The sequence below is a fragment of the Bartonella sp. AA16NXGY genome (genome assembly GCF_042197325.1).
In the GTDB taxonomy this organism is placed as follows: Bacteria; Pseudomonadota; Alphaproteobacteria; order Rhizobiales; family Rhizobiaceae; genus Bartonella.
Genome location: NZ_JBHIRR010000006.1, coordinates 57,672 through 115,342 on the forward strand (window position 1 = coordinate 57,672; position 57,671 = coordinate 115,342).

49 protein-coding genes, 1 other RNA gene and 1 pseudogene (1 of these 51 only partly in view) are annotated in these 57,671 nt (G+C 38.0%); 18 read left to right on the forward strand and 33 right to left on the reverse strand.

Annotated features, from left to right (window positions below):
- From ACFINK_RS04990 to mutT, 3 genes are all read left to right on the forward strand, one after another.
- Positions 1-125, forward strand: the 3' end of a protein-coding gene (locus ACFINK_RS04990; RefSeq protein ID WP_375611828.1) for a peptidylprolyl isomerase. 829 nt of this gene lie to the left of the window's left edge; 125 of the gene's 954 nt are visible here — the last part of the coding sequence; the start codon falls outside the window, past its left edge; it ends in the stop codon at positions 123-125.
- Between the two features lie 129 nt (positions 126-254).
- Positions 255-1,487: a bifunctional glutamate N-acetyltransferase/amino-acid acetyltransferase ArgJ gene (gene argJ / locus ACFINK_RS04995; RefSeq protein WP_375638357.1), complete on the forward strand. Its 1,233-nt coding sequence runs from the start codon at positions 255-257 to the stop codon at positions 1,485-1,487.
- Between the two features lie 125 nt (positions 1,488-1,612).
- A complete protein-coding gene (gene mutT, locus ACFINK_RS05000) occupies positions 1,613-2,026 on the forward strand; it encodes an 8-oxo-dGTP diphosphatase MutT (RefSeq protein WP_375627652.1) in 414 nt (137 codons plus the stop codon).
- 898 nt (positions 2,027-2,924) lie between these two features.
- Here mutT and ACFINK_RS05005 read toward each other — a convergent pair.
- The 4 genes from ACFINK_RS05005 to ACFINK_RS05020 form a co-directional block, all read right to left on the reverse strand.
- Entirely contained in the window at positions 2,925-3,788 is an 864-nt protein-coding gene (locus ACFINK_RS05005) for a C40 family peptidase (protein WP_375611871.1), read from the reverse strand.
- A 159-nt stretch (positions 3,789-3,947) separates the two neighbouring features.
- Positions 3,948-5,315: a leucyl aminopeptidase family protein gene (locus ACFINK_RS05010; protein WP_375638358.1), complete on the reverse strand. Its 1,368-nt coding sequence runs from the start codon at positions 5,313-5,315 to the stop codon at positions 3,948-3,950.
- Positions 5,316-5,328: 13 nt separating this feature from the next.
- On the reverse strand, positions 5,329-6,327 hold the full coding sequence (coaA, locus tag ACFINK_RS05015; RefSeq protein ID WP_375627680.1) for a type I pantothenate kinase: 999 nt from the start codon (positions 6,325-6,327) through the stop codon (positions 5,329-5,331).
- A 123-nt stretch (positions 6,328-6,450) separates the two neighbouring features.
- Positions 6,451-7,440 (reverse strand): asparaginase, encoded by a 990-nt coding sequence (locus ACFINK_RS05020; RefSeq protein ID WP_375627650.1) that lies wholly within the window; start codon positions 7,438-7,440, stop codon positions 6,451-6,453.
- A gap of 220 nt (positions 7,441-7,660) precedes the next feature.
- Between ACFINK_RS05020 and hslV the strand changes: the two genes are divergently transcribed.
- Positions 7,661-8,242 (forward strand): ATP-dependent protease subunit HslV, encoded by a 582-nt coding sequence (gene hslV, locus ACFINK_RS05025; protein WP_012754621.1) that lies wholly within the window; start codon positions 7,661-7,663, stop codon positions 8,240-8,242.
- The gene (hslU, locus tag ACFINK_RS05030) at positions 8,243-9,553 is read left to right on the forward strand and encodes an ATP-dependent protease ATPase subunit HslU (RefSeq protein WP_375611822.1); all 1,311 of its coding nucleotides are present in this window, start codon (positions 8,243-8,245) and stop codon (positions 9,551-9,553) included.
- A gap of 19 nt (positions 9,554-9,572) precedes the next feature.
- On the opposite strand, the gene ACFINK_RS05035 is transcribed toward hslU, so the two are convergent.
- From ACFINK_RS05035 to rpsO, 3 genes are all read right to left on the reverse strand, one after another.
- Positions 9,573-10,568 carry a class I SAM-dependent methyltransferase gene (locus ACFINK_RS05035; RefSeq protein ID WP_375611821.1) on the reverse strand — a complete coding sequence of 332 codons (996 nt, stop codon included), beginning with the start codon at positions 10,566-10,568 and terminating at the stop codon, positions 9,573-9,575.
- Positions 10,569-10,640: 72 nt separating this feature from the next.
- Positions 10,641-12,833 (reverse strand): polyribonucleotide nucleotidyltransferase, encoded by a 2,193-nt coding sequence (gene pnp / locus ACFINK_RS05040; protein ID WP_375638359.1) that lies wholly within the window; start codon positions 12,831-12,833, stop codon positions 10,641-10,643.
- A 248-nt stretch (positions 12,834-13,081) separates the two neighbouring features.
- Positions 13,082-13,351, reverse strand: coding sequence for a 30S ribosomal protein S15 (gene rpsO / locus ACFINK_RS05045; RefSeq protein WP_375611819.1), 270 nt, complete (start codon positions 13,349-13,351; stop codon positions 13,082-13,084).
- A gap of 314 nt (positions 13,352-13,665) precedes the next feature.
- On the opposite strand from rpsO, the gene ACFINK_RS05050 reads away from it, so the two are divergent.
- A complete protein-coding gene (locus ACFINK_RS05050; protein WP_375638360.1) occupies positions 13,666-15,294 on the forward strand; it encodes an MFS transporter in 1,629 nt (542 codons plus the stop codon).
- A 460-nt stretch (positions 15,295-15,754) separates the two neighbouring features.
- Here the strand turns inward: ACFINK_RS05050 and truB are convergent, their stop codons facing one another.
- The 24 genes from truB to ACFINK_RS05170 form a co-directional block, all read right to left on the reverse strand.
- Positions 15,755-16,717 carry a tRNA pseudouridine(55) synthase TruB gene (gene truB / locus ACFINK_RS05055; RefSeq protein ID WP_375638361.1) on the reverse strand — a complete coding sequence of 321 codons (963 nt, stop codon included), beginning with the start codon at positions 16,715-16,717 and terminating at the stop codon, positions 15,755-15,757.
- Between the two features lie 4 nt (positions 16,718-16,721).
- Positions 16,722-17,129 carry a 30S ribosome-binding factor RbfA gene (gene rbfA, locus ACFINK_RS05060; RefSeq protein WP_375613309.1) on the reverse strand — a complete coding sequence of 136 codons (408 nt, stop codon included), beginning with the start codon at positions 17,127-17,129 and terminating at the stop codon, positions 16,722-16,724.
- A 121-nt stretch (positions 17,130-17,250) separates the two neighbouring features.
- The gene (gene infB / locus ACFINK_RS05065; protein WP_375638362.1) at positions 17,251-19,770 is read right to left on the reverse strand and encodes a translation initiation factor IF-2; all 2,520 of its coding nucleotides are present in this window, start codon (positions 19,768-19,770) and stop codon (positions 17,251-17,253) included.
- Entirely contained in the window at positions 19,767-20,402 is a 636-nt protein-coding gene (locus tag ACFINK_RS05070; protein ID WP_375638363.1) for an RNA-binding protein, read from the reverse strand. The genes infB and ACFINK_RS05070 overlap by 4 nt, the downstream gene beginning before the upstream one ends.
- On the reverse strand, positions 20,403-22,034 hold the full coding sequence (gene nusA, locus ACFINK_RS05075) for a transcription termination factor NusA (protein WP_375613310.1): 1,632 nt from the start codon (positions 22,032-22,034) through the stop codon (positions 20,403-20,405).
- A gap of 47 nt (positions 22,035-22,081) precedes the next feature.
- On the reverse strand, positions 22,082-22,732 hold the full coding sequence (gene rimP, locus ACFINK_RS05080; RefSeq protein ID WP_375613338.1) for a ribosome maturation factor RimP: 651 nt from the start codon (positions 22,730-22,732) through the stop codon (positions 22,082-22,084).
- A gap of 127 nt (positions 22,733-22,859) precedes the next feature.
- On the reverse strand, positions 22,860-23,561 hold the full coding sequence (locus ACFINK_RS05085; RefSeq protein ID WP_375613311.1) for a tRNA (guanine(46)-N(7))-methyltransferase TrmB: 702 nt from the start codon (positions 23,559-23,561) through the stop codon (positions 22,860-22,862).
- On the reverse strand, positions 23,558-24,826 hold the full coding sequence (gene metK, locus ACFINK_RS05090) for a methionine adenosyltransferase (RefSeq protein WP_375613312.1): 1,269 nt from the start codon (positions 24,824-24,826) through the stop codon (positions 23,558-23,560). The genes ACFINK_RS05085 and metK overlap by 4 nt, the downstream gene beginning before the upstream one ends.
- Before the next feature lie 130 nt (positions 24,827-24,956).
- A complete protein-coding gene (locus ACFINK_RS05095) occupies positions 24,957-25,370 on the reverse strand; it encodes a helix-turn-helix domain-containing protein (protein WP_375611810.1) in 414 nt (137 codons plus the stop codon).
- 148 nt (positions 25,371-25,518) lie between these two features.
- Positions 25,519-27,153, reverse strand: coding sequence for an apolipoprotein N-acyltransferase (gene lnt, locus ACFINK_RS05100; protein WP_375638364.1), 1,635 nt, complete (start codon positions 27,151-27,153; stop codon positions 25,519-25,521).
- Positions 27,116-28,141 (reverse strand): hemolysin family protein, encoded by a 1,026-nt coding sequence (locus ACFINK_RS05105; RefSeq protein ID WP_375611808.1) that lies wholly within the window; start codon positions 28,139-28,141, stop codon positions 27,116-27,118. The genes lnt and ACFINK_RS05105 overlap by 38 nt, the downstream gene beginning before the upstream one ends.
- A gap of 109 nt (positions 28,142-28,250) precedes the next feature.
- Positions 28,251-28,718 (reverse strand): rRNA maturation RNase YbeY, encoded by a 468-nt coding sequence (gene ybeY, locus ACFINK_RS05110; protein WP_375638365.1) that lies wholly within the window; start codon positions 28,716-28,718, stop codon positions 28,251-28,253.
- The gene (locus tag ACFINK_RS05115) at positions 28,715-29,839 is read right to left on the reverse strand and encodes a PhoH family protein (protein ID WP_375613339.1); all 1,125 of its coding nucleotides are present in this window, start codon (positions 29,837-29,839) and stop codon (positions 28,715-28,717) included. The genes ybeY and ACFINK_RS05115 overlap by 4 nt, the downstream gene beginning before the upstream one ends.
- A 159-nt stretch (positions 29,840-29,998) precedes the next feature.
- Positions 29,999-31,375 carry a tRNA (N6-isopentenyl adenosine(37)-C2)-methylthiotransferase MiaB gene (gene miaB / locus ACFINK_RS05120; RefSeq protein WP_375611806.1) on the reverse strand — a complete coding sequence of 459 codons (1,377 nt, stop codon included), beginning with the start codon at positions 31,373-31,375 and terminating at the stop codon, positions 29,999-30,001.
- 31 nt (positions 31,376-31,406) lie between these two features.
- The gene (rimI, locus tag ACFINK_RS05125; protein WP_375611805.1) at positions 31,407-31,898 is read right to left on the reverse strand and encodes a ribosomal protein S18-alanine N-acetyltransferase; all 492 of its coding nucleotides are present in this window, start codon (positions 31,896-31,898) and stop codon (positions 31,407-31,409) included.
- Positions 31,898-32,584: a tRNA (adenosine(37)-N6)-threonylcarbamoyltransferase complex dimerization subunit type 1 TsaB gene (gene tsaB / locus ACFINK_RS05130; RefSeq protein ID WP_375638366.1), complete on the reverse strand. Its 687-nt coding sequence runs from the start codon at positions 32,582-32,584 to the stop codon at positions 31,898-31,900. The genes rimI and tsaB overlap by 1 nt, the downstream gene beginning before the upstream one ends.
- Positions 32,585-33,298: 714 nt before the next feature.
- On the reverse strand, positions 33,299-34,327 hold the full coding sequence (locus ACFINK_RS05135) for a YeiH family protein (protein ID WP_273790578.1): 1,029 nt from the start codon (positions 34,325-34,327) through the stop codon (positions 33,299-33,301).
- A 49-nt stretch (positions 34,328-34,376) separates the two neighbouring features.
- Positions 34,377-34,982, reverse strand: a complete 606-nt coding sequence (recR, locus tag ACFINK_RS05140) for a recombination mediator RecR (protein ID WP_273790577.1) — start codon at positions 34,980-34,982, stop codon at positions 34,377-34,379.
- Between the two features lie 30 nt (positions 34,983-35,012).
- Complete coding sequence (locus tag ACFINK_RS05145) at positions 35,013-35,336, reverse strand: YbaB/EbfC family nucleoid-associated protein (protein WP_375638367.1); 324 nt, start codon at positions 35,334-35,336, stop codon at positions 35,013-35,015.
- 14 nt (positions 35,337-35,350) lie between these two features.
- Positions 35,351-37,291, reverse strand: a complete 1,941-nt coding sequence (locus tag ACFINK_RS05150; protein ID WP_273790575.1) for a DNA polymerase III subunit gamma/tau — start codon at positions 37,289-37,291, stop codon at positions 35,351-35,353.
- Positions 37,292-37,514: 223 nt separating this feature from the next.
- Positions 37,515-37,612: signal recognition particle sRNA small type (ffs, locus tag ACFINK_RS05155), an RNA gene on the reverse strand.
- Between the two features lie 1,551 nt (positions 37,613-39,163).
- On the reverse strand, positions 39,164-39,571 hold the full coding sequence (locus ACFINK_RS05160; protein ID WP_375613320.1) for a hypothetical protein: 408 nt from the start codon (positions 39,569-39,571) through the stop codon (positions 39,164-39,166).
- Positions 39,572-40,108: 537 nt separating this feature from the next.
- On the reverse strand, positions 40,109-40,972 hold the full coding sequence (locus tag ACFINK_RS05165; protein WP_273790573.1) for a prephenate dehydratase: 864 nt from the start codon (positions 40,970-40,972) through the stop codon (positions 40,109-40,111).
- Entirely contained in the window at positions 40,969-41,700 is a 732-nt protein-coding gene (locus ACFINK_RS05170) for a 3-deoxy-manno-octulosonate cytidylyltransferase (RefSeq protein ID WP_375632301.1), read from the reverse strand. The genes ACFINK_RS05165 and ACFINK_RS05170 overlap by 4 nt, the downstream gene beginning before the upstream one ends.
- A 104-nt stretch (positions 41,701-41,804) precedes the next feature.
- On the opposite strand from ACFINK_RS05170, the gene ACFINK_RS05175 reads away from it, so the two are divergent.
- A complete protein-coding gene (locus ACFINK_RS05175; RefSeq protein WP_375638368.1) occupies positions 41,805-42,368 on the forward strand; it encodes a c-type cytochrome in 564 nt (187 codons plus the stop codon).
- A 926-nt stretch (positions 42,369-43,294) separates the two neighbouring features.
- Here ACFINK_RS05175 and ACFINK_RS05180 read toward each other — a convergent pair.
- Positions 43,295-44,089 (reverse strand): molybdopterin-synthase adenylyltransferase MoeB, encoded by a 795-nt coding sequence (locus ACFINK_RS05180; RefSeq protein WP_375638369.1) that lies wholly within the window; start codon positions 44,087-44,089, stop codon positions 43,295-43,297.
- Between the two features lie 87 nt (positions 44,090-44,176).
- Here ACFINK_RS05180 and gshB point away from each other — a divergent pair, with 87 nt between their 5' ends.
- The 11 genes from gshB to ACFINK_RS05235 all read left to right on the forward strand — a co-directional run bounded on the left by gshB (position 44,177) and on the right by ACFINK_RS05235 (position 56,727).
- On the forward strand, positions 44,177-45,124 hold the full coding sequence (gene gshB / locus ACFINK_RS05185; RefSeq protein WP_375611796.1) for a glutathione synthase: 948 nt from the start codon (positions 44,177-44,179) through the stop codon (positions 45,122-45,124).
- Positions 45,125-45,257: 133 nt separating this feature from the next.
- The gene (locus ACFINK_RS05190) at positions 45,258-46,304 is read left to right on the forward strand and encodes a PstS family phosphate ABC transporter substrate-binding protein (RefSeq protein ID WP_375611795.1); all 1,047 of its coding nucleotides are present in this window, start codon (positions 45,258-45,260) and stop codon (positions 46,302-46,304) included.
- 75 nt (positions 46,305-46,379) lie between these two features.
- A complete protein-coding gene (gene pstC, locus ACFINK_RS05195; RefSeq protein WP_375611794.1) occupies positions 46,380-47,840 on the forward strand; it encodes a phosphate ABC transporter permease subunit PstC in 1,461 nt (486 codons plus the stop codon).
- On the forward strand, positions 47,837-49,126 hold the full coding sequence (pstA, locus tag ACFINK_RS05200; protein ID WP_375611793.1) for a phosphate ABC transporter permease PstA: 1,290 nt from the start codon (positions 47,837-47,839) through the stop codon (positions 49,124-49,126). Before pstC ends, pstA begins: the two co-directional genes overlap by 4 nt.
- Positions 49,127-49,177: 51 nt before the next feature.
- Positions 49,178-49,936, forward strand: a complete 759-nt coding sequence (pstB, locus tag ACFINK_RS05205) for a phosphate ABC transporter ATP-binding protein PstB (RefSeq protein WP_375611792.1) — start codon at positions 49,178-49,180, stop codon at positions 49,934-49,936.
- A 21-nt stretch (positions 49,937-49,957) separates the two neighbouring features.
- On the forward strand, positions 49,958-50,680 hold the full coding sequence (phoU, locus tag ACFINK_RS05210) for a phosphate signaling complex protein PhoU (RefSeq protein ID WP_375638370.1): 723 nt from the start codon (positions 49,958-49,960) through the stop codon (positions 50,678-50,680).
- 549 nt (positions 50,681-51,229) lie between these two features.
- The gene (locus ACFINK_RS05215) at positions 51,230-52,063 is read left to right on the forward strand and encodes a cell wall hydrolase (RefSeq protein ID WP_375613326.1); all 834 of its coding nucleotides are present in this window, start codon (positions 51,230-51,232) and stop codon (positions 52,061-52,063) included.
- A 177-nt stretch (positions 52,064-52,240) separates the two neighbouring features.
- Entirely contained in the window at positions 52,241-53,488 is a 1,248-nt protein-coding gene (locus ACFINK_RS05220) for an aminopeptidase (protein WP_375638371.1), read from the forward strand.
- Positions 53,489-53,759: 271 nt separating this feature from the next.
- Entirely contained in the window at positions 53,760-54,635 is an 876-nt protein-coding gene (gene mutM, locus ACFINK_RS05225; RefSeq protein WP_375613328.1) for a bifunctional DNA-formamidopyrimidine glycosylase/DNA-(apurinic or apyrimidinic site) lyase, read from the forward strand.
- Positions 54,636-54,719: 84 nt separating this feature from the next.
- On the forward strand, positions 54,720-56,114 hold the full coding sequence (locus ACFINK_RS05230; RefSeq protein WP_375611787.1) for a M20/M25/M40 family metallo-hydrolase: 1,395 nt from the start codon (positions 54,720-54,722) through the stop codon (positions 56,112-56,114).
- On the forward strand, positions 56,107-56,727 hold the full coding sequence (locus ACFINK_RS05235) for a ribonuclease D (protein WP_375632307.1): 621 nt from the start codon (positions 56,107-56,109) through the stop codon (positions 56,725-56,727). The genes ACFINK_RS05230 and ACFINK_RS05235 overlap by 8 nt, the downstream gene beginning before the upstream one ends.
- A gap of 248 nt (positions 56,728-56,975) precedes the next feature.
- On the opposite strand, the pseudogene ACFINK_RS05240 reads toward ACFINK_RS05235, so the two are convergent.
- Positions 56,976-57,424 (reverse strand): annotated as a pseudogene (locus ACFINK_RS05240) (integrase); the annotation flags it as partial.
- Positions 57,425-57,671: the final 247 nt, after the last annotated feature.

The window sequence follows — 57,671 nt, forward strand, 5'->3', positions numbered from 1 at the left end:
TTGATTTGCGTAGCAAGATAGATGTGAAATACCCTGATCCTAATGTTACAAAAATCATGGAATCGCTTCATCAAAATGGGACGCTACTTCCCGATGAGACATCTGATGAAGAAGATACGGAATAGCTAGTAAAAATAAGTAGATAGCCTCTTTAATAGATAATTTGCTAGGTTAGTTTTGTTCAAAAAGCCTAGCAGTTTTCTATGAGAGGTTATTGATCTGCAATCATTTCATTTTTTTATAGAAAGCATATTGTGGTTTTGAAAATCTCTCCTTTGTCGCCTCAAAAGATCCAAGAGCTTTCTCCATTATCTGGTGTACGGATAGCAACAGCTGAAGCTGGGATTAAATATAAAGATCGTACAGATCTTCTTTTCATCATATTCGATAAGCCAGTGAGTGTGGCCGGTGTTTTTACCCGTTCAAAATGTCCATCTTCCCCTGTAGAGCATTGTCGTGCATCGCTTCCTCATGGGGTTGCGAGGGGTGTTGTTGTGAATTCTGGAAATGCAAATGCTTTTACAGGAAGCAAAGGAAAGCACACAACCGATGCAATTATTTGTGCAGCAGCGAACGCTTTAAAGGTTAGAGAAGATGAAATTTTTATAGCTTCTACGGGTGTTATTGGTGAGCCAATGGATGCATCGGGTATTGTCAATCTTTTACCAAGTATGACAGAGACAGCAGAAGAGGGAAATTGGTTGGAAGCTGCAAAAGCCATAATGACAACGGACACATTTCCAAAACTTGCGACCCGCACTTTTGACTGTGGGGGAGAGCGTGTTACCATTAATGGAATTGCAAAAGGTGCTGGTATGATTGCACCCGATATGGCGACAATGCTGTCATTTGTGGTTAGTGATGCTACCATTTCTTCGGATGCACTCCAATCCATGTTATCAGAGGCAGTTGAGGGTTCTTTCAATTCAATTACTGTTGATAGCGATACCTCAACTTCAGATACGCTTATGTTGTTTGCGACAGGAAAAGAACATGTTCCATGTCTTACAAGTAAATCTGATCCGCGTTATGGGGTTTTTGTGAAACAATTGAGTGCACTTCTGCATGAACTTGCACTACAAGTTGTTTGTGATGGTGAAGGTGCTCGTCATTTAATTGAGGTTAATGTGGTGGGTGCTACAACAAATAATGCAGCTAAAACTATTGCTTTATCAATTGCAAATTCACCGCTCGTAAAAACGGCTATTGCCGGTGAAGATGCGAATTGGGGGCGGGTCGTTATGGCAGTTGGGAAGGCCGGTGTTGAAGTCGATCGTGATCTATTGACGATTTGGTTTGGTGAGCATCGTGTGGCCGTGAATGGCGTACGAGATCCTGAGTATTGTGAAGAGACAATAGGTACTTATATGCAAGGTAAGCACATCACGATTCGTGTTGATATCGGTTTGGGTAAGAGTACGGCGACGGTTTGGTCTTGCGATTTAACAAAAGAGTACGTTATGATCAATAGCGATTACAGAAGTTAATGGATGCACTTTATATTTAACAGTTTATTATTTTTCAGAGCAAATGGGGTATGTGAGCTCTTTTAGGAGCAGAGGGGATATGATAGAAAAGTCAGTTATCTTTATGTTCCCTATTGGGGAGTGATATGTGTATGAAAAGTTCCATTCTTCTTGTTGTTGCATGTGCACTGTTAGATCAGAATAATCGTGTTTTGCTTACACAGCGTCCTGAAGGAAAATCATTGGCTGGTTTATGGGAGTTCCCTGGTGGCAAGGTTGAGCAAGGTGAAACTCCGGAAGCATCATTGATTCGTGAATTAGAGGAAGAGCTTGGTATTTATGTTCAACCAAATAATTTACACCCTTTAACATTTGCAAGTCATAGCTATAAAACATTTCATCTCTTAATGCCATTGTATCTTTGTGACCATTATGAGGGCGTTGCGCAAGGACGAGAGGGCCAAAATTTAGAATGGGTTTTTATTAATGATCTTGATAAATACCCTATGCCTGATGCTGATAAACCATTGGTTCAGGTATTGAAAAATCATCTTCTTTAATGTGTTATAAGAAGAAAATATAATTCAATATATTGATTTAAAATAATAATTTATATTTTTTATGTTGAATGGGAAAGTCCAGGGTCATAAAAATTTTCTCATTTCAAATCTGTTTTATGTTAAATTAGTCAAAACCATTCTTTTGCACGTTCCAAGCGGGGCGGGTCATGTGGATAAAATTATTTAAGAAAGAAATAAAATACGTGTTGAAAGAATACTCTCCAATAGCCAAGGGTTATCGCAACATTGAGAATTGGCAAAGTGTATAATGATGCCTTTGCACGCTTCATAAGCATAAAAATGGTGGTAGATAATGGATTTATACTTTTCGCGATTATTATTGAGAGATTGTCTTGGATGCACCGAGAGATATTAGGAGTATTTCTTTCATAAGATATCGATAATAGGAAAAATTTCAAAAAATGTTGCTTTTGATTAAGAGGGGCATATCCCTTACGTAATATAGAACGCCATTGTGTTGCATATTTGCGGGGTTGTTTAAAAGAGGCATCTCGCAATATTCCAAAGCCCATTTCGTGCCGGCACTCGTGAATGGTATAATGGTAGAGCTTTATAAGATAAAATCTATTGAGCGCCACTATCTTTACGCTTGTGAAGGAGTAAGCTGGTTCCAATGTTAGTTATGATAGCTCTTGGCATTTGAGAGCATTCAGAAGGGATATTTTTCTTTTCGTAATCATTTTTACTTATACATCAATTTCGCTTGTGATGAACAAGCAAGCGATTTTGATTGATTCAACATAAAAACAGATTTGAAATAAGAGAATTTTACGATATTTAGAATGCTTGATGCAGAGTGAATGATGGATAATTATCCTTATAAATCAATCTATTGCATAATAAAAACATTCAATTAATTTTTTATAGGAGGCATGTATTAAGTTTCTTGAATTGGACGGCGTTTTGCGATAGGATATTGATTTTTTTTAGCGATACGCGTAATTGCTTTTTCCAATGGCTCAATCATAACGTCCATAGAAAAACCATTTGCGTGAATAATATTTGCGTGATCGACCATAATAGCAACATGATCTTTCCAAAAAATTAAATCACCTCGTTGAAGTTTATCAGTATCTGTAAGAAGACTGCCTATAGTTTCTTGCTGCATATCGGTATCACGTAAGACTATTTGATCGGTCATCATCATAGAGAGCTGAATGAGTCCCGAACAATCAATTCCAAAACCGCTGACACCACCCCAAAGATAAGGTGTACGGATAAAGGTTTCTGCAACTGTGACATAATCTTCATATACGCGTCCAATGGGGCTGAGATGGCTCGTAATGATTGCTGTTCCATTTTCAAGAATAGAATACATTGTGTCACGGACTTCAATTTCATCAACAACACTGACTTTGCTTCCCATAGATAATGGGGATACTATTGGTCCACGTAAGTCAGCGTGTAAATATTTAAATGTGCGTGGTACTGAAACCACATGTGTTTGTTTTATGGTTGATGTACAAAGAACTTTTGTATCAATATAACCGACATAACCATCTTTGAGTGATTGTCCCCACGACAATGTTTCCCCTTGTTCAAAAATGAGAAGTTCTTCTCCCAATAAGCATTCTGTTTGTCTTTCACTTTTTTTACTATTTTCTTTAAAAAGTCCAGCGACCGCTGTATTAACACGTCTTTTTTCACCTTGAACAAAGCGTTGAGCTGTAATTTCTGTTTCAAGACGTTGATCTGCTAGATCATCTCTGAATGCATGAAGTCTTGGGTCTTTAGAGATCATCTTTTTGCTTTCCATTTTGTTACTCCTTACCTTTAAACAAACTCATGAAAACTGTATTGGTAAGGTTTTTATCCTCAAACAAAACTAAGAACACAGTGTAAGACCAATTATTCTTTAAGCTGCAAAATTGTCCATTTTTGTGGATATTTGTGTCAAAATTCATTTTTTTAAAATATTATAAAGGGCACGAATAGTTTGTGCTGATCCACCAATAGGGTATCCTGGTTTTTCTTTTGGAACCCATCCATAAAGGTCAAAATGCGCAAAATGTTCAGCTTTTTCAACAAAAGAATTAAGAAATAAAGCAGCCGTTATAGAACCAGCAAAGCTATTTCCAGTTACATTGTTAAGATCGGCAATTGGTGATGATAACATCTCTTGGTAAGGTTTCCAAAGGGGCATTTGCCAAAGAGGATCAAAGACAGCGTGAGCAGATTCAGAAATTTGTTGTGCCCATATTGAATCATTACAATAAAATGCGGGAAGATCTGGTCCTAATGCTATACGCGCTGCCCCTGTTAAAGTAGCCATACAAAGCATGAATTGTGGACTTTCTTCATCACCATAGGCGAGTGCATCGGCAAGGACAAGGCGCCCTTCAGCATCTGTATTACCTACTTCAACACTTAAACCTTTACGACTTTTAAGAATATCACCTGGTCGGTAAGCATTCGCAGAAATTGCATTTTCTACAGCTGGAATCAAAACGCGTAAACGGAAAGGCAATTTTGCATCCATGATAAGTTTAGCCAATCCCAAAACGTTTGCTCCACCCCCCATGTCTTTTTTCATAAGCAACATGTTATTGGCTGATTTAATATCGAGGCCTCCAGTATCAAAAGTTACGCCTTTGCCCACCAACGTTATTTTAGGATGATGTTCTTGCCCCCAGAGTAACTCAATCAGTCGTGGTGCAGTGCTGCCTGCTCGTCCTACAGCATGAATCATCGGAAAGTTATGGGTTAAGAGATCGTCTCCACAAATACTTTTGATATGAGCACCATAGGTTTTTCCTAGTTTTCGAGCTTCTTTTTCGAGAGTATCAGGGTTCATATCATTGGCTGGAATATTAATGAGATCACGGACGAAAAAGACAGCTTCATAAATTCGTTGGAGTTCATTAAGATCAATAGCCTCATTGACATGGATAGATAATGATTTGAAAGAAGAATTTTGACGATAGCGATTAAATTGATAGCTACCGAATGCTAATCCAAGATAGGTATTTATTTCATCAGAGGTTGTACCTTCTAAATGCCATTGACCAGCAGGAAGTTTTTGAGCAAGAACTCCTGTGATAAAAGGATCGTTACCATTGCCAATTCCAAATAAAACTTTTTTTAAATGCCCCGTTTCGTGAGGAATAAAGAGTATTTGTCCCGCTTTACCAGTAAAGTCATTAACTTTTATCCATGCTGTTGTTGACGCATCAAGTGATAAGTTGGCAAGAGTTCTTTGGTTTACCAAGATGATAGGGCAACTGTTATCGATACGTGTTGAGGTAAAATGAATGTGGTGGTGCTGCATAGTTATGAGATCCTTATAGTCGTCTAAGTGCGACATATTCGACCAAATGATTTTTTCCCTTTCGTAGAATGAGATTGGACCGTGGTCGTGTTGGCAATATATTTTCCTGTAAATTTTTTAAATTAATCGTTTGCCAAAGATCCTCAGCGATTTTTGAAGCTTCTTTTTCATTGAGATGGGCATAACGATGAAAATAGGATTCAGGATTTTGAAAAGCTGTTTTACGCAAACGTTTAAAGCGCTCCAAATACCAGTGACGAATGACTTCTGTTTCAGCATCGACATAGATTGAAAAATCAAAAAAATCTGATACGAAAGGAATAGCTTTTCCATCTTTAGGAAGATCACTGACCTGTAATACATTAATACCTTCAACAATTAAAATATCAGGACGATCAATGGTAATAGTCTGATTTTCTAGAACATCATAGATCATATGTGAGTAAAGCGGAGCACGGACATTTCCGATACCTGCTTTTATAGCCGAAAGAAAGCACAGCAACTTTTTAATGTCATAGGAATCAGGAAATCCTTTGCGATTCATTCGATTTTTTTGCTGTAAGATTGCGTTAGGATAGAGAAAACCATCCGTTGTGATTAGATCAACTTTAAGGCTAGATGTCCATCTTTTCAACAGTTCTTGAAGAATGCGAGCCGTGGTTGATTTTCCTACAGCTACAGAACCAGCAATTCCAATAATAAAGGGCGTTTTTCTACTCTCTTCTTGATGGAGAAACTGCTGACGTTTGTGAAAAAGTTCCTGTACTGCTTCAACATGGCATGATAATAGACGCGATAAAGAAAGATAAATGCGTTGGACTTCTTTAAGATCAATAGGATCATCAATAGAGCGTAAACGCTTAATTTCATCAAAAGTCAAAGTAAGAGGTGTGTCTGCACGAAACTCTGACCATTCTTGTGCAGTAAAAACGCGATAGGGTGAATATCGGTCAGAAACGGATTTGATCAGATTATCTTTCTGATTAATTTTTTGTATAGTCGTATCAATCATTTGTATTGGTCGAGAATTTTTTGCAGCAGCAATTGATTTAAGAGTAGACAGATGAGCGGCTTCATTTTCAAGTAAATTTTGTTTTGCATGCTCTCTTCTTTTAAGATAGTAGATCATTTTTCATTAACTTATAGTCCAGTCATTCCAGTTTGCACGGATTTGTGCTAATGAGTGCCCTTGCGCCAAAAAAGTCCATAAAAGTAGACGCGCTTTTACGGCTGATAAATAACCAGACATGAGAGCACCAGAAGCAATCATATCGATTTCGGAGCCTTTATAGCCATAAGTTATACGAGTTGTTGAGCCATTACAACAACGACTAGCAATAATGATTGGTATTTTTTGTGCATATTGTTGTACAAGGTCTGCTTCTTGAAAACTACAGTGTCCTGCACCAAAACCAGCAATAACAACTCCAGCATAATACCCACTTTCAAGGCATAGTTTCATTAATTTTGCATCAGATGATAAAGAGGAATAGAGGAGTGCAATTTGATGATCATGGTTTTGGGGAAGATCAAACGTTTTTGGGAAAAATTTTCGATCATTGAAATAAATAAGTTTTCCCTCTAAAATAGTTCCTAAAACACCTGCAAGACCTGATTGAAATGTTTCGACTTTGACGGTATGGCTTTTATAGAGCCAATAAGGTGAATGAATTGCATCATTTATGACAACGAGAACGCCCCGGTTACGACTTTGTGTGGCTGCTGCGACACGAGTGGCTGCTAAAATGTTGGCGGGGCCATCGGCGCCTGCTTCATGAGGCATGCGCATAGCACCGGTTATGATGAGTGGTTCGGCTTCTTTCCAATAAAGAGAAAGAAAAAAAGCTGTTTCTTCCAGAGTATCAGTCCCTTGTGTTAAAACAATACCTTCTGCACCAGCGTTTATTTGTTGTTTTGCCCACTTAATTATTTCAAAAAGCATTTGAAACGATAAAGATCCACTTGGTATTTGCATCAATGTTTGTGCATGAATATCAGCAACGTTATTTAAATCAGGAACACTTTTTATGAGGTTATCTGAAGTTAAAGTCGGTTGCATGTGACCAAAACTATCAGCAGTCATTGCAATTGTTCCACCTAAGGTCCCTATGGCTATTTTTTTCATAATTTTCCTCTAAAAAGCACAAACTGTTTATATAAAGCTATTTAGCAGTAATTTACATTGACAACAATGATATCATTTTTCCATTTTCAACAAATTGAGTTATGCTGAATCATTGTGTTTTGCTGTATATGTTCTTAAATAGGACAATAGTAATTGAGTTTTACATTGTATGAAAAGAAATCAATATTAAAAAGTAAAGTTAATATTAAGGAGTTTCCTTATGACAGAACATAAGCCAGACATAATGTATGGTACAACAATTATTACGGTACGAAAAGGTGGAAAAGTCGTGATGGCCGGTGATGGTCAGGTCTCTCTTGGACAGACAATTATGAAAGGCAATGCACGTAAAGTGCGTCGTCTTGGAAAGAACGGAGTGGTTATTGCTGGTTTTGCAGGTGCTACGGCAGATGCTTTTACATTACTGGAGAGATTGGAAACAAAGCTTGAACAATATCCTGATCAGCTTATGCGTGCTTGTGTGGAACTTGCAAAAGATTGGAGAACAGATCGCTATTTGCGTCGTCTCGAAGCAATGATGCTCGTGGCTGATAAGAAAGTAACTTTGGCTCTAACAGGGCTTGGTGATGTCTTAGAGCCAGAAGATGGGGTTATGGCAATTGGCTCTGGAGGAAATTTTGCTCTTTCAGCAGCGCGTGCACTCATGGATTTGGATTTGGATGCAGAAACTATTGCTCGTAAAGCTATGGCTATTGCCGCTAAAATTTGTGTTTACACCAATGATCATTTTACGATTGAAACATTGGATGCAGAATTATCTTCTTTAGAGAAAGCTATTTAAATGTGTGTTGTATTTTCCCCTCGTGAGACTGTTTCTGAACTTGATCGTTTTATTATTGGCCAAAATGATGCCAAACGCTCTGTAGCTATTGCATTGCGCAATCGGTGGCGTAGGCAACAGCTTGATGAGCCGATGCGTGAAGAAGTTATGCCAAAAAATATTTTAATGATAGGGCCAACAGGTGTTGGTAAAACAGGAATCGCACGTCGATTAGCAAAACTTTCTGGAGCACCTTTTGTGAAAGTAGAAGCGACGAAATTTACTGAAGTTGGTTATGTGGGACGTGATGTTGAGCAAATTATTCGAGATCTTGTTGAAATTGCCATTTCTCTTGTGCGTGAAAAGAAACGGGATGAAATAAAAGAAAAGGCTCACGTGAATGCTGAAGAGCGCGTTTTAGACGCCCTTGTTGGTAAAACAGCAAGTCCTGCTACCCGTGATAGTTTTCGTAAAAAATTGCGTGAAGGTGAATTGGATGAGAAAGAGATTGAAATTGAAGTCGCCGATAATAATAGCAATAGTGCTTCAACCTTTGATATTCCTGGTATGCCTGGGGCACAAATGGGTATTATGAATTTATCAGATATTTTGGGCAAAATGGGCAGTCGTACAAAAGTCCGTAAGACGACAGTAAAGGATTCTTTTAAACCGCTCATTGATGATGAATCTGAAAAACTCCTTGATCAGGAGCAAATTATTCAAGAGGCGCTTCGTGTTGCTGAAAATGACGGTATTGTTTTTATCGACGAAATTGATAAAATTGCAACTAGGGATGGTGGAGCAAGTGTTGCGGTTTCGCGTGAGGGCGTTCAACGGGATCTTTTGCCTTTGGTTGAAGGAACAACAATTGCTACAAAATATGGGCAAATCAAAACAGATCATATTCTTTTTATTGCCTCAGGTGCATTTCATGTTTCCAAGCCATCTGATTTATTACCGGAACTTCAAGGACGTTTGCCCATCCGTGTGGAGCTGAACCCTTTAACAAGGGAAGATTTACGGCGCATTCTAACGGAACCAGAAGCTAGTTTGATTAAACAATATATTGCTCTTATGGCAACAGAAGAGGTTCATTTGGAAATTACCGATGATGCAATTGATGCTTTAGCAGATATTGCTGTAGATTTAAATGCAAGGATTGAAAATATAGGGGCACGTCGTTTGCAAACAGTGATGGAGCGCGTTTTGGATGAGATTTCTTTCACTGCACCTGATAAAGCTGGAACATCGTTTAAAATTGATGCTGCTTACGTGAGAAAATCTATTGGCGAGCTTGCTGCTGATATCGATCTTTCACGTTTTATTCTTTGAAAGTTATTGCTTGTTCTGTTTATCTGCGTGCTTCGATAATTTTGAAACCATGGGCTTGTTCATGTATCAACACTGTGCGGAAAATATTTTTTAATAATGTTTCATAAGGCAGGTGGCGGTTTGCAACAAAAAGCAGACTGCCGCTTGGCTTTAAGCACTTTGCAGCATTTATAATAAAATTTTTTCCTAATGAAATATCTGTTGTTTGTTGTGTGTGAAACGGTGGATTTGAAATAATTGTATCATACAGATTTGTGACAGGCTCATGTACAAGGTCATGCCAATAAAAATGAATTGGAAAAGGAGCTGTTATGGATTTAAGGTGCTGTTTTGCTGCTCTCAAAGCATTGTAGTCTGCTTCATAAAGGTCGAGAGCGGTGAGTTTTTCACTTCTTTCAAGCGCAACGTGAGAAAGATAACCCCATCCAGCACCAAAATCAGCCGTTTTTCCAGAAATAATTTTGAGCATATAAGAAGCAAGCGCAGCAGATCCTGGATCAATACGTCCGTGTGAGAACATACCAGAAGTGGTTTGAAATTTACCAAAAGTGAGCGGTGGTGAGCGCAATTGCGCAATGTTATGTCTCTCAATTTGTTGAGGAACTTGCAACCAAAATACAAGACCATGATTTTTAGACAATTTATTGGTGATGGGAACAATTGTTTTGACCCATTTCATCATTGAAGCAGCACCAGCAGTTTTATCCCCACTAATTACAATCCATCTATTGGGTTTAACGCATTCTAATAAATCAAGAAAACAATTTTGGTTCAAACCACGATATTTGCTCAAATGTAAAAATGCACCATCATAGCTGAAAGTTTTATCTATTTGAGGAGAGCAGTGAAATTGAGTATCGACAAATTTTAAAAAATCTGGTCGCCAAGGCGTAATAACTTTTAAATTTTGTGCCCATTCTGGAGCTGGGATTTCTGTTAAACCAAAACTTAGCCAACACTGGTTTGGATCAGGATACGGGAGTTCATGATTTTCAAAAGGCAAAAATAATAACACATATGACTCTTTCAAAGAAAAATGCCACTCCAATGTTGGGATGGCATTTCATGATACGATAAGAGGAAAAACTTACTCTTCTTTCTTACGGCGGCGCTTATTTTCAGGTTGTTTTTTTTCATCCACGCACTTTTCTTCATTCATCGCTTTATCACTGGTGATTTCCTTTCCGGTTGTTTGATCAACGACCTTCATTGATAACCGAACTTTTCCACGCTCATCAAAGCCCATTAATTTAACCCAAACTTTGTCACCTTCTTTTACAATATCTGTTGTTTTGGTGACGCGTTCTGATGCAAGCTGAGAGATATGAACGAGTCCATCACGAGAACCAAAGAAGTTTATAAATGCACCAAATTCTGCAGTTTTTACAACTGTTCCTTGGTAGATAGCACCAACTTCAGGCTCATCGACAATAGAATGGATCCAACGTTTTGCTGCTTCAATGGTTTTAGCATCAGCAGAAGCAATTTTAATGGTACCATCATCTTCAATATTAATTTTTGCTCCAGTTTGTTCCACGATTTCCCGAATAACTTTACCACCAGAGCCGATAACATCACGGATTTTATCGACAGAAATATTCATAACTTCGATTCGTGGAGAAAATTCACTCAGCTCAGCACGTGCACTGGTTAAAGCTTTCGCCATCTCATTAAGGATATGGATTCGTCCACCTTTGGCTTGTTCAAGCGCGATTTTCATAATCTCTTCGGTAATACCATCAATTTTGATATCCATTTGCAAGGCAGTAATACCATTTTCTGTTCCTGCGACTTTAAAATCCATATCTCCAAGATGATCTTCATCCCCTAAAATATCAGAAAGAACAGCAAAGCGTTCTCCTTCTTTAATCAAGCCCATAGCAATACCAGCAACAGGGCGTGCTAGAGGAACACCAGCATCCATAAGAGCAAGTGAGGTTCCACAAACCGTTGCCATAGAAGAAGAGCCATTGGATTCAGTGATTTCTGAGACAGCACGAATGGTATAAGGAAAAGATTCTTTCGTTGGTAACATGGGGTGAATTGCCCGCCATGCCAATTTGCCATGTCCAATTTCACGACGACCTGGAGAACCAAGGCGTCCCGTTTCACCCACTGAAAATGGTGGAAAATTGTAATGGAGAAGGAATGTTTCCTTATACATTCCTGTCAAAGAATCAACATATTGTTCATCTTCACCAGTTCCCAATGTTGCAACGACAATCGCTTGTGTTTCTCCGCGGGTAAAGAGTGCTGATCCATGTGTGCGGGGTAAAATACTTACTTCTGATTGGATAGGGCGTACGGTAGAAAGATTGCGTCCATCAATCCGCTTTTGGGTATCAAGAATGTTTCCGCGAACAATTTTTGCTTGCAACTGTTTAAATACGGTTGCAATTTGATCTGCACTAAATTGACAGTCTTTTTCTGGTTCTGGCATAAATTTATTGAGGATTTCTGTCTTTAGTGCATCAATTGCAGCATAACGTTCTTGCTTATCAGTAATTGTGTAAGCCTTTCGTATATCCTGTTCTGCCATTTTCTGCATCGCTTTTTCAAGCTCAGAAAGATCTTCAGGAACAAAATCACGAGGATCTTTTGCAGCAACTTCAGCAAGCTTTATAATGGCATCAAGGACAGGTTGAAGGCCTTTGTGACCAAACATTACGGCCCCCAACATGATATCTTCCGGTAATTCTTGTGCTTCTGATTCAACCATCAAAACAGCACTTTCTGTTCCAGCAACAACAAGATCAAGTTTTGATTCAGGCATTTCATCGATATGAGGATTAAGAATATATTGTCCATTACAATAGCCAACGCGGGCACCGGCTATAGGCCCCATGAAAGGAACACCTGACAGGGTCAATGCCGCAGAAGATGCAATCATCGCAAGGATATCGGGATTGTTTTCGAGATCATGCTGTATAACGGAAACAATAACTTGTGTATCATTTTTATATCCCTCAACGAAAAGGGGACGAATTGGGCGATCAATCAAACGTGAAACCAAAGTTTCATTTTCACTTGGCCGACTTTCACGTTTTAAATAGCCCCCAGGTATTCGACCAACAGCATAGGATTTTTCTTGATAATTAACGGTGAGTGGAAAAAAGTCCTGGTCTGGTTTTGGGATTTTGGCCGATACAACGGTAGCTAAGACAATCGTTTCTCCATAGGTAGCAATCACTGCACCATCAGCTTGACGCGCTATTTTCCCTGTTTCAAGGGTGAGCGGACGCCCGGCCCATTCAATTTCTATCTTGTGCGTTTTGAACATTTTTTATCCTTAATGACCAGTGTTTAAATCTTTGATTGCTCACATTCTGGTTTTGCGTAGCATACTTCCAAGATCTGGGGTGGACAACATACTTTTTATCTTTGTTGCAAGAAAAGAGAAGTAAACTGCTTAAATGCGAAACGATGAGCAGTTCTATCCCATAATAACTTATCAGTTTTTAAAATTTTTAATTAAAAGCAACACGTTGAAAAAATGGGTGTTTTTTAAATATCACTTCCATTTTTCTTTTAGCGACGCAAACCTAACTTCTTTATAAGTGTCTGATAACGATTTTGGTCAACTCCTTTAAGATAATCAAGAAGACGCCGACGTTGAGATACCATCTTCAAAAGACCACGACGAGAATGATTATCTTTTTTGTGAGATTTAAAGTGGTTTGTTAAATTAGAAATACGTTCAGAAAGTACAGCAATTTGCACTTCTGGTGATCCTGTATCACCAACTTTGTTTGCGTATTCTGCGACAAGAGCTTTTTTACGTTCAGCTGTAATCGACATCGTATTATCCTTTCCAAAAACGAAGAAACATAAAGCCACCCATAGCCGAGATGTCGTTCAGCAAGGGTCTGTGAGAAAACAGGAAAAGTCGAAGACTCTTACCTATTTTCGTTCTTATATAGGAAAGAAGGTTAAAATACTAGTCCTTGACAGCATTTTGAAGTCTTTCTTTAAATAAAAGCTTTTGTTTTGAAATATTGATTTAAATAGAGTTTTACGAGAAGTGTTTTAAACAATTATGCATCCTTTTGATACAAAGATTATGAGTGTGTGTGAGTGGTAACAAAAGTGATAAATAGCGTTGGAGGGAAAAGATGCAGAGCATTTCAACATTAAAACTTTTTCGTAATTCGGTATTTCGAAATTTATGGTCATCTACTCTTATTTCTAATTTAGGGGGGCTGATACAAGCTGTTGGAGCAGGGTGGTTAATGGCGTTGATTAGTTCTTCGCATTCCATGGTTGGGCTAGTTCAAAGTGCCACAACATTACCACTTGTTATGTTTTCTTTGATGGCAGGGGCATTAGCTGATAATTTTAATCGGCGTCAAATTATGTTGTGTGTACAGATTATGATGATGGTCATATCGATGAGTTTATCTGTTTTAGCCTATATGGGATTTCTAACACCTTGGCTTTTGTTATGTTTTACGTTTTTGATTGGATGTGGCACAGCTTTTTATAATCCTTCTTGGCAAGCAACGATAGGAGATATTGTGAGCAGGGAAAATATTCCTGCTGCTGTTAGTTTGAATAGTGTCGGCTTTAATTTGATGCGGAGTGTTGGTCCTGCGATTGGTGGTGCCATCATTGCAACTTTAGGGGCATCGGCTGCTTTTTTGTTTAATGCTATAAGCTATATTCCTCTTATTGGTGCGTTGTTTTTCTGGAAGTCGAATTATGAAAACAGCTCATTGCCACGAGAAAGGCTGTTAGGAGCTGTCTCAGATGGTTTGCGTTATGTTGCGATGTCACCTAATCTCTTAAGTATTATGGTTCGAGCGTTCCTTTTTGGTATAGGAGCAACTTCTATTTTAGCACTTTTGCCAATTGTTGCGCATAAAGTTCTTGGAGGAAGTGCCCTTCTTTATGGTACATTGCTCGGTTGTTTTGGGTTAGGAGCCATGACAGCAGGTATTATTAATGCAGTTGTACGGCATCATTTTCGTTCAGAAACAATTATTGCAAGTGCATTTATTGGTTTCGCCTTTTCTTGCTTTTTATTGGGAATCAGTCGTTCACTGATTATAAGCCATATTGCTTTATTTCCTGCAGGGTTATGTTGGGTTTTGGCCTTATCATTGTTTAATACATCTGTACAACTCTCTACACCACGCTGGGTTGTTGCACGTTCTTTAGCTCTTTATCAAACGGCATCTGCCGGGGGGATGGCTATTGGAAGTGCAATCTGGGGAGGTTTAGCTGATGGTTATTCTCCAACAATTGCTTTGAGCGTTTGTTCTTTATTCTTGATTTTTGGTGCTCTTGCAGGGGTAAAATTTAGAATTCAAGAAATTCCTCAGATAGATTTAAATCCTCTTGATCATTTTAGAGAGCCGGAATTATTACTCGACCTCAAAGCAAGAAGTGGCCCGATTATGATAATGATCGATTATAAAATTCATGAAAATGATCTTGAAGAGTTTCTCAAAGTGATGACGCGTCGACGCCATATTCGATTACGTGATGGTGCGCGTCAGTGGGTTCTTTTACGAGATCTTGAAAGACCTGAATATTGGACAGAGGCTTATCATATGCCAACATGGGTAGATTATTTACGCCATAATCATCGTCGCACAAAAGCGGATGCAGAAGTCAATAAGCGTCTGCGTCATTTAAATTGTGCTCCTAACGGTATAAGAGTGCACCGTATGATTGAACGCCAAACAATACCTCAAGCCAATGAGATGCTTTTAAAAGTTTCCTCTGATCATCTCCCTTAGGGTTAAAACAGTTTTTGTAAATATTACATATATTAATATTATTTCGATCAATTTGTTAGCGTAATCATAAAAAAATTGCTGTTTCAATATTTAATGAATTGATTTATAATGGTTATTTTTCATTTTTCATGTTGAGTGATAGATTCTGAAAATCTTAAGCTTTTCTCGTTTCAAATCTATTTAGAGTAAATCAGTCCATATCTTTGCTTGTACATTATAAACGAGGACTAAAGTATGAGTAAAAAACGATTGAAAAAGAAATAAAAAGCCTTTTATGAATCCTTTAAATGCAAGGATTATTGCGACATTAAGAGGAAAAAGTGTGTGGTGGTGTTAGCTTATAGCACTGACTTAAATTTTGATATGAATACGGTAAATATAGACAATGAAAAGCACCATATTTTTCTTAATTGATAGAGAAAAATATCTTTCCGCAAAAGGTGGTTGGGAAAAGAATCGATTAAATTGTGAAAATCCGCTTTGGTTTAAATAGACCTTTGTCGAGAGTGCCAATAGCAAGAAGTTGTTCCTTATAGAGGACACAAATTTCCTCTTCATCAAGAGGTGCTTTGTGATGATTCAAGAGGATAGAATGGCCTCTTATAATTCTCTGTGCTTGAGTTTCATTAAGGATATAGTGAGGGAGGCAATCCAATGCGGCGCTTGTGTCAATTAAGAGCCCATCGAGTGTTGAGAAGTTTTTTTCAAAAGAACGATTATTCTCATCTGTAGTGTTTTTATTTGGCGGAATGGCCGCTTTTAGTTCCTCCCATGTAATGAGATCTTCTTCATCAAAAGGTGCGACGGCAATACGTCTTAAATCAGCAATATGCCCATAGCAACCGAGATCACGTCCCATATCGCGTGCTAAAGAGCGCACATAAGTTCCTTTTCCGCAGGTTATTTCAAAGATAGAATGCTCTTTGGTAGGCATTTCTAATAACTTGAAAGTTTCTATTTCCACTTCACGGGGCGGAATGTCAACAACTTCCCCTTCACGCGCTAAATCATAGGCACGATTTCCAGCAATTTTGATTGCTGAAAATTGTGGAGGTGTTTGCAAAATAACACCTGTATATTGAGGAAGAAGAGCAAGTATTTCTTTTTGTGTTGGACGTATGAGAGAAGTTTTCGTTATTTCTCCTTCTAAATCATCTGTTGAGCGCTCTTGCCCCCAAGCAATATGAAAACGGTAAGTTTTTTTGCCTTGCATCACGTAAGGGACGGTTTTGGTTGCTTCGCCCAATGCAATGGGAAGGAGACCAGAAGCAAGAGGATCAAGTGTACCCGCATGTCCTGCCTTTTGAGCATGGAAGAGCCATTTGATTTGTGAGACAGCTTCTGTTGATTTCATTCCTTTTGGTTTATCAAATATGACCCAGCCAGAAACAGGACGCCCTTTTTTCTTGTGTTGCCGCGCCATATCTTTAATCCTCATCTGTATCACTATGGTGAAGATCGCGTGCAACCTCAGGCGAGCGAAGGAGGGCATCAATTTTTGAAAAATTATCAAAACTATTATCAAGTCGGAAACGCAGTTCTGGCATATATTTCATTTGTCGCAACGCATGACTGATTTCTCCACGGAGAAAACGACTATGTTTATTGAGGGTATCAACAACATCGGTATGAGAAGCATTTTTAAGAGTGCTGAGAGGTGATACAAAGCAAGTAGCAATTTTTAAATCTGGTGACATGCGTACTTCAGAGACAGAAATAACAATATCTTTTAAGATATCATCAAGCAAAATATCACGCTGTAATATATGCGCTATTGCATGACGTACTTGCTCTGCTACTCTAAGTTGCCGTTGTGATGGCCCTGCATTTTTCATCAAAGTTTTATCCTTGCTACAAGATCTCTTTTTTGACCATTTAGATAAGGAAAAAGAGATATTGTGTATAAAACCTAATAACTTTTCTCATTTCACAACAGAGTAAAGTTATTGGATTATTTTATAATGTGCGATTAATATGTTCGATACGGAAGGTCTCAATGATGTCTCCTGCACGCATGTCTTCATAATTTTCAAAGGCTATCCCACATTCTTGACCACTTTGCACTTCATTGACTTCATCCTTAAAGCGTTTGAGTGTTTTCAGCTTTCCTTCGTGAATAACGATATTATCGCGGATAAGGCGAACACCGGCTCCTCGTTCTATTTTACCTTCTGTAACACGACATCCTGCAACTTTTCCAATTTTTGTAATGTTAAAGACTTCTAGAATTTCAGCATTACCAAGGAAAGTTTCACGCTGTTCTGGTGAGAGTAATCCAGACATAGCAGCCTTGATATCGTCAACAAGATCATAAATGATGTTGTAATAACGAATTTCAATTCCTTGTGTTTTAGCAAAATCACGTGCCTGCTTATTGGCTCGAACATTAAAGCCAATTACAGCAGAGTTAGAAGCTTCTGCAAGAGAAATATCACTTTCGGTAATTCCTCCAGCACCAGAATGTACAATACGCGCACGAACCTCGTCATTTCCGAGTTTTTCCAATGCTGAAGCAATTGCTTCAATTGATCCTTGCACATCCCCTTTTATAATAAGAGAAAACTCCTTAACACCAGTCGTTTGCAATTTTGTCATCATCTGTTCAAGAGAACCACGCGAACCAGTTTGCCGCGCAACAGCTTTATCACGTGCTAATCGTTGACGATATTCAGAAATTTCACGTGCTTTTGCTTCATGTGTGACAACAGCAAAACGGTCTCCGGCTTGTGGTGTTCCTTGCATTCCTAAAATTTCAATCGGTGTAGAGGGAACGGCTTCTTTGACATGGCGGCCATGGTCGTCAATCAAAGCACGCACACGACCCCATTCATTTCCAGCAACTATAATATCAGAAGGGTGTAATGTACCTTTTTGAACAAGAACTGTTGCCACAGATCCACGTCCGCGATCCAATTTGGCTTCAATGATAACGCCCTCTGCAGTTCGTTGAGGATCTGCTTTCAGATCAAGCATTTCAGCCTGAAGAAGGATAGCTTCGAGAAGTTTATCAAGATTTTGACCAGTTTTAGCAGAAACTTCAACGTCCAAAGTTTCACCGCCCATAGTTTCAACAAACACTTCATGTTGTAGAAGTTCTGTACGTACTTTTTGTGCATTCGCAGCTGGTTTATCAATTTTGTTGATAGCAACAATGATAGGTACACCAGCGACTTTCGCATGATTGATTGATTCAATCGTTTGGGGCATAACACTATCATCAGCGGCTACAACGAGAACAGCAATATCAGTAACACGAGCTCCACGTGCACGCATAGCCGTAAATGCAGCATGTCCTGGTGTATCAATAAAGGTAATTTTTTGACCGTTCTGTTCTACTTGATAGGCACCAATATGCTGCGTAATACCTCCTGCTTCGCCAGAAACAACATTTGCTTTACGAATAGCATCCAAAAGAGAAGTTTTTCCGTGGTCAACATGGCCCATAATGGTTACAACAGGGGGACGCTGCTGCATGTTTTGAGGATTATCTTTTATATTAAAGATACCTTCTTCTACGTCAGATTCTAAAACACGTTTAACAGTATGGCCAAATTCAACAGCGATGAGTTCGGCAACATCTGCATCAATAACATCGCCAGGTTTCATCATTTGTCCTTGTTTCATCAAGAATTTAATCACATCAACAGAACGCTCCGTCATACGTTGTGCGAGCTCTTGAATGGTAATCGTTTCAGGAAGAACAACTTCGCGAGAAATTTTTTCTCTTGGTTCTTGATTTTGTGCACGCTTAAACTTCTCCTGTCTACGCCGCATTGCAGCCATTGAGCGCCCACGTGCGTTTCCTTCTTCATCCAGTGCACTATTCAGAGTTAGCTTTCCGCGTCGCCGCTCATCAGCTCCTTTGACAACTTTTGGTACACGTATTTCTGATTTAGCAGGATTAGCACGTCGACTATGCCGTTCTTCCTCTTTATTGTCATCTATTTTGCGTTTTTCAATCACGGTTGTGTTTTTAGGCGCAATAGGAATATCTGTCTGTTCAATGAGAGGGGGAACAGGTGGAGTCTGTACTGGCGATATTTCTTCTTCTTGTTGGAGATGTATTTCTTTTTCTTTAATTTCTTGCTGTAAAATTTCTTCACGCTCTTTAGCGCGTCTTGCCTCTTCTTCGGCTTGTTCTCGCGTTATTTTTTCTTGGATATGTGCTTCTTCTAACGCGCGAAGTCTCGCTTCCATTTCAGTTGATGAAAGATTGCTTTTGGTCACAGATTCTTGAGGCTTTTTTCCCTCAAAACGCGGTTTAGAACGCTGGGGGGCCACATGCGGCTTTGTAATGGGCTGTAGGGTTTCAGCTTTTTCATCAGGTCGCGTAATTTTACGCCGTTTGGTTTCGACAACGACAGCCTTCGTACGGCCATGACTAAAATTTTGTTTAACCGTACTCGTTTCCAAGACAGACCTCTTGAGAGTTAGTGTCTTCTTGACGGTTGTTTTGTCGTTGTTATTTTCACTCATTGTACTTCCTTCACGGCTTGGGCCGTCATCTCACTAGACTTACTATGCTTGTCGTCACGATAGCTGATCAATTTACATGTTGTTTTGAGAAATCCTTCAGCAGCTTGTGTGTCCAGTAAGGCCGCGTGCATTACAGGATTAGAGCCAAAAGCCACTCGCATTTCATCACTTGTAAATAAAGATATGGTTTTTATAGTCCGATTTGTTTGTTGTTGTATTGAATGGATGGCCTGTGCAATTTTTCGTTTCCCATCTTCTGTTGTTTCTTTAGCATGAAGTACAAGAATAACTTTACCAGAGCGGATAGCAGCGTCAACCTTTGTTGCTCCCATAACAATTGCTCCCGCTTTTCGTGCCATGGAAAGGCTTGAAAGAGCGGCTTTTAGTAAAAGCGTATCAACAACATGCACAAGATTTGGTGCAACCTCAACATCTGTTTTAAAATTTCTATGAAAAGCTTTCTGTTTGATTGCTTTCTCAATAACAGCGTGATGGGCAGAAATCCAAACGCCACGCCCTGGTAAATTCGCTTTAAGATCAGGAACAATTTGGTTGTTGGGTCCAATAACAAAACGGATCAGCGTTTGTGCTGAAGCATTTTTTCGGGTCACAATGCAAGTCCGTTCATTCATTTAAAGTGTATCCACATCCAAATCATCTATTTTTTCATTTTCTGTAGAATTTCCATCTTCTACAGGATTTTCTGTAACAAGATCAGCTTGGTCTATCCAGCCTGCTTGTACACGTGCGGCTAAAACCATAGCTTCTGCATCTGCGCGTGTAATGTCAAAAGGGGTTAAAATACCAGAAAAATTCTGTGTTTGACCTTCTTTACGTTCTCTCCAACCAGCTAAATCATCAACGGCATAGCCAGCAAAGTCTTCTATTGTTTTTACACCATCCTCACCTACAGCAACCAACATAGCACTTGTCATTCCAGGAAGTGTTCGCAATTCGTCAGAAACTCCGAGCTTTTTGCGTTTTTCATCGAGTTCTTTTTCTTGATGATCAAGATATTCGCGGGCACGACTTTGGATTTCAGCGGCGGTATCATGGTCAAAACCATCAATAGAAGCGATTTCTTCAAGATCAATATAGGCGATTTCTTCAATAGAAGAAAAACCCTCTGATGCCATAACCTGTCCGATCATTTCGTCAACCTCTAAGGCTTCCATAAACAATTTACTTCGTTCAGTAAATTCTTTTTGACGATTTTCAGATTCTTCCTTTTCCGTTAAAATATCAATGTTCCATCCTGTTAGTTGCGAAGCCAAGCGAACATTTTGCCCACGTCGTCCAATAGCAAGGCTAAGTTGATCATCTGGCACAATAACTTCAATCCGTTCAGCATCTTCATCAAGGATGATTTTAGAAACTTCAGCAGGTTGCAGTGCATTAACGACAAATGTTGCCGCATCAGGCGACCAAGGAATAATATCAATTTTTTCGCCTTGTAATTCAGCAACAACAGCTTGTACACGACTTCCTCGCATTCCAACGCATGCTCCAACAGGATCAATGGAACCATCACGTGAAACAACGGCGATTTTAGCCCGTGAACCTGGATCACGAGCAACAGATTTGATTTCTATAATACCATCATAAATTTCTGGTACTTCCATAGTGAAAAGTTTTACCATAAATTGGGGATGTGTGCGTGAAAGGAAAATTTGCGGACCACGCGTTTCACGGTGTACATCATTGACAAAAGCACGAATGCGATCTCCATAGCGGAATGATTCACGAGGAATTAATTCATCACGGCGAACAATAGCTTCACCGCGCCCTAGATCAACGATGACGTTACCATATTCCACACGCTTAACTGTACCAGAAATAATTTCACCAACTTTATTTTTGAATTCTTCATATTGCTGATCGCGCTCTGCATCGCGTACTTTTTGTACAATAACCTGTTTAGCAGATTGTGCTGCGATACGTCCAAAATCCATAGGAGGTAAAAGATCAGCAAAAAAATCACCAATTTTTGCTTCTGCTTGACGTTTGAGAGCATCAGACAAAGTAATTTCCGTTGTATAGTCTTCAACGACATCAACGATTTTAAGCAGGCGCTGTAATTTAATTTCACCTGTTTTAGAATTGATTTCAGCACGAATATTGGTTTCTTGACCATAACGAGAACGTGCTGCTTTTTGAATAGCATCAGCCATCGCAGAAATGACAATTTCACGGTCGATTGACTTTTCACGTGCAACAGCATCTGCAATTTGCAGAATCTCAAGCCTGTTAGCGCTTGTAGCCATCAATTTTCTCCTTCTTTGTGCCACACGATGGGTATTTCCCAGTGATATTATTTTTTGAAATTGAGCGTCTGTATAGAGTCGTTAGCGTTCTCTTCGGCAATGAATTGTTGACTTAAATCTTTATTTTGTTTCAATGCATCGCGAATAAGCTCATCGGTAAGCACTAAATGCGCATTTATGATATCACAAAAGGAAATAGGGGTATACATGGCTTCTCCATAAGCAGCTTTATCAGTGTTTAAAATAAATCCATCTTGCGTGATATTTGTAAGTGTCCCACGAAATTTTCGGCGCCCATCAATTGTTATTTTGGTTTCAATTTTTGCAAGATGCCCTTGCCAATGAAAAAAATCAGATTTTCTTACCAATGGACGATCAATTCCAGGTGATGAGATTTCTAAATGATATTTGCGTTCAATAACATTTTGTACATCAAGGAGGGGAGAAACAGTTCGACTAACAGTTTCACAATCTTCTATGGTCATAGAACCATCGGCACGTTCAACCATAATTTGAAGTGTTAAACCATTTTGACCAAGAAGTTTTACACGAACCAAACGAAAACCTAAAGGTTTAAACAATGGTATGACAAGAGCAGCAACCTGTGCTTCGATACCATCTTCTTCAAACAGGCGCGGTTCGTCAAGATTGCTTATTTTTTCAGCTTCGTTCATACATTTTATCCAAGTTGGTTTCATCAGTTTTATGATATTAAAAAAGAGCGGGTCCAACGGCCCACTCTTCATCATAAGACCAAGAATTTAACTATTAATACTCTTAAATTCAAAATTTTTCAAGTTGTTTATGAGAAAAGCGCTTGATCATTTATTTCTTGATAAAGGTAAGATAGGCAGGCGTTCGTCCTTCGCGTAAAGCTTTTGCTTCATAGCGGGTTCCGCTCCATAGTGGATAAGGGAGTTTCCAGTCTTGAGGGCTTTCTGCTTTCCATTCAAAGTGATCATGTTGTGCACAATGGTACAAAGTCCAGTTTACATAACTGTCTATATCGCTAGCAAAGCGAAAAAATTTTCCTATTTTAAGAACACGAGCAAAACGGTTAAGATTTTTTATATTGATGAAGCGTCGTTTCCAGTGTTTTTTTTTCGGCCAAGGATCAGGATAGAAGAGGTCTATTCCATCAAGCGAGTTATCAGGGAGCCAATCAAGAAGGCGTGTAGCATCATCATTATAGAGGCGAAGACGATTTTGATGGTTTTGATGCTGTTCAAGAGACGACAATATTTTTGCCATGCCATTGATAAAGGGCTCGACGCCGATAAAACCGGTTTTTGGAAAATATGCCATTTCATGAAGTAAATGTTCACCTCCACCAAAACCGATTTCAAGTCGAATTTCTCTTACTTTGCTTGAAAATAAGGATGTAAGGTTTAAGGGAGGAGGGACATTTAAATCAATATTCAAACTGGGGAGAAGCATTTGTATACGTGTAAGCTGACTGTCTCGAAGTTGTTTTCCTTGTCGGCGTCCAAAAAATGCTTCACTCTTACGTATATTATGTTTAATCATGGGATTTGGATCATTGTTTGAAGCGTTTTCACGAGATCAGTTTTTTCCCATGAAAACGAACCATCGTGTTTTGGTTTACGACCAAAGTGACCATAGGCAGCTGTTTTCGCATAAATAGGTTTATTGAGGTCAAGATGTTTTCGAATGCCGGTAGGTGAAAGGTCCATTATTTTGCGGATGGCTTCTTCAATAACCTTTTCATCGACTTTTCCTGTTCCATGAAGATTAAGATAAATAGATAAAGGTTGTGCAATACCAATTGCATAGGAGAGTTGAATGGTGCATCTCTCTGCTAAATGAGCAGCAACAATATTCTTAGCCAGATAGCGTGCCGCATAGGCAGCAGAACGATCAACTTTTGTTGTATCTTTTCCTGAAAAAGCACCGCCTCCATGGGGTGCTGCACCTCCGTAAGTATCCACAATAATTTTGCGTCCCGTTAATCCGGCATCGCTTTGAGGGCCTCCAATGACAAATTTTCCTGTTGGGTTAATATACCAACTACATTGAGCTGCAATGGGAATGTCATGTAAAGCTTGGCGAATGTAAGGTTCAACCACTGTACGTACTTTATTGGAATCCCAGCTTTCATCAAGGTGCTGCGTTGAAAGAACAATGGATGTGACCTCTATCGGTTTTCCATTTTTATAACGTATGGTTATTTGGCTTTTAGCATCTGGTCCTAATTTTCCAGTTTCTCCCTCTCCTTTATGACGAGCTGCGGCAAGAAGTTTGAGAATTTTATGCGCATAATAAATTGGCGCAGGCATGAGATCAGGTGTTTCACGGCAAGCATATCCAAACATGATACCTTGATCACCCGCTCCTTCTTCACCATGCCGATCCGTAGCATTATCAACCCCTCTTGCTATATCAGCTGATTGTGGGCGCAAAAGAACATCAATTTTAACAGTTTTCCAATGGAAGCCTGCTTGTTCATAGCCAATGGTACGAATAGCACGGCGCGCTGCTGTACGAAAACGTGTAGGATTAATGAGTGGAAAGCTAGTTTCATCATAGATGAATTCTTTATTTTTATCTTTTTTTAATAGCGTATCGGGAACACGTACTTCACCAGCGATAACAACACGGTTGACACTGACGAGAGTTTCACAGGCAACGCGTACTAACCATGGATCAGTACCAGTCTTTTCAGCTTCTTTATAGATCATATCAACGATTTCATCGGAAATACGATCACAAATTTTATCAGGATGTCCTTCCGATACCGATTCGCTCGTAAAAAGATAATCTTGATGCGGCATAGGAACTCCTTCAAAAAAGAAAACCAACGATTTAATCAATTGCTTACTAAAGTCGTCACCATTTGCTAATTCTACAGCAAATAGTCAATGCAAATGTATATGAATAAAAGAGAAAAGATATAATTTTAATTTATAACTTATTTGTCAAATCTTCCTCAGAAAGTGCTTTTGCCAAGTCAATAATTTTTCGACGCACTTTAGCATCAGATATATTTGTAAAAGCGCGCATGAGCTGAATCCCTTCGCTGCTAGAACAAAAGTCTATAAAATTGTGTTCACTTTCAGCAAAACCCTCTACTTGTTGGGAGGTAATACCTTTATCAAAAAAGTAAGAAACAGGAACATCCATAATTTCCGCTATCGCTTGAAGACGGCTGGCACCAATACGGTTTGTTCCTTTTTCATATTTTTGGATTTGCTGAAAAGTAATTCCTAATTTTTCACCTAGTTTCTCTTGAGTGAGTCCTAAAATATTACGACGTAAACGGATACGAGTTCCAACATAGATATCTATAGGGTCAGGTTTTTTTCTAGTTTCGGTCATAATGCAACTCTTTATTTCCAGCATTTTTCTTCTAAACCAACATCATATTTATGCGCAGTTGATTTATCATATAATTAAAACAATATGTAATATTTTTTCCCAATATCACTGGTACACACAACACAATACCGTACAAAGGGCACTTGAATCATTTAAGCTGTTTTGTAAAACCAAAACCAATACGACACAATAGCATAAGGATGAATAAGATAAAAGTAGAGAAAGTTCTGTATTCATTGCTTCCTATAGGGGTAATGGATGATGGAACTTGTGAATCAATAATGCCCACAGCATTTTGTCGAAGAGCTACAACGATTCGTCCATAAGAATCAATAACAGCTGATATGCCATTATTGGCGGCCCGTATGAGGGGGATTCCCAGTTCAACGGCACGAAGCTGTGCTTGTTGAAGATGTTGATAGGGTCCAGGTGTTACACCAAACCATGCATCATTTGTAATATTAATAATTGCTTGAGGTGGGGAGCCTTTAAAAGTCATTTCATGGGGAAATATTGCTTCATAACAAATTAAGGGTAGATAAGAAAATCCGTTTGGCATTGTAACAATTTTGCGCACACTTGCAGCACTATATCCACCAATATTATCAGCAAGGGTACGCAATCCAATTTTTTTCAATAAATTCTGATAAGGAAGATACTCACCAAAAGGAACCAAATGAAGTTTATCGGAAGTATTTAAAATATTACCTTGAGCATTAATGACTGCAATTGTATTAAAATATTGTGTTTGGGAATGAGGTAGATCATTGCTGGCGCGTATTGCTCCAACAATAGCCCATTGTTTAGGTTTTAAAAGAGAGGCAATGCGCATTGTGATAGATGAATTATCATAGAGAAGGTAAGGAACGGAAGCTTCAGGCCATACGATAAAATCGGGTTCTGAATTTTGATCGGTTGTTGGCGTTGCACTTAGCTTCATATGTGCTTCCAACATAGATTCTCGTGTATTATCACGCAATTTTATATTTTGTTGGATGGACGGTTGAACAATGCGCACCCAATAAGCACTTTTTTGATCTTCAGTTGTGTTTTCTATAGTATGAAGACGATAAAACCCAAAACCACAGTGAATGAATATAAGTGATAAGCAAAGAGAAAGTGCCACTTTCTTTTTTTCATCCGTTAATAAAACAGTTGGCAAACTGTAGGCTAAGACAGCAAGAATATTCATTCCGTAAAGTCCTACGATTGCATCAGATTGCATGAACATTGGGGTTGGCATGGCTGTATAGCCAAGAGAATTCCATGGAAATCCTGTGAATAAAAACGCACGCAACCACTCGGATAATCCTAATGCAAAGGCTAAAACAAAAAAGCGTGCTATTCCTTTTGTCCATAATAAACCGACAATGAAACCAGAAAAAAACCAATAAAGAGAAAGGTAGAGTGGAGGGAATAAAATGGCTAATGGGACTGCCCAACCAAAAGAATCTGGATCTGTTAACAAAGCATTGCATAGCCACCAAAGGCCGCAAATAAAATAACTAAAACCAAAGGTTCCACAGCTTAAAGCGTAAGTAAAAAAATGTTTTTTATTGTTTTTGGTGGCCCGTATTGAGTCAAGTAAAACAATAAAGAGAGGGAAAGTTAAAAAGCAAAGAGGTGTTAAATAAAAGGGTGGAAGTGCAAAAGAAGTAAGAGCACCACACAGAAATATCCATGCTTGGCGCTTCCAGCCTGTAACAGAGAACAAAAAAACGATGAAATTGCTTAAAAATGCTGGACTATTCTTTAGGGATGGCATTGTTCTCAAGATTCTCATTTTTGGGAATGCGAAAAATGCGCAATCGTTTAATCCGGCGTTTATCAGCTTCTAAAATACGAAATCTATAGCCAGGTACAGCTTCGACAATTTCACCTTTAGCAGGAATGCGATCAAGAATTGAGACGATCAAACCACCAATAGTATCAACTTCATCACCATATTCCCCTACGATAAAATCAGGACCAAGAGCTTTCTCCACATCTTCTAGTTCAGTTCTTGCATCAACGAGCCATTTATTATTTGGTTCACGTACGATAGCATTGTCGACATTATCATGTTCATCTTCGATATCCCCAACGACTAACTCAACAATATCTTCCATTGAAACGAGACCATCTGTTCCTCCATGTTCATCAATAACTAAAGCCATTTGAGTTCGTGTAGTTTGCATCCGTGTTAATAATTTGCTTGCAAGCATAGAACTGGGAACAAAGAGAACTGTTCGGATCAAATCCAATTCACCGATTGGAGTATGCAAGTCTGTATGGTTTAATTGAAGCAAATCGGATTTTTGTTCGGTTTTTGTTGGGTTGATAATAAAGCGAGTGATGTAGTTAAGAATATCGCGGATATGGATCATGCCGCGCGGATCATCTAAAGTTTCAGCATAAACGGGGATACGAGAATGACCAATTTTTGCAAAACATTTAAGGGTTTCTCCAAGAGAGGTGTTTATTTCTAATGCTTCGATTTCAGAACGAGGTATCATAACATCATCCACGCGTGCTTCACGTAAGCGTAAAATGTTATGCAGCATAGTACGTTCTTCAGGTGAGAAGAGGGCGGCATCTTTTTCATTGTTAGTCGTGAGTGCAACGGTAAGATCATCGCGCAGTGACGTAGATGCACAATTTCGACCCCGTAAGAATGAAAACAAATGATTCATCAGGGAATATTTTTCTGTATGATTCGTCTGCTGAGAGGGGTCTTTTTCATTATTAGAAGATGCTTGATTATTATTTTGTGCATTTATTTTGTTTGCCATGGTTTTGAAATCTTCTAGACTTTCTTTTTTATAATAGATAAATAAGAGGCTTTAAATGGTATGCTGGTAATATTGATTTTAAAAGTTAAATTTTATCATTGATAGACAATTATGCGTAAGGATCTTTTATGGAAAGCTTTTGAAGAATTTCTCTTTCGAGCTTTTCCATTTTATATGCTTCATCATCAGTTTCATGGTCATAACCAAGCAGATGCAAGATACCATGAACAATCATATGTATTAAATGGTCTTGAAATGTTTTTCCTTCTTTCTCTGCTTCGAAAACAACAGTTTCTCGGGCAATAATAATATCACCGAGTATGGGACCAGGTCGATTTCCAGCTTTAAGTGGAAAAGCAGGAAAGGATAATACATTAGTAGATTTGTTTTTGTTGCGCCATTGTGCATTGATTTGTGCCATATGTTCATCATCCGTAAAAAGCAGGCTAATCTCGCTTACAACATTTTCCAATGAAACATGATGCATAGTTGCCATTAATGCTTTTTCAGTGATATTATAAAGCATTTTCTCATCATTCCACCCTGCGCTTTTAATCATTATATCAATAATAATCATGATGAATCAAATTCATTTTTTAATGCATCGCATGCGAATGATTTTTTTTTATTTTGTATTTCGGAATCACGATCATAAGCACGAACGATAGCAGCAACAAGTGGGTGGCGTACAACATCTTTTTCATCAAAATGCACAATTGCAATATTTTCTACATTTGAAAGAATGCGAATTGCTTCAATGAGACCTGATTTTTGCCCTGTAGGCAAATCAATTTGGCTTACGTCACCGGTAACAATCATACGTGTTCCTTCTCCAAGACGTGTGAGGAACATTTTCATTTGCATGGGCGTAGTATTTTGTGCCTCATCAAGAATAACAGCAGCATGGGCAAGTGTTCGTCCGCGCATAAAGGCGAGAGGAGCAATTTCTATGACACCAGAGGCTAAAATGCGTTCTATTTTTTCAGCGGGCATCATATCATAAAGAGCATCATAAAGTGGTCGTAAATATGGGTCGACTTTTTCTTTGAGATCACCGGGAAGAAAACCAAGATGTTCTCCAGCTTCAACAGCCGGACGTGAGAGAATAATTCGCTCAATGATACCACGTTCTAGAAGCATTGCAGCATGAGCAACAGCAAGATACGTTTTTCCTGTTCCTGCTGGTCCTACACCAAACACAAGTTCAGTATGCTCCATAGCACTTATGTAAGCGTCTTGTGTTGGAGTTCTTGCATGAATTATTTTTTTATGGGTACTCAACCGAGCTGCTATACGTTTCGTTGCAGATTTGTGTGTTATTGTGTCTTCTTTCTGCTTCTTTGGTATATTTGCCATAGCAATCGCTCCTTTTATATCTGATAAAGTGAGCTCTTGATGTGTTTTGGCACGTTCATAAAGCTGCTGCAATGCATATTGCGCACGTTTTATAACAGAAATATTTCCACGGATTAAGACTTCATTACCACGCGGATGAATACTAAGTTCGAGTTTTTTTTCGATATAAGCGAGATTTTCGTCAAATTTACCAAAAACTGCTTTTGCATATTTATTATTTTCGAAAATCAAAACAACTTGGCTCACATCTGAAGCGCTTGTTTGTTTCAAGGTATCAGCCTTTTCAAGGGACATATTTACTTTTTCTTTAATACGCTTTATTTTTTCGGTTGAAGCTTTCAGCCTATTCTCCATATTTACATAAATATTGCACATTTTGTTAAGTAAACTTTATAAAAGACAATTTTTACAAAAAGTGCACGCTTTAGATGTAATCATTTGCTTTTAAAATAAAAGAGTTTTCCAAAATATTTATTTTTGAACAAGGTATTAGAGGCATGTTTATCTATTTGTCACTTCACCAACAAAACTGTTTGAGCTTGCATTTTTAATATGAATTTCTATCACGCTACCTGTAGAGGCTTCTGTATCGACAACAACAGGTAAAAGCCAAGGGGAACGCCCTACCATTTGCCCTGAGTGACGTCCAGGTTTTTCGATGAGAACGTTCGTTTTTTGATCAATTTTAGAACGCAAAAACGCATTTTGTTGCTCAAGGAGAAGGGCTTGTAAATGTTGAAGTCGGGCATCTTTTACAGATTCATCAACATGATTTTTCATTGTGGCTCCCACTGTTCCAGGACGGGGGGAATATTTAAAAGAATAAGCTGAACTGTACTGTACTTGTTGAATAAGTTTAATGGTTTCTTCAAAGTCTTCATCTGTTTCTCCTGGAAACCCTACAATAAAATCACCTGAAAAGGCAATATCGGGTCGTGCCGTCCGAATTTTTTCGATAAGATGAAGATAATGAGAACTTTTGTGTTGGCGATTCATGGCTTTTAAGATGCGATCTGAACCTGATTGAACAGGCAGATGGAGGTAAGGCATTAACATATCAAGATCTCGATGTGCGGCGATAAGGCTATCATCCATATCACGCGGGTGGCTGGTTGTGTAACGCAAACGCTTTAAACCATCGAGTTTTGCAAGATGATAAAGAAGATCGCCAAGACGCCAAGTTTTGCCATCAGCACTTTGTCCATGCCAACCATTGACATTTTGTCCAAGCAGCGTAATTTCTTTGACACCCGCTTCGATGAGTTGAAGGGCTTCCTCGGTAATTTGCTCGACAGACCGTGATATTTCAGCACCGCGTGTGTAAGGAACAACACAAAAAGTGCAAAATTTATCGCAACCTTCCTGTACTGTTAAAAATGCGCTAACACCTCGTTTTCTTACTGCATGTTTATTATGGGGCGGCAAATGAGCAAATTTATCTTCAACAGCATAGTCTGTTTCGATAATTTTTTTCCCTTGTTTGGCTTTTTCTAACAATTCTGGCAAGCGATGATACATTTGCGGACCAATAACAAGATCCACTGTTGGCGCACGGCGCAAGATTTCACTTCCCTCAGCTTGTGCAACACAACCTGTTACACCAACCATCAGGGGTTTATCAGGTGTGCGCTCTTGACGCATAACGCGCAAACGACCAAGATCAGAATAAAGTTTTTCTGCTGCTTTTTCACGAATATGACAGGTATTAACAAGAATAAGATCGGCATCATTGGGAATTTGTGTTGTCACATAGCCTTGCGAACTGAGGCTATCAGTCATCCGTTGGCTATCATAAACGTTCATTTGACATCCATAGGTTTTGATAAAAACCTTTTTAGGAGCAACAGGAGGCGTATTTTTAGGATTTACTTTATTCATAGTGCTTGTCTAAATGTTTTTTACACAAATCTCAATCTATTTGCTTAAAAGTTTTTTGCATGATAATTGCATCACCACGACCATTTTTTGACGCGTAATAGGCAAGACGTTCAGAAATTTTTTGAAATTCAAAGCGTTGATAAAGGTTCAAAGCAGAAAGATTTGTGGCTTCTACTTCCAAGAATAATTTTATAGCGCCCTTGTCGTGAAGATGGTGAACTGTACGATCGATAAGAAAGGTACCAATTCCTTTTTGACGATAATGAGGATGAACAGCAATTGTGATGATTTCTGCTTCATCAAGGATGAGACGGCATAGGCAAAAGCCTAAAATTTGATCAGAGTGATCAATGAGAAAAGCTTTGTATCCGAAGATAGAGTGATCTGTTAAGAAATTATCAAAAGCTTGTTTTTCCCAAGAAGGGGTAAAACAATGCTGATGAATTTGATGAAGAGAAGCACTATCATTAACTTGTAGCGGAGCAATTCCAAAATTCTTTTTTGTCAATGAAAATTTGGGCATTATTTTTTTTGTGGTAAAGCAAAATTGGTTTGTTGTTTTGCATCAGCGCTGCGTAGATAGAGTGGGCGAGGTGAATTTTTTGATTGTTTGTTTGCAGCAAGATAAGCATAGTTTACAATATCGGCCGCTTCGCAGGGGATTTTTTCTAGGACAATTTTTTCGTGTATTTTATGGTTTTTAATATGTTCCATAACGACATCAGCAGCTGGGCCAGTCAGTCGGGTTTTTTTGGGCAAATTTTCGAGGATATTTTCAATTGTTTTTAATCCCGGCTCTCCCAAAGGTGTGAGATCATTATGAAAATTTTGATGGTAGAACATTCCTCTCCCTGCTTCAATGACAACAGTAATTGCCGATACTGTACTTTTACTGTTTATGACTTGTGCTGCTAACGCTTCAAGAGCACTCACTCCAACAGCTGGTATTTCAAGTGCTAATGCCAAAGCGCGTGCTGTTGCAACACCGACACGTACACCAGTAAATGATCCAGGTCCAATATTGACAGCAATACGCTCAACTTGATCAAGCGTCATATTGGCTTGTTTCATTATTTGTGTAATCTGCCCAATAATTTTTTCGGCATGTCCTTTGTTCATGCGTTCATTGATACGCGCAATAACAGATTTATGACGAATAAGCGCAACAGCACAATAAATTGAAGCAGTATCTATAGCAAGGATAAGCATAAAAATATTTTAGTTGAATAAAACGATAAATAAAAGTCCTGCTGTATTTTTAATCTTTTCATTATCGTATATTTCATTTGTAAGAAAGTTACTAGTGCCAATAAGCAACAATATCTTTTTATGAGATAGAACGAGATGTTAATTTAATCCTTATTTTTATCACTTTTTGAATGAGTACCTTGAGTATTGTAAGATTCTCTTATTTTAAATTTACTTATGGTGAAACAATTAAATTTATTAGCTTGTATATTACAAGCGGAGTTAGCGTATGAATCAAAACTCCTTTCACGAATCATTTAAATGTAAGGGTTGTCACAACTTTTAAGCTATCAAATAGTACGTTGATGCCACTTGTATTACATAGTAAGTAAAAGTAATTTAAAAGAGGAAAAGTCATGATCTCACATTTTTTCCAAATAAGAATATATTTTATCAGTCTTTGTATAAAAACCTCAGCGTAATGAGAGCAGATGAAAGAAATGGTATTGTTTTGTATGAGTTACGTATTTTGATACTACCCCGTTGCAAATCATTATGGACTGAAAAGCAAAATTGACAGTTTTCACTTAAATATCAGCTCTTTCAATTTTTTGTATAGAATAATGAGCAATATTTTAGAACTTTTTCTGGTTTATGAAAGAACTGATTTTAATAATAATGAGGACTTTGGGTTGATTGCATACTACGTTGAAAAAATAATAATCAATGCACATTTTAAAATGTTATATGATTTAAATCATTCAATTGTATCATAATAAGGCTACAAATACCGAGAATAATTATGGAGCAGGTTGAAGCCAAAATGACGCGCCATCCTGCTTTTTTTAGTGATCGGATATCAACACCTAATCCTAGTGCAGCCATTGAGATAACAGTAAACAACTGGGCAATAAATTTGATGGGATTGATAGCCTTTTCAGGGATAAGACCACTTGAGCGAACAAGCATCATGATAATAAAGCCAATGATAAACCATGGGACGAGGGTATGTAAACGCAAGCGTGTTTCTGCTGATCGGCGATAAATGATTGATAGAGTAAAAATAACAGGGCCTAACATGAGAACCCGTACTAATTTGACAATTGTTGCAATTTGAACACTTAGAAAAGAGATAGGTGCTGTTGCTGCTAAAACCTGTGGTACAGCATACACAACCATGCCAGCAAGCACACCATATTGGCTAAATGACAAATTCAGAGATGGATGTAAAAAGGGTAGAAATAAAATAATAAGAATTCCTAAAAGAGCAGTGAAGGCAATTGACGCGGCTACATCGTCATGTTTTGCTTTTATAACAGGTGCAACGGCGACAATAGCTGAATTGCCACAAATAGCATTCCCACAAGCGACCAGCATTGCCAAATGTGTAGAAAGCCCGAAAAGTCGGCCGATGGCAAAGCTCAGGATAATCGTTACGAATATCACGAATATGATACTAGCAAGCAAATTCCAGCCAGCTGAAAGGACTGCGTTAATGCTAATGCTTGCTCCTAGAAGAACGATAGCAATTTCGAGAAGTGTTTTTGCACAAAAGGTGATACCTTTTTGAAAATATGTTGGCAAAGAAAAACAACTACGGATAATTGATCCTAGAAGAATTGCCAAAACAAGGCTTTCAAGCCACGCTTCCGTGAAAAACTGTTTTTCTACAACTTCTAAGCCATAAGCTAAGGCTGATATGAGTAAACATACTAAAATACCAGGACCAAAGTCGTTTAAAAGTGAGAGATTTTTCTTGATCATTTTAATATTCCCCCGTCATTAAAGAGCTAAAGGTTAAGAAGAAAAAGTTTTAAAGATTTGTTCTTGCTTGTACAGCTGCTGCTAAAGTTCCATCATCAAGATAATCAAGCTCACCTCCTACAGGAACACCATGAGCAAGTCGCGTAATTTTAACTGGAAAATTAGAAAGCTGATCAGTGATATAGTGAGCAGTTGTTTGACCTTCGACAGTCGCATTGACAGCAAGAATAATCTCCGTAATAGGATTTTGTACAACACGCTGTATTAAGGTGGCAATGTTGAGTTCGTCAGGACCTATTCCATCTAAGGGGGAGAGTCGTCCACCCAACACATGATAACGTGCGGCTAAAGTTTTTGCGCGCTCAAGGGCCCACAGATCAGCAATATCCTCAACAACGATGATTGTTGTATCATCGCGGCGCAAATCTGTACAAATTGAACAAGGATCAATGGTATCGACATTTCCACAAACAGAACAAATACCGACTTTTTCGATAGCTGCTTGTATAGCCGCTCCCAAAGGCTCCAGCAATGTCTCCTTTTTTTTGATAAGATGAAGCGCAGCACGACGCGCTGAACGTGGACCAAGACCTGGTAACCGTGATAAAATCTGAATGAGACGTTCAATCTCAGGTCCTGCAATGTATTTAGACATATTTTTGTCTCACGGGAAAAAACCGTTTCATTAAAATGGAAGCTTGAAACCTGATGGGAGTGGTAGCCCTGCCGTTATACTTTTGGTTCTTTCTTCTATTGCAACTTCGATTTTTGTTCTTGCTTCATTATAAGCTGCCATAATGAGATCTTCAAGAATTTCACCTTCCTCAGGTTTGAGTAATGAAGGATCAATTTGAATTGCTGTTATAATATTTTTGCCATTTAAAGTGATATTGACGAGACCACCCCCTGCAGTGCCCACAGCTTGCAGATTAGCTATTTCCTCCTGAATCTTCTGCATTTTTTCTTGCATTTCTTTGGCTTTTTTCATCATGCTCATCATTTCACGCATAGGAATAGGTATCCTTATTCATCATTGATATCATTTTTATTTTTAAAAATATCAGCATTTTTAAAGGTATTGGAGAGTAAATCAAGATCATTTTCTTCTTTATTGAGTCGAATATCGACAATTTTTGCTTCTGGGAAATGATTGAGGATTTTCGCAATATCAGGATCTGTTTCTGCATTAGAAAAAAGAGTCTTTTGAATCGCTATACTTTCCTCCTGTAAGGTTGGGCCACCTCCTTCATTAACAAAAGTTATTGTCCAGCGTTTTTCTGTCCATTGAGATATCTTTTTTTCTATATCATGAGCAAGAAATTGTGGGGTATTTTCAGAAAGTCTTAAGGTAATATGCCCAGCTTCAAAAGAAACAGGATGAACAAATTCTTTAATAAGGAGTTTGAAAGGAGTGTCATTATGCTGTTCGGCTAATTGAACAATATCGTGCAAAGAATTAATCACGAGAGTTTTAGGTTCAGTAATCTTTTCTGTTGTTTGCGTGACAGAATGCGATAAATTTACAATCTTTTCAGAAAGATCAGTAGATGGAGAAGTTTCTAGAATTTCTGTTACTTCTTGGGCGTTGATTTTGTCATAGTTTTGATTTTTAACTAAATTTTCCGGTTGTAAGGAATGATCTAATTGGTTTTTCAAAGAGCTTTTTAAATCTGATTGATCGGGTAATGTATTTGAAACGCTCGAGGAAGCATGGGCTCCGACCATTGTTTCTTTTGTTATATTATTTGCATTTGTAGATTCTTGATGAGAAGAGTTTTTAACCAGTGTGAGAGGCGTTTTTTCTTGCGTAAGCTTTTTTAAAGCCTCATCAAGAGTTGGTAAGTCAGCCGTGTGAGCAAGACGAATTAAAAGCATTTCAGCGGCTTGAAGAGGACGTGCAGTTTGATTAACTTCCTGTAAACCTTTGAGTAACATTTGCCAGTTTCGGGATAAAATAGGAACGGAAAGTTTTTTTGAAAAGTCTAAACTTCTTAAACGTTGTTCTTCAGTTAGAGAGAAATCTTCCACTATTTCTGGTGTAAAACGTAAACGTGTGACCAGATGATTAAAATCGGCTAGTTCTGTCAATATAGTAAGAGGATCAGCACCTGCTTCATATTGACTGCGTAATTCATGTAACGCATTGACAACATCGCCCTTCATAATAAATTCAAAAAGATCAATGATACGTGCTTGATCCGCTAATCCTAACATTGTACGCACCGCAATAGCATTAACATTGCCATTGCTATGGGCGATTGCTTGATCAAAAATGGATAATGCATCACGTGCTGATCCTTCTGCAGCACGGGCAATCATAGAGAGTGCTTGATCTTCTACTTCCACCTTTTCATATTTCGCAATTTGACGCAAATGTGCACTCAAAGCTTTTGATTCAATACGTCGTAAATCAAAACGTTGGCAACGCGAAAGAATTGTAATAGGAACTTTGCGAATTTCTGTTGTGGCAAAAATAAATTTCACATGGGACGGTGGTTCTTCAAGAGTTTTCAATAAACCATTAAAGGCTTGTGTTGAGAGCATATGTACTTCATCTATAATATAAACCTTATAGCGTGCAGAAACAGGACGATAGCGTATTTGTTCAATAATTTCACGAATATCATCAATGCCCGTATGAGAAGCGGCATCCATTTCTATAACATCAATATGGCGTCCTTCGATAATTTGTGTGCAATGTTCTCCAAGAGAGTCCAATACGGTTGTTGGTTGATCAATATCTTTTGTTTTATAATTAAGCGCACGTGCCAAAATACGTGCTGTTGTGGTTTTACCTACGCCACGAATCCCTGTTAACATCCACGCTTGTGCAATACGACCTTTTTCAAAGGCGTTGGTGAGAGTACGCACCATAGCTTCCTGACCAATGAGGTCAGAGAAGTTTTTTGGTCGATATTTACGAGCAAGAACACGATAGGCTGTTTCTACCGGTAAATTTTCCATGAGTATTTCCAACTTCGAAGTTCTTTATGCGTACATTTTGATAATACAAAAGCATAGATCAATACTGTAGTCTCATATAAAAGGATTTTTTCTTAATCAAATTATTTATGGGACAATTTGTTTAAAAATAACAAAACCCCTTTATTTGCTGCATACAAATGCTGCTCTGAAGATTAAAAATACCTCGCTAAAAGACAGCATAAAAAATAATTTCTTCAGCAAAATAGGAGGTTGGAACGATGACCCGTACCAGAACTCGTTGGGGCTGCTTCTTTCCAGACCTGACCCAGTTGGCGAGTAGTTCGTCCACCACCAACCTCCCAAGCTCATATTGTCGATTTGGAATGAAAAATCAAGATCAGAAACGAAAAATATCCTAAGAACGACGAAGAATTTTCCTTTGCGTTTAATTTATTGACATATAAACAACAAAGAGATTGTGGATTTACCAGTTTTTATAGCAGTAGCTCTTCATATTTATTTGGTATGAAAATATTTTTTCGCTTAAGATAGTCTGAATGTATAATTATTCTCATTCGCTGAAACATGTAAGAGTTTTAGGATAGATACATCTGTTCTAAAACTACGAAATTGAATCATCAAAAATTTACAATAGTCAAAGAAGCAAATAAAGCAGATAGATCATGTAATTGGCTAACATTCGAAAGTTAGGGGGAAGAGTGCTATTTAAAGAATTATAAAATATTGCTTTAATGGTGTTTCTCATCTCACACAAAACAGAACATCCCAAACAGAACAACTTAATGTTTTACATTCACAGGCTTTTTAAAGAGCTATTGCTCAATACTCTTAACTATATTTCAAACGCCACTCATAATAGTATACATGCTTCCCTTGAGTTATAAATCTATTGTTGCACTACCCTCTTTATGCTTAATACAAAGTATAAATTTTAGCCCTCATGCTATTTAACAACTCCCAATGTTGCGATCCCTTGTACTTGAGAGGCTTTATAAGAAGCATTTTTATTCCTTTTTTTAATCGTTTTTACTCACACACCAATCCCATTTGTAACTTTCGAGGAAACGATTTTAATGGATTCAATATGAGATTTAAGATGGGAGGATCTTACTTTATTCGTGGTTTTAATTCAGTGTAAGAAAATCAAAGTTTTATAATGATAAGCCAGTATCTTAAATATCTTATAAGAGCACCACCTCTTTTAACATAATATAAATATATAAATACTGAGTAGATGTTATCGCTCTTTTTTTGCGTGCTTGTTCTTTTAATTAAAAAACATTGATGTTCATCACAAGGTGGGTCAATATATGAAGTTTCATTATTTGAGAAAAGATTTCATATATTTTTTAAGGGGCTGTACTCATACAAGAGGAGATGCAACATTCAACGCTATAGAAATAAGGGGATACTGATTTTATAAGCATAAAAATGGTTCTTATTCGATATAAGCGACATTTTATAGTTTCAAATAATATATTCTTTAATAAGGAGGGAAAAGCGAGATAATTTTTATAAAAAGCTGAATGAGTATGACTTAAAGTGCAGTGAGGAATGCATCTGTAGAGCAAATTTTACTTTTCCGTTTATCTAAGTGATTTGGGTACGATGTGCTTTATATCACTTAAAATGAAGCAGTTGCGAAGAGAGAAGCATATTCTTATTAAAAAAATAGCTCTGATAGTAGAAAATACAGAACAATTTAAATTTAGTCTTTTAGTTTTCGCAAAAGTTCCTTAATATCTAACCTTATGAGCAACTTAAGGTTTGCCATATTAGGATAAAAACACCTCTTCAGCGATAAGTTTTAATGGCTCATTATGCTGTATTTTGAAAAAAATAACTGAAAAAAAATAAATCTACTAAAATTTAGATGTTATAGAAATATTGTTAATCATAATCTCCTGTGTCACAATTTGTTCCAACAACTTTTTTCTTCGTAATATTTTTAAAAATATAATGTCCTGACGAAGGAAAACTTATATGAAGAGATTTTATATTTTTTAGGATAAAGATCTTCTTTTCTTTATCATGGGTTATTTTTTTTTCATCATCAACAGCAATTCTCAATTTGTTTAAATCAGAAGGGGTAGAGTACGATAAAGTAAAGGATACTTTCTTTGGTTCAAAGATACTACAAGAGTATTCAGCTCCTTGATGGATTGTATCGGATGGGATGATCACAACACTTTCATCCAGCCCAAAATTCCATTTTCTCTCACCAAAGCCAGCAAACGCACCACTAGAGTAGGCGAGAATATTTGCGGCTAATAATCCTTGCATGAAGATTTTTTTCATTATCTTCTCCTTTTTCTAAAGTGAGGTGAATCATAAATCAATTTTTATAAAGATAAAAGCTCAAACTTAACGCTAAAATCAGGGCTAAGTTGCATTTTCTAGTTTTAAACCATGTTCAGACTGATATCAGTCTAAGAAATTTGAATGCTCTATCATGTATAATAATTTGAATTGTTTTGAGAGCTAATTTAGAAGTTCGTTATCTTTATTGGAATATTGTCAGAGGAAATGACTTTTCTCAAGAAGCTCTCTTTGAAGATATAAAAGGAAATAGATGGTACAAGCGTTTTTATTTTTGGTTACTGTGTTTTTTTACACTGGTTTTTATACAAGTTGAAGTGCTTTTTATCATGATATAATTTGTGAGAAAATATTATGCAAATAATTTATATATTCTGTTACGAGCTGTTTTTTCTTCTTCAGTTTTTATGAAGGGTGTTGAGTAGAAAAAAACGAGCTCTTTCAGGATACGTTGCATTATGAAATTTTTACGATGCTTTTTGATATCAACAAAAAATGATAGCAGCTTAATTGCTTTTATATATACGATGTTCGATCGTTTTGTGCTGGATAAGTACCGATAATACGCAGTTCTGCAGAAAAGAAAGATAATTCTTCTAAGGCAAGTTTCATCATCGGGTCTTCAGGATGTCCTTCAATATCAACAAAGAACTGTGTTGCATTGAAATTTCCACCAATTTGATAGCTTTCTAATTTTGTCATATTGATACCATTCGTTGCAAATCCTCCCATAGCTTTATAGAGAGCAGCGGGGACATTGCGCACTCGAAAAAGAAGACTGGTGATGATTTTTTCGCCATTTTGAGGTTTGGGGACATGTCGTTTGGAGCGTGAAAGGATGACAAAACGGGTAATATTATGAGGGTTATCTTCAACATCTCTTTCAAGAATATCAAGTCCATAGAGTTCTGCTGCGATTAAAGGTGCTAAGGCAGCCTGTGAACGTTTAGCATTTTTTTTAATAAATTTTGCAGCTCCAGCGGTGTCAGCAGAAACAACAGGTTTCCAACCGTTGTTTCGTATGATTTTTCGGCATTGTGCAAGGGCATGCGTATGGCTGTGGACGGTTTTAATTTCGTCATGTGTAACGCCGGGCAAAACCATGAGTTGAAAATGGATAGGTAAAAAATATTCATCAATAATATAAAGAGATGACTGTGGTAAAAGATGATGAATGTCTGCAACGCGTCCCGCAAGGGTATTTTCAATAGGGATCATAGCAAGATCAGCTTTCCCGCTTTCCACTAAATTAAGGGCGTCTTCGAAAGTAGCAGAGGGAACAGCATCCATATTGGGGAACATATTGGAGCAAGCAATATGGGAATTAGCGCCGTATTCTCCTTGGAAAGAAATTTTATTGGTTTTTTTAAGTATTTTCATGCTAAAATCTCACAAACTCTATCGAGATCATGTTGTGTGTCTACACCTAAGGGAATTGTATCGACTATTTCCACATCGATACGCATATTGTTTTCTAATGCACGTAATTGTTCAAGTTTTTCACGTTTCTCAAGTGGTGAGGGTTTGAATGATACAAATTTCTCAAGTGCTTCGCGCCTATAGGCGTATATTCCAATATGGTGATAAAGAGGACCCTCTCCATAAGGTGCTTTGGCGCGCGTAAAATAAAGAGCACGAAGGCGATTTTGAGAAAGCGGTGTACCAATGATTTTGACAACATTGGGATCTCTTGTTTCATTTTCTTCAATGATTTTGGCACCCAAGGTTGCAATATCAGTAAAGCTATTTTCTAAAGGGCGTAGCGCACGAATGATTTCACGAGGCATGATTGTTGGTAAGTCACCTTGTATATTTAAAATGGCGTTGTAGCGTTGTTCAGGATCAATGCGCACTAAAGCTTCATAAATACGATCAGATCCAGACTTATGATCACCTCGTGTTATGATATATTCATGCCCATAATCTGCAACAGCTTTAGCGATATCATTATGATCTGTTGCAACGATTGTACGTCCTATTCCAGCTTTTTTGGCTTGTTCTACGACATGAACAATCATCGGTTTTCCGCCAATTTCAGCGAGAGCTTTTTGAGGAAGACGGGTTGAGCCCATACGGGCAGGAATAAGAATAATTGGTTCAAGAGCCATTGTAAGATTCCCAATGTCATCTGTGATGCATTTATGATATTGTGTGTTATAAAGAAAAAGCTTAAACTAAAAATGGTAATAAAACCGTGAACATTTGAGTTTTTATGAATCGCTCGAGATTTATTTATTTTATTTGTGCTTGTTTATGTGTGCTGGTCGCTATTGTGGGGATTTCCACACTCAGCAATATAATTTACGATCATCCTACATCAGTCCAATATCATCATACAGTTGCCAAGAATGATATATTTCAAGAAAAACAAAAAGCACCTGATGTTTCCCTATCACTAAATAGCCGCCTTCAACAAGGCAATTTTGAAAATGGCCGTAAAGTTTTTCGCCAATGTGCCATATGCCACACATCTGGACGCAATGAAGCAGGGCGTGTTGGTCCAGTTCTCTGGGAGATTGTTAACCGCCCTTTGGCATCAGCAGCAGGTTTTGCTTATTCACGGGCATTACGTGCTCATTCTGATCAAAAATGGGATTTTGTAACGTTAGATCGTTATTTACATTCTCCACGTGAAGCTTTTCCTGGGACCATTATGTCTTTTCGTGGAATTAAAAATGACCAAGATCGTGCCGATCTCTTGCTTTATTTACGCAGTTTATCCGATCATCCTGTTCCTTTACCAATGGATAATAATAAAGCGAACGAGCCAAATTAACTTATACCATAGATGTTAATTTTAGAAAGAAGTCTGATTTTTTTGTAATTTTAGTTTCACAGTTTTATAAAAAGAGCTCTTATTGATGTTTTGTTAGGGGGGAACGCCCCTCACGCAAAACAGAACATATTTAACATTGCATATTTACTCGCTTATTTTAAAGAGATCTTTTATAAAAATGCACTCTTTACGCTGTCGTCTGTGGATTGGTTTTCAAGATTTGTGTGCTTCACTTTTTCTACATATACTTGTCTGTGAAATTATTGCTGAAGGATTATCAATTCATGAGCCGCAGCTTTCTGCTTCTGAATGCAATAATTATGTAATTAAAGCTCTCCATGAGGTTTATCTCAATCCTTCTATACACATCAATCCCTATGTACTTTTACATCAAGTCCCATGTATTTTTCTTATGAACAGAGACAATTGATTGTTCTTATACGTGCAATAATCCTAAGCTGCATTTTATGATGCTCGATGAATAGACGTTTTCTCTTGAGGTTAGAGATGTACGGACAGATCATTGACCTTTTATAGTATCGATCACTAAAATATGACTTAAATTATTTATTTATAGGTTATGGTTTGAAGTAAGCACTTTCATGTGAAACAATTTTTATGTGTGAATAGTAAAATAGTTGAATAGAGTTCTGCTGATTGTATTTTTATCTACGTCGAAAATTTTTTACACAAGAATACTGATAGCAGCTGCGTTCCCACGAGTCTCTGTCCATTTATAGACGATGACATGAAATTATGCTGATAATCCATTATAGAGAATTATTTTTTCACAAAAGGTTTGCCATATTTGTGATAAATTTAATAGGTTTCATTGGTTACAATGTTTCGATGACTTGCGATAAAATTAATTAGTATTTCAATACATATTGCGAGAGTGCTAAAAATTAGTGGAAGAGAGGACATAATCATGATTCTCCAAGCTTCTTAATAACTATGGTATTTTCTTTATAATTTGAGCGTTTATAAGTAATAATATTAAATTGCGCTAATAATCCATTATAGAGAAGAATCTTTCCTACTAATGGCTCTCCGATGTTTGTGATCATTTTAATAACTTCCATTGCTTGTAGGGTCCCAATAACGCCAGGTAAAACACCGATGATTCCAGTTTCAGCGCATGTTGGGATAGTCCCGTGAGCTGGAGTGGTGGGAAATAAATCGCGATAGTGAGGATTATTGTCTTTATACGGCATAAGGACCGTTAATGAGCCATTAAAACGTTCTACAGCACCGCTTATTAGAGGTTTTTTGCATTGGGCAGCGTGATCAGCGAGAAGATAGCGTGTGGTAAAATTATCACTTCCATCAACAATGATGTGGTAAGCATTGAGCAGTTTATCCACATTACTTTTATCTAAGCGTAGGGTGTGTTTTTCAACTACAACATGGGGATTTATTGCTTTTATAGTGGTTTCAGCACTGTCTGTTTTGCTTTTGTTGATTGCATTTGTTTTATGAATAACTTGGCGTTGTAAATTGGAAAGTGAAACGATGTCGTTATCGACAATTCCAAGGGTTCCAACACCTGCGGCAGCCAAATAGGTTAAGACAGGAGCACCAAGACCACCCGCGCCTACAACAAGAACACGTGCTGTTTTTAGCTTTTGTTGCCCTGCACCACCAATCTCAGGCAAAATGATGTGGCGTGCATAGCGTTCGATTTCTTTGTTGTTTAATTTTATATCTGTTTCTTGTGTCATAAATTTTCTCTTGTCATAGTTCTTTTATTGTTTACTAAGTTTATGATGCATAGACCAGTCTGCTTTTAGGATAGAGAGGATTTATTTATGAAAATTGCCATTCAGATGGATCATATTTCAACAGTTCGGATTCAAGGAGATACGACATTTGCACTCGCTTTAGCAGCCCAAGAACGTGGACACTCTCTCTTCCATTATACACCAGATCGTTTATCTCTATACGATGGTTGTGTGATTGCACGACTAGAGCCATTGATTGTACATGATAAAGAGGGAAGCCACTATCGATTAGAAAAGCCTGTTCGTACGGAATTAACAGATATGGATGTGGTTCTTTTACGCCAAGATCCACCTTTTAATCTCAATTATATCACAACAACTCATTTGTTAGAGCGTATTCATCCTAAAACACTCGTTGTGAATGATCCTGCATGGGTACGCAACAGTCCAGAAAAAATTTTTGTTACTGAATTTTCTGATCTGATGCCAGAAACATTAATTACCAAAGATATTGAAGAAATAACAGCTTTTAGAGAGACATTTGGCGATATTATTGTTAAACCACTTTATGGGAATGGGGGCGCTGGTATTTTTTATTTAAGACAAGATGATCGCAATTTAGCATCATTGTTAGAAATGTTTGCAGAAATTTATCACGAACCTTTTATTGTTCAGCGCTATTTAGAGGCAGTACGAAAAGGAGATAAAAGGATTATTTTGCTTGATGGTACACCTGTTGGAGCTATTAATCGAATTCCGACAGAAACAGATGTGCGCTCTAATATGCATGCTGGAGGTCGCGCGGAAAATGTGGAGTTAACAAAACGTGATTATGAAATTTGTGAACGCATTGGTCCAGCCTTAAAGGAACGCGGTCTTCTTTTTGTGGGGATTGATGTGATCGGAGATTATATAACAGAAATTAATGTGACGTCTCCTACGGGAATTCGTGAAATTAAACGCTTCTGCGGTACGGATGTTGCTCATTTGTTTTGGGATGTTATTGAGTTCAAGCGTTCAAATGAATTTATTTGACAGAGGACAAAAACATGGTTTTAAAAAAATGATCCATGTTGTTTTTTATATTTGTTATGTTGCAAATGTGAACTAGAATGACCGTATAATATAAATTAAGAGGCTTTGTTTTCAATTTTTAGGGAGTTTATAGATGAACAAAGTATTATCAATTGGAGTGGGATTGATTTTTGCGCTACTGCTGTCAGCAAATGGAGGCAATGCGCGCGATCAAATACAGATTACTGGTTCATCTACAGTTTTACCTTATCAAAAGATTGTTGCTGAAACATTTGGAGAAATTTATCCCCATTTTAAGGTTCCTGTTATCGAATCGGGAGGAACAGGAGCTGGTATTAAGGAATTCTGCCGTGGTATTGGGGAGAACACTGTTGATATTGTTAATGCTTCGCGAGCAATGAAACCGAGTGAATTACAGTCTTGTTTTGATGCTGGTGTAAAAGATGTTGAGGAAATACGTATTGGGTATGATGGCATTGTTTTTGCAACTGATATTAAGGGACCTGATTGGAAATTACAGCCAGTAGATGTTTATAAAGCCCTTGCTGCTCGAATTATTATAGACGGAAAGTTGCAACCGAATAATGTTTTGAAATGGAGTGCAGTCAATAGTGCTCTTCCTGATTGGACGATAGCAGCGTATATTCCTGGGGAGAAGCATGGGACACGTGAAGTTTTTGAGGAAAAATTACTTACTGAGGGGTGTAAAGAGAGTGGGGCAGTTGAGGTGATGAAGTCTTTAGGAATGGATGATAAGGAGATACACACTGCTTGTATTGCGGTACGTAAGGATGGAAAAGCGGTTGATATTGATGGTGATTATTCTGAAACATTTGCGCGTCTAATTTCTAATAAAACAGGGGTTGGTATTTTTGGTTTGTCTTTTTATCAAAATAATGCTGATAGGCTAAAGGTTGCCGATATTAACGGTTTTGCGCCAACAGTTGAGACGATTTCTAGTGGACAATATCCGGTTTCTCGTCCGCTTTTTTTCTATATTAAGAAAGCACATTTAGGTATTATTTCAGGTTTGCGAGAGTATGTTGATTTTTTTCTTTCTGATCAAATGATTGGTCCAGAGGGTCCTTTGGCTGAATATGGTTTGATTGTTTCTCCTGAAAAGGAACGTCAAGCACAGCGTTCTGATTTTTCTGCTGGTCGAGTAATGACATTGAAATAATTTGCAGGGAAAATTTGTTGGATTTCTGAGATAGGAAATTTGGGTGCTATTTTTTTATAAAAACTGAAAGATAAAATGCGCATTTCCTTCATTGTTTTGCTATTATTGATTTTTGGATTTTGTGGCTTTTGTATTTCTTATATGCGAGCACGCATTCTTGAATACAGACAACATAAAATGCATTCTCGTGCGTATTATTATGGCTGGTGGACATTTTTGATTACTGTTATTCCAGCTTTTATTTTTTTAATTGTTTGGGATGCTGGGAGTACAATTTATTTAGAATATAATGCCTCTCGAGAGCTGGGGGCGTATAGTGCGCATGTAACAGAGCCTGTAAATCACGATCTACTTTGGGAGACACTTCGAAGTCTCGTCAAAAAGATTCATCGCTTTGAGGGGAATCTTTCTACCGCTTCCTATAAGGAAGTGCAGGCACAATTACTCGCGAAGGGATTGATTTTATCCGATGAAGCATCGGATGATGTGTTCAAAATAGCACAGTCGTGGGTATTCTCTTCTGAAAAGCTTAAGTTTATAGGTTATGTTTTTCTTTTTGCTATTGCGTCCTTTGGTTTTATCTGTGGAATGATGCAAATTGCGCCTCATCAACGTGCCCGTAATAAGGTTGAATCTTTTATTATTATTGGATTGATTTGTGCATCTATTGTTGCAGTCTTGACAACAATAGCCATTGCGCTTTCTATGCTTTTTCAGACAGTAAGCTTTTTTCAGTCTGTATCCTTTTCAAATTTCTTTTTAGGAACAGTTTGGGATCCGCGTTTTTCCGCGAGCGGTTCCAGCGATGAAGTAGGACAATTTGGTCTAATACCGCTTCTTGCTGGTACGCTTTATATTGCATTTGTTGCCATGCTTTTTGCTGTACCTATAGGACTATTTTCAGCTCTTTATATGGCGGAGTATGCTTCTGCGCGATTGCGAGCAATTGTGAAGCCATTGTTAGAAGTTCTTGCTGGCATTCCAACGATTGTTTATGGCTTTTTTGCTTTGAAGGTTGTGGGACCATTTTTACGAGATCTCTCTGCTTCTCTCTCAGACGGGGTTAGTTTTATTATGGCACAAAGTGTTTTGACTGCTGGAGTTGTGATGGGAATTATGTTGATACCTTTTGTTTCCTCTTTATCGGATGATGTTATTACGGCTGTTCCACGCATTTTACGTGAAGGTTCTTATGGTTTAGGCGCAACGCAATCTGAAACAATTAAAAAAGTTGTTATACCAGCAGCGCTTCCAGGGATTATGGGGGCTATTTTGTTGACGGCATCGCGTGCAATTGGAGAAACAATGATTGTGGTTTTGGCGGCAGGTGTTGCAGCAAATTTAACACTCAATCCTTTCGAAGCAATGACTACGATGACTGTTAAGATTGTTAATCAATTGACCGGTGATTTTGAGTTTAATTCTCCACAAACTCTGGTGGCTTTTGCCTTAGGGATGACGCTCTTTGTTATGACACTTTTGATGAATATTCTAGCTCTTTATATTGTGCGTAAATATCGGGAACAATATGAATGAATGAAGATTTTTTTCCTCGTCGCAATATTAGTCTCAAGCGTCGGTATTGGGCTGAACGTCGTTTTCGTGCCTATGGTTTGATTGCCATTTTTATTGGTTTATTTTTTTTATTTACGCTTTTATGGTCTATCATTAGTCAGGGTTATACAGCTTTTTTTCAAAGTGAAATGACATTATCGATTTATTTGGATGAAAAGATCATTGATCCAAGTGGTCAACGTAAAACAAAACCACAAGTGCTCATGACGGCGAATTATCCACTTCTTGTACGCAATGCTTTAGCGAAGAAACTTAATATCAATCAAAATGATCGAGCCTCTCTTTTGGACGTTAACCGTATGTTTTCAAATGGTGTCCGTGTTCAACTGCGTGAAATGGTGACAAAAAATCCAAAACTGATTGGCACAATGCAAAAAGTTAAAGTTTTGGCATCTGCGGATATTGATTCTGCTTATAAGGGACAGATTGATCTGCGTGTAGCAGAAAAAAACCGTAAAGTTTCTAATCGACAAATAGAATGGATAAAGCGTTTAGCGCATGATGGTACGCTTTATAAAACATTTAATATTGGTTTTTTTACATTTGGCGCTTCAAGTCGTCCTGAGACTGCGGGATTAGGTGTTGCGATCATTGGTTCTCTTTATATGATAGGCATCGTTTTATTAGTTTCCCTTCCGATAGGCATAGCAACGGCTCTTTATTTAGAAGAATATGCACGCAAAAATAAATTTACAGATTTTATAGAGGTTAATATCAATAATCTTGCAGCTGTTCCTTCAATTGTGTTTGGTCTTTTAGGACTCTCTTTTTTTGTTAATTTTTTAGGATTACCACGTTCAGCCTCTTTTGTTGGTGGTCTTGTTTTAGCGCTCATGACTCTTCCCACGATCATTATTGCAACACGTTCTGCTCTGCGTGCTGTTCCTCTCTCTATTCGTTCTGCAGCTTTGGGGTTGGGAGCATCAAAAACACAAATGATTTTTCATCATGTTGTTCCTTTAGCTGCGCCTGGCATTTTAACAGGCACAATTATTGGAGTCGCTCAGGCTTTGGGTGAAACAGCTCCTTTGCTTTTGATTGGAATGGTTGCTTTTGTTGTTAATATTCCTACGACCCCCATGGATCCAGCAACGGCTTTGCCTGTTCAAATTTTTATGTGGGCGGGTGAAGCAGAGCGTGCTTTTGTTGAAAAGACATCAGGTGCTATTATTGTATTGATGATTTTTCTTGCGATCATGAATATTTCTGCGGTTTTTTTACGTCGACGATTTGAACGCCGCCAGTAATTTTAATAAAACAACAGCTTTGATAAGATTTTTGTAAGGTGAATTTTTGTAATGAAGATTAAAATGCGCGGTCAGGATGTGAAGGTTTCTTACGGAGATAAAGAAGCACTCCACGGTATTACACTTGATATTCCTGAACATCAAGTAACTGCTTTGATTGGTCCATCAGGATGCGGAAAGTCAACTTTTTTGCGTTGTTTTAACCGTATGAATGATACAATTGAAGGCGCTAAAACAACTGGTCTTATTACCTTAGATGGGGAGAATATTTATGACACACGGATTGATGTTGTAGAATTGCGCGCTCGTGTTGGAATGGTTTTTCAAAAGCCCAGCCCTTTTCCAAAATCTATATTTGAGAATGTTGCGTATGGTCCACGCATTCATGGTTTAGTTAAAACACGCTCTGAATTGCATGATGTCGTTGAAAAGAGTTTGAGGCAGGCAGGTTTGTTTGAAGAAGTAAAAGACCGCCTTCATGATCTTGGAACAAGTTTATCAGGGGGACAACAACAGCGTTTGTGTATTGCACGTGCTATTGCGGTTAGTCCTGAAGTTATTTTGATGGATGAGCCCTGTTCAGCTCTTGATCCCATTGCAACAGCACGGATTGAAGAGCTTATCGATGCGTTACGGCAAAATTATACAATTGTTATCGTAACGCATTCCATGCAACAGGCCGCACGTGTTTCTCAATATACGGCTATGTTTCATTTAGGGCATTTGGTAGAAGTTGGTGCGACTGAAATGATCTTTACCTCACCAAAAGAGCAACGGACACAAGATTATATTACGGGGCGTTTTGGATAGGTGAATTGAGGAGTGTAAGATATGTCTATGAAACATACTGTCCGTTCTTATGATGCAGAACTAAAATATTTAAGAGTAAGGATTACAGAAATGGGGAGCCATGCAGAAAGGATGATTGAACGTTCTGTCGCATCGGTTGTGAGTAGTGATCTTCAACTTGCAACGACAGTGATTGCCGATGATGTGTTTTTAGATGAAGCAGAACGTGACATTGATGAAAAAGCGGTTGCTATTATTTGCAAACGCCAACCGATGGCTGTCGATTTGCGTGAAATTATTGGAGCCATTCGTATTTCTTCTGATCTTGAACGGATTGGGGATATGGCAAAAAACATTGCTAAAAGGACTGTTGCACTTTCAGAAATACGTCAATCTGCTTCTGTTTATCATGGGCTTGAAACAATTACAGCTTTAGCACTCAATCAATTAAAAGAAGTCTTAAATGCTTATACGAGTCGCCTATTAGAGCGTGTTGACGCGGTGCGTGAGCGTGATGAGAAGATTGATGCTTTGTATACTTTTCTTTTTCGTGAACTTTTGACGTATATGATGGAAGATATGCGCAATATTACGGTTTGTACGCACTTACTGTTTTGTTTAAAGAATATTGAACGAATTGGTGATCATGTTACTAATATTGCTGAAATGCTGCATTATATCATAACGGGTTACCATATGTCCTCTGATCGTCCTCGTGATGACCTTACTTATAAAGTTGGGGTAGGTGAGAAGAAAATAGATTAAAATTTTTCTTATATGTATAAAATAAGTTTGTAGATATATGAGTATTTTCTTACAGTGCAGCTATAAGAAGAATAAGATAACCATTTTATGGCAAAGCACAAAGAAGCAACAAAGAGTTTTTTCAGAGAAGCATGGCAGATTGTTAACTCTTGGTTTGACATATTTGTATATTGGATGATATCATCACTCGTATTGTGGCAGGAGGGGAGTTTTCTAGGGGAATTTCCTTTCAGATCATTTTGTTAAAATTTTATATTAAAGGGGATATCTGTATTATTTTTTCGTATGTAGAAGAAGTGGATAGTGTTACTTTATTGTAATTGAAACGTGTGGGTTATTATAGCCTATATTGAACCATGAAGAATAACAATATCGATCTGTAAATTAAGAGTTTTTTATTTTTTATTTTGCATAGATACTTTTTGATTACCTCTTGTATTAAAATTTTACTGAGTGGTAACAATTAGCTATGTACTTTATTGAGAGATACATTTAAAGCTCATTTCAAGACTTGAATATATCAGAGATTATAGGAATGTATTGCATAAGATGAAAAAAAATCGTTGGAATGTTTTTGTTACCTGTTGTGTAGCGCCGTTAGTTGTTGTGGGATGTGCTTCAAGTCATTTAGATGCTGGAAAAATAAATAATAATAAGACAAAAGCGGTTACATATCCATTGACAGAGCGTCAATGTCTTATGCGAGCGATGTATTTTGAATCAAATCGCACAAGCCGTGAAGGAATGATTGCCGTTGGAACGGTTGTTATGAATCGTGTTAATTCAACCGCCTATCCTAAGACGATTTGTGGTGTTGTTGGTCAATATAGGCAATTTGCTCCTGGTGTTTTAACGCGTCCTATGACGGAGAAAGCATCTGTTGCTCGTGTAAGAGAGGCGGCTGATGCCGTTTTACGGGGTGAACGAGATAAGAAAGTTAAACACGCTAAGTTTTTTCATACCGCTGGTTTGTCTTTTCCGTATAAAAACATGCATTATGTTCAGGTTGCAGGGGGAAATGCTTTTTATGAAAAACGATCACGTGATGGAGAGCTTCAAGTTCCTACAAATAATCGCCCTTATGATGTTGCTTATGCTTTTGCTCAAGAACGTTCTGGTCATGCGCCAAGCTTTATAGATGAAGGCTTAGAGAGTAGGGGCGTAAAGGCAGAGAAAAGTACATCTCCTTCGACAGAAGTAGCACAGTCCAAGATGGCACATCCTGCGCCTTTTGCTATGGTACAGCTTGATAAAGTTCCTATCCCTGCCTATGCACCTCAACATCTAGCTAGGAAAGAGGAAAATAAAACGATTATGGTTTTACCTTCATCTGATCAGTTAAATGCAATTGTTGCAATGTTAGAAAAACGACACAGGAACTAGTAAGTTTTTCATGACCAAAGAAGGATGATATACCCATTGCGGTTTATGAATTAAGTGAATTTTAGCGATAATGATACGCATAAATATACGTAGAGAAAGCGAACTCAAAGGATCTGAAAAACAATTTATAATATGACGACATAAAGAACGCATTCTATTTAAAGAAGGGTATTGGTAATGTACTTTGATATTCATGAGACAATTTTGCCTGAAATGCTTAATCGTCTTGCAGAAATTACAGTGAAAGTGGGGTTGAATTTACAAGAGGGGCAGGATCTTGTTTTAACTGCTCCAGTTTCAGCGTTACCTTTTGTTCGGCGTATTGCATATCATGCTTATAAGGTTGGTGCTGGTGTCATTACACCAATTTTTAGTGATGATATGTTATCGCTTACACGGTTTGAAAATGCCCATACAGCTAGTTTTGATTGTGCCCCTTCTTGGCTTTATGAGGGAATGGCAAAGGCTTTTGAAAATGGGGCAGCGCGTTTAGCGATTGTTGGTGATAATCCTTTGCTCCTTTCCAATCAGGATTTTGATAAGGTTTCACGTTTAAATAAAGCCACTTCAATAGCTTACCAGCCGGCACTCAAGCAAATATCAAATTTTGCTATGAATTGGTCGATTGTTGCTTATCCAACAGCAGGATGGGCTGAGGCAATGTTTCCTTCTTTACCACTTAATGAGGCGATTAAAAAATTAGCCGATGCAATTTTTTCTGCTTCACGTGTTACAGGAGAAGATCCGGTGCAGGCGTGGACTGTTCATAATGCACATTTGAAGAAACGGTCATCTTGGCTTAATGAGCAGCGTTTTTCTGCCTTACACTTTACAGGGCCAAGGACTGATTTAACTGTTGGTTTGGCAGATGATCATGAATGGCATGGTGGTGCATCCGTTGCTCAAAATGGTGTTATTTGCAATCCGAATATTCCGACAGAAGAAGTTTTCACGACTCCTCATGCTCATAAGGTTGAAGGTTTCGTTCGCTCAACAAAGCCCCTTTCCTATCAAGGAACTCTGATTGATAATATTGAAGTACGTTTTGAAGCCGGGCGTATTGTTGAGGCTCGTGCATCAACAGGCCAAGAAGTTTTACAGCAGGTTTTGCAAAGTGATGAGGGTGCAAGCCGGTTGGGCGAAGTTGCCCTTGTGCCCCATTCTTCACCAATTTCTAAGAGTGGCCTCCTTTTTTATAATACCTTATTTGATGAAAATGCTGCATGTCATATTGCTTTAGGGCAGTGTTATTCCAAATGCTTTTTAGATGGGGCATCATTGACGTCAGAAGAGATTGCAGCACGTGGTGGGAATAAAAGTGTCATTCATATTGACTGGATGATTGGTTCTGGTGAAATTGACATAGATGGCATTACCCAAGATGGTGTAAGAGTTCCTGTATTTCGTAAGGGTGAATGGGCTTAATTTTGTTACCATAAAACACGGTCATTTGAGGTGGGGTGGGATGTAAGCTTTATTGATACGTTAAGTATTTTAGAGTGTGTGGTATATATTCAAGGCAGGGTTTGTCCATAAAGCCTTTAGTTAAATGATTCACATGAGTAGGAATCCAAGTAAAATCGACTCATCAAGAATTTGTTTAGTAGATGTAGAGGAAGTCTTCGTTTTTTGAGGGGGGAAGAAGTCAATTTATCAGTGATACGATTGGAAAGTGTATAATTATTAAAGAAGAGTAATGCCTGAGCTTCCTGAAGTAGAGACAGTTCGTCGTGGACTTGAGTCCGTTGTAACTGATGCAAAGATAGTATCTGTCAAACTTAATCGTAGAGATTTGCGCTTTCCTTTTCCTGAGGCTTTTTCTGAGCGCCTTATTGGCAGAACAATTATAGAACTTGGTCGGCGTGCGAAATATTTATTATTTCATCTTTCTCAGGATGAAACGATTTTAAGCCATTTAGGAATGTCTGGTTCATGGCGTATAGAGAATGATTTTTTAAGAAAAGCTTGTTCAGCGTCAAGTAAATTAGTTAAACATGATCATTTTGTCATGGATATTCAGACAAAGAATGGTGACGTTTATCGTCTTATTTATAATGATGTGCGTCGCTTTGGGTTTATGCTTTTAGTCGATACGGATAAGCTTTATGAACATCCACTTTTAAATAAGCTAGGTCTTGAACCTATAAGTAATTCGTTTTCTGGTCGTTATTTACAAAAGGCTTTTGTTAATAAAAAAATGTCTCTCAAGGGTGTTTTACTTGATCAGTCTATTGTTGCAGGTCTTGGGAATATTTATGTTTGTGAAGCACTTTGGCGGAGTCGTTTGTCTCCACAACGTGGTGCATTTACATTAGCATCAAAAACGGCACGTGCACGTGAATTTGCAGATTCTTTAGCACAAAATATACGCAATGTGATTTCTGAAGCCATTTTGTCTGGTGGCTCTTCTTTACGTGATTATATGCATATAGATGGTTCGCTTGGTTATTTTCAGCATGCTTTTTCAGTTTATGGACGAGAAGGCAAGCAATGTTTGGAATGTGGAGCGCCTATTATGCGCATTTTACAGGCTGGACGTTCAAGTTTTTACTGCTCACAATGTCAAAAATGAATAAGGTGTCTTGCAAAATCTTACAAGAGGCTTAAAGTCATCGCATCTATAATATAATTACACAAGGCTTGAAAGGTTTTTTTTATGCTGAATAAAGTACTAACACATCTTGATGGAAATATAGAGAAGAGCCTTGAACGCCTTTTTTCTCTTTTACGTTTTCAATCGATTTCTACAGACTCGGCTTACAAGGATGCATGTCGTAAAGCAGCTGATTGGTTAGTGGAGGATTTAAAAAGCATCGGTTTTGAGGCTTCACGCCGTGATACGCCGGGGCATCCAATGGTTGTTGGGCATCATCCTGGACCTTCAGATGATTGTTTGCATGTGCTGTTTTACGGACATTATGATGTTCAACCTGTTGATCCATTGAGTTTATGGGAGGATGATCCATTTACACCTTCTTTAAAAGAGAGAGATGGAGAGAAAGTTATTTGTGCTCGTGGAGCTTCAGATGACAAAGGTCAGTTGATGACTTTTATTGAAGCATGTCGTGCATTTAAGAAAGAAACAGGGCAGCTTCCTATTAAAGTTACTGTTTTATTTGAGGGAGAAGAAGAATGTGCTTCTCCTTCCCTTATTCCTTTTTTAAAAGCAAATACAGATGAACTTAAGGCAGATTATGCATTGGTTTGTGACACGTCAATGTGGGATGCGGATACACCATCTATTGCTCTTTCTCTTCGGGGAATTATGGCAGAAGAGATTATTATCACAGCAGCGAATCGTGATTTACATTCTGGTTATTTTGGAGGAGTAGCAGCTAACCCCATTCGTATTTTAACGAAAATCTTAGCAGGACTTCACGATGAAAATAATAGGGCAACACTTCCTGGTTTTTATGATGGCGTAGAAGAAACACCTCCACAAATTTTACAATCATGGAATGCACTTAATTGTACTGCTGAAAATTTTCTTGGTCCTATAGGACTTTCCGTTCCAGCTGGTGAAAAAGGGCGGAGCATTTTAGAGCTTGTATGGGCACGTCCTACCATGGAAATTAATGGTATTAGTGGCGGCTATGAAGGGGAAGGGATGAAAACGGTTATTGCTTCTCAAGCGAGTGCAAAAGTATCGTGTCGTTTGGTGCATAAGCAAGATCCAGAGAAAATACGCCAAGCGTTGCGTGATTATGTACGTAGCTCAATTCCTGCTGATTGTAAGGTTGAATTTAAGAATCACGGTTCTTCTCCGGCACTTCAGATTTCTGATGATTCATCTTTTATCAAGGAGGCGAAGGATGCTTTATCACAAGAGTGGGAAGTGCCTGCTGTTTTGACAGCCATGGGGGGCTCGATCCCAATTGTAGCAGATTTTCGGTCAATTCTTGGTATGGAAACTCTTTTGGTTGGTTTTGGACTGGCTGATGACCGTATTCATTCTCCTAATGAAAAATATAATTTAAAATCGTTTCATAAGGGGCAGCGGTCTTGGGCGCGTATTCTTGCTGCTTTAGCAAGTAGGAGGGTAAATGGCTGAGATTCGCGTTCATCAAGGTGATTTACCAAACTTAGACAATTATAAAACTGATGCCATTGCGATTGATACCGAGACTTTAGGATTACAACCCTATCGTGATCGTTTATGCGTTGTTCAGCTTTCTTCTGGAGATGGTACTGCTGACGTTATTCAGATTGCTAAAGAACAAAAGAGTGCACCAAATTTGATAAAATTGCTTGAGGATAACGCAATAACCAAAATATTTCATTTTGGGCGTTTTGATCTTGCTATTTTAGCGCATACATTTGGTGTTATGCCAGAGGCTATTTTTTGTACAAAGATTGCTTCGAAACTCACGCGCACTTATACGGATCGTCATGGCTTGAAAGAAATTTGTAATGAATTGCTGAATGTGAATATTTCTAAACAGCAACAATCTTCGGATTGGGCGGCAGAAACGTTATCACAGGCACAAATTGAATATGCTGCGTCGGATGTGTTATATTTACATCGTTTAAAGGTTATATTTGAAGAACGTTTAAGACGTGAAGAGCGAGAAAATGTTGCCAAGGCATGCTTTCAATTTTTGCCTATGAGAGCTAGGCTTGATCTTTTAGGATGGGCGGAAGTTGATATTTTTGCGCATAGCTAACTTTAAAATTGGCTTTTAATGGAGTTAATTATTGATGTGAGAGGATAAAATGCTTGTACATTATGGGCGTTTATCCTCTCATCTTTTCTGATAAGAATTATAATAAATTCTTAAGTGCTATTTCATTTGAAGTTTAGGCAATAAAAGTACTTTTGCGAATTCATATTTTTTATTTTTGTAACAGCTTTTATTTGAAACAAAGCAATTTTGAGGAGAGGCTGGAAACATACGGTAGGTTGGAAGACTTAAATCTCTGAAACCGGTATACAGCCTAATTGGAGGAGAATATGAATGTGTAAATGTAAAAAACCAATCTCATCTTTACCATCATTTTTAATTCTGCTTTACGACTTTCAAAAGTATTTAAAGCAATGTCTGTTAAATAATAGAGATTACGCATTGCCCCATACTTTTGTTTCTCATGTTTTTAATGGATTTACGTTCTTCGTGTAAAACAGAACGCTCTAAACGGAATATATTTGTGTTGCTAATTCATGTGCTTTTTGTAAAGAAACCGACACCCAAGTTCATTTTACGGTGGCGCTCATAAAAGATATAACAATAAAGCTTCCAATACCAATATAAAATCTATTGAACACTACCATCTTTATGCTTATGGAGTAACAAGCCGCTACCATCCACACAACTGTGCCAATTCCCAATGTTGTGTAAGTCTTTAGCACTTGAGACGGTTCATAAGAGGCATTTTTAGTCTTTTTTTTAGTGTTTTTTATCCACACAGCTCTCCCAACTTGTAACGTGCAAACAAATGGTTTTGATTGATTCAACATGAAAAAGATTTGGAATGAGAGAATCTTATGGTATTTAGAATTCTCAGTCAATATGAATAACGATAAATTATCATTATAAATCAGTATATTATATGAAGTTCGTATAGTTTATTATTTTCAGACGATACTTCGTGCCTTTATTTATTACTCAAT

Excerpts from the sequence above, each read along its gene's own strand:
- metK (WP_375613312.1), bottom strand. The coding sequence starts at position 24,826 with ATGCCGCATCAAGATTATCTTTTTACGAGCGAATCGGTATCGGAAGGA.
- ACFINK_RS05085 (WP_375613311.1), bottom strand. The coding sequence starts at position 23,561 with ATGATTAAACATAATATACGTAAGAGTGAAGCATTTTTTGGACGCCGA.
- ACFINK_RS05230 (WP_375611787.1), top strand. The coding sequence starts at position 54,720 with ATGCTGAATAAAGTACTAACACATCTTGATGGAAATATAGAGAAGAGC.
- ACFINK_RS05070 (WP_375638363.1), bottom strand. The coding sequence starts at position 20,402 with ATGAATGAACGGACTTGCATTGTGACCCGAAAAAATGCTTCAGCACAA.
- ACFINK_RS05175 (WP_375638368.1), top strand. The coding sequence starts at position 41,805 with ATGAATCGCTCGAGATTTATTTATTTTATTTGTGCTTGTTTATGTGTG.
- ACFINK_RS05235 (WP_375632307.1), top strand. The coding sequence starts at position 56,107 with ATGGCTGAGATTCGCGTTCATCAAGGTGATTTACCAAACTTAGACAAT.
- ACFINK_RS05105 (WP_375611808.1), bottom strand. The coding sequence starts at position 28,141 with ATGGCAAACAAAATAAATGCACAAAATAATAATCAAGCATCTTCTAAT.
- rimI (WP_375611805.1), bottom strand. The coding sequence starts at position 31,898 with ATGCCCAAATTTTCATTGACAAAAAAGAATTTTGGAATTGCTCCGCTA.
- ACFINK_RS05165 (WP_273790573.1), bottom strand. The coding sequence starts at position 40,972 with ATGAAAATACTTAAAAAAACCAATAAAATTTCTTTCCAAGGAGAATAC.
- ACFINK_RS05160 (WP_375613320.1), bottom strand. The coding sequence starts at position 39,571 with ATGAAAAAAATCTTCATGCAAGGATTATTAGCCGCAAATATTCTCGCC.
- ybeY (WP_375638365.1), bottom strand. The coding sequence starts at position 28,718 with ATGATTATTATTGATATAATGATTAAAAGCGCAGGGTGGAATGATGAG.
- phoU (WP_375638370.1), top strand. The coding sequence starts at position 49,958 with ATGTCTATGAAACATACTGTCCGTTCTTATGATGCAGAACTAAAATAT.
- tsaB (WP_375638366.1), bottom strand. The coding sequence starts at position 32,584 with ATGCTTATCCTTGCTATAGATACTGCTTCAATTTATTGTGCTGTTGCG.
- pnp (WP_375638359.1), bottom strand. The coding sequence starts at position 12,833 with ATGTTCAAAACGCACAAGATAGAAATTGAATGGGCCGGGCGTCCGCTC.
- rpsO (WP_375611819.1), bottom strand. The coding sequence starts at position 13,351 with ATGTCGATTACAGCTGAACGTAAAAAAGCTCTTGTCGCAGAATACGCA.
- ACFINK_RS05095 (WP_375611810.1), bottom strand. The coding sequence starts at position 25,370 with ATGACCGAAACTAGAAAAAAACCTGACCCTATAGATATCTATGTTGGA.
- ACFINK_RS05145 (WP_375638367.1), bottom strand. The coding sequence starts at position 35,336 with ATGCGTGAAATGATGAGCATGATGAAAAAAGCCAAAGAAATGCAAGAA.
- ACFINK_RS05005 (WP_375611871.1), bottom strand. The coding sequence starts at position 3,788 with ATGATCTCTAAAGACCCAAGACTTCATGCATTCAGAGATGATCTAGCA.
- pstB (WP_375611792.1), top strand. The coding sequence starts at position 49,178 with ATGAAGATTAAAATGCGCGGTCAGGATGTGAAGGTTTCTTACGGAGAT.
- ACFINK_RS05050 (WP_375638360.1), top strand. The coding sequence starts at position 13,666 with ATGCAGAGCATTTCAACATTAAAACTTTTTCGTAATTCGGTATTTCGA.
- ACFINK_RS05220 (WP_375638371.1), top strand. The coding sequence starts at position 52,241 with ATGTACTTTGATATTCATGAGACAATTTTGCCTGAAATGCTTAATCGT.
- nusA (WP_375613310.1), bottom strand. The coding sequence starts at position 22,034 with ATGGCTACAAGCGCTAACAGGCTTGAGATTCTGCAAATTGCAGATGCT.
- infB (WP_375638362.1), bottom strand. The coding sequence starts at position 19,770 with ATGAGTGAAAATAACAACGACAAAACAACCGTCAAGAAGACACTAACT.
- ACFINK_RS05170 (WP_375632301.1), bottom strand. The coding sequence starts at position 41,700 with ATGGCTCTTGAACCAATTATTCTTATTCCTGCCCGTATGGGCTCAACC.
- pstC (WP_375611794.1), top strand. The coding sequence starts at position 46,380 with ATGCGCATTTCCTTCATTGTTTTGCTATTATTGATTTTTGGATTTTGT.
- hslV (WP_012754621.1), top strand. The coding sequence starts at position 7,661 with ATGACAGAACATAAGCCAGACATAATGTATGGTACAACAATTATTACG.
- coaA (WP_375627680.1), bottom strand. The coding sequence starts at position 6,327 with ATGATTGATACGACTATACAAAAAATTAATCAGAAAGATAATCTGATC.
- ACFINK_RS05010 (WP_375638358.1), bottom strand. The coding sequence starts at position 5,315 with ATGCAGCACCACCACATTCATTTTACCTCAACACGTATCGATAACAGT.
- miaB (WP_375611806.1), bottom strand. The coding sequence starts at position 31,375 with ATGAATAAAGTAAATCCTAAAAATACGCCTCCTGTTGCTCCTAAAAAG.
- lnt (WP_375638364.1), bottom strand. The coding sequence starts at position 27,153 with ATGAGAATCTTGAGAACAATGCCATCCCTAAAGAATAGTCCAGCATTT.
- ACFINK_RS05020 (WP_375627650.1), bottom strand. The coding sequence starts at position 7,440 with ATGAAAAAAATAGCCATAGGGACCTTAGGTGGAACAATTGCAATGACT.
- rimP (WP_375613338.1), bottom strand. The coding sequence starts at position 22,732 with ATGAAACCAACTTGGATAAAATGTATGAACGAAGCTGAAAAAATAAGC.
- ACFINK_RS05190 (WP_375611795.1), top strand. The coding sequence starts at position 45,258 with ATGAACAAAGTATTATCAATTGGAGTGGGATTGATTTTTGCGCTACTG.
- ACFINK_RS05180 (WP_375638369.1), bottom strand. The coding sequence starts at position 44,089 with ATGACACAAGAAACAGATATAAAATTAAACAACAAAGAAATCGAACGC.
- recR (WP_273790577.1), bottom strand. The coding sequence starts at position 34,982 with ATGTCTAAATACATTGCAGGACCTGAGATTGAACGTCTCATTCAGATT.
- truB (WP_375638361.1), bottom strand. The coding sequence starts at position 16,717 with ATGGCGCGGCAACACAAGAAAAAAGGGCGTCCTGTTTCTGGCTGGGTC.
- mutT (WP_375627652.1), top strand. The coding sequence starts at position 1,613 with ATGTGTATGAAAAGTTCCATTCTTCTTGTTGTTGCATGTGCACTGTTA.
- gshB (WP_375611796.1), top strand. The coding sequence starts at position 44,177 with ATGAAAATTGCCATTCAGATGGATCATATTTCAACAGTTCGGATTCAA.
- ACFINK_RS05150 (WP_273790575.1), bottom strand. The coding sequence starts at position 37,291 with ATGGAAAATTTACCGGTAGAAACAGCCTATCGTGTTCTTGCTCGTAAA.
- ACFINK_RS05135 (WP_273790578.1), bottom strand. The coding sequence starts at position 34,327 with ATGATCAAGAAAAATCTCTCACTTTTAAACGACTTTGGTCCTGGTATT.
- rbfA (WP_375613309.1), bottom strand. The coding sequence starts at position 17,129 with ATGAAAAATGCAGGGCCATCACAACGGCAACTTAGAGTAGCAGAGCAA.
- hslU (WP_375611822.1), top strand. The coding sequence starts at position 8,243 with ATGTGTGTTGTATTTTCCCCTCGTGAGACTGTTTCTGAACTTGATCGT.
- pstA (WP_375611793.1), top strand. The coding sequence starts at position 47,837 with ATGAATGAAGATTTTTTTCCTCGTCGCAATATTAGTCTCAAGCGTCGG.
- mutM (WP_375613328.1), top strand. The coding sequence starts at position 53,760 with ATGCCTGAGCTTCCTGAAGTAGAGACAGTTCGTCGTGGACTTGAGTCC.
- ACFINK_RS05215 (WP_375613326.1), top strand. The coding sequence starts at position 51,230 with ATGAAAAAAAATCGTTGGAATGTTTTTGTTACCTGTTGTGTAGCGCCG.